We start from the raw sequence: 55,422 nt of genomic DNA on the forward strand, positions 1-55,422 counted from the left end.
TCGAGGTCTGTCCAGCGGCTTCGGATGGCGCCGTAGACCTCGTGGGCTCCGGTGTCGGGGGTCCAGTAGATCGAGGCACCGCCGCTGCCGGCGTAGTGCTGGAACTGGCCGACCTGGTCCGGAGTCGGCTTCTCCCAGGTCACCGGGGGGCCGAGTGCTCCGTCGGCCTGGCCCAGCGACCGGTACAGCAGCTCGATGGCCGACCAGTTCACCGACACGCCCTGGTTGCTCGCGGCCTGCGCCCGTTCGGCGATGAGCGGCCAGACGTTGGCCAGGCAGCCCTGCAGCGAGATGGACTGCTGCTGCATCACCGGGGCCGTCTGGCCCCCGCTCGGACAGTCCCGGTGGCCGAGCCCGAGCCAGTGCCCGACCTCGTGCAGGATCACGTACTGCTGGTACAGCGGGAGCCCGAGCGTCCAGGAACTCGTGCCCAGGCGCCACCGCTCGTCGTTGATGTAGACGGTTCGACCGACCCGGCAGCTCCACGTGCTGCTGCAGCCGGGAGCTGCGTTCCCGACCACGGCGGGGGAGGCGAGGACGAGGTCGAAGTCGGCGCCGGAGGGGACCTGCTCGAACGCGAGGGTCCCGCCGAGGCTCCAGCCGCGGTAGTCAGCGAGCGTTTCGGCCGCCACCGCGGAGAACTGGCCGAGATCGCCGGCGACCGCACCACGCGCGGAGACGGTGTAGGTCACCGTCCGCTCCACCGCCTGGGCTGTGCTGGCGCCCGGGGTCACGACCGTCGCGATCGCGATCAGCGCGGTCAGGATCACTTTCGCGTACCGGTTCATCTGCCCTCATCCCTCGCCGATCGCGCGGTCGCGCGGTCGCGTGTGAGTCCCGATGTGAACCCATCGACGAACGAGCTCGCGGTGTCGATGGGTTCGATTTCTGGCCTGCACCGTAGTGAGCCGGAAGGGTGGTACGCGAGGCCCACCAGCGGGGCCGGCTCCTGCAGCCGAGCGGACGTCACCGACGAGAGGGGAAAGGCCAGGCGTCATGGATACAGCGACTGGAAGTACGGCGGATGGCGGTGTCCCGCGACGGCGTCGGCACGTGTCAGCTCGGGCGGCCGCCGCGATGGGCGCTCCCCACGAGGCCGGTTCGCTGGGATGCTGGGACGTCTACCCGACGGAGGTGGTCCTGTGGGCACCTGGTTGATCGTCGTCCTGATCCTCGCCGCACTGGTGGTGCTGGCGTTCCTCACGTTCGCGGTGGCCACGCGCCGCAAGGTGGTCAAGAGGCGCAGGCGCTAGCCCGCGCGGGCGGCAGGGACGCCGGCACGTGGCGAGCCTGGCGGAAGGCGTCGCCTGAACGGGTGAACCCTGCGGCGGAGCGGTCACTCTTCGTCCACAGGGCTCCCCGCGAGACGTGATCGTCCCCTTACAGTCACTGGACTCAATCCGACCAAGTGGCTGCTCAACGGGGGTGTCGTGCCGGTGGCGAGTACCGCCGTCGAACTCGTCGACGGTGAGGTCCGTGAGCTGATCCGCCGCCGGGGCCTGGACCCGTTCAGCGATCCCGGTCCGGTGCGGATGCTGGTGCGGGACGTGGTCGCCGACTACTCCGAGCGCTCGCTGTCCTCCACGCTGCCGCCGGCGGGTGACCCGGAGGGCCTCGTCCGCGACGTGCTGGACCGGGTGGCCGGCTACGGGCCGTTGCAGCGGTGGCTGGACGACCCGGAGGTCGAGGAGATCTGGGTCAACGAGCCGGGCCGGGTGTTCGTCGCCCGCCGCGGTCGCAGTGAGCTGACCACGACGATCCTGGGTGCCGGTCAGCTGGCGGACCTGGTCGAGCGGATGCTGCGCAGCTCGGGTCGGCGGATCGACATGTCCACCCCGTTCGTGGACGCGATGCTGCCCGACGGGTCGCGGCTGCACGTCGTGATCCCGGACGTGACCCGCCGGCACATGGCGGTCAACATCCGGAAGTTCGTGCTGCAGGCGCACTCCCTCGACGAGCTGGTGGCGCTGGGCACGCTGACCGCGCAGGTGGCCCGCTTCCTGGAGGCCTCGGTCGCCGCCGGGCTGAACATCCTGGTCTCCGGTGGAACGCAGGCCGGCAAGACCACGATGCTGAACTGCCTCTGCGCGGCGGTGCCGGCCCGCGAGCGGGTCGTGACATGCGAAGAGGTCTTCGAGTTGCGGGTGCCGCTGCCCGACGTCGTGGCGATGCAGACCCGGCAGGCGAACCTCGAGGGCGCCGGGGAGATCCCGCTGCGCCGGCTGGTGAAGGAGGCGCTGCGGATGCGGCCCTCCCGGCTGGTCGTCGGGGAGGTGCGCCAGGAGGAGTGCCTGGACCTGCTGATCGCACTCAACTCCGGACTTCCGGGCATGTGCACCCTGCACGCCAACAGTGCGCGCGAGGCCGTGGTCAAGATGTGCACCTTGCCGCTGCTGGCGGGGGAGAACATCGGGCACGCCTTCGTCGTCCCGACCGTGGCCTCCAGCGTCGACCTGGTGGTGCACGTGGGCACCGAGCCCAGCGGCGCACGCCGGCTGCGCGAGGTGGTGGCGCTGTCCGGCCGGACCGAGGGCAGCGTCGTCGAGACCGCCGACGTCTTCACCACCCGCGACGGCCGGCTGGTGCGCGCCGACGGGTACCCGCCGCACGCCGACCGCTACGCCGCCCACGGCTTCGACCTGGCCGCGCTGCTGGGTGACCCGGCGGATCGGCGGACCGCATGAGCGTGCCCGGCGGCCTGCTCGGGCTGGCCCTCGGTGTCGGGCTGCTGCTCATCTGGCGCAGCGGCGCACGCGCGCCGGTCCGGCGGGCGGGCACGTCCCGGCCGGGACGGCGTCAGCAGCTGCTGGCCGCCGCCGGGCTCACCGGGATCAACTCCGCCCAGTTGCTCGCTCTCCAGGTCGCCCTCGGCGTCGCCGCGCTCCTGCTGGTGCTGCTGACCACCCAGACGGTGACGATCAGCCTGGCGTTCGGCGTCTTCGGCTCGGCGGTGCCGTACCTGCTCGTGCGCCGGCTGGCCGCCAAGCGCCGAGCGGACCTGCGGGAGGTCTGGCCGGAGGTCGTGGACAACCTGGCGTCGGCGGTCCGGGCCGGGCTCTCGCTGCCGGAGGCGTTGTCGGCGCTCGCCGTCCGGGGCCCGGAGGTGCTGCGGGGCTCCTTCGCCCGGTTCGCCGCCGACCATCGGTCCAGCGGCCGGTTCAGCGACGCCCTCGACCGGTTGAAGGACGACCTGGCCGACCCGGTGGGCGACCGGATCGTGGAGACGCTGCGGGTGGCCCGGGAGGTGGGTGGCAGCGACCTGGGCCGGGTGCTGCGCACGCTGGCCGCCTTCCTCCGCGAGGATGCCCGGGCCCGCGCAGAGCTGGAGACCCGGCAGGGGTGGGTCATCCAGGCGGCCCGGCTGGCCGTCGCCGCGCCCTGGGTGGTGCTGCTCCTGCTCGCCACCCAGCAGCAGACCCTCACCGCGTACGACAGCCCGGTCGGGACGGCGCTGCTGCTCATCGGCGGCGGGGTGTGCCTGCTGGCCTACCGGCTGATGCTCAAGATCGGGCGGCTGCCCGAGGACGTGCGGGTGCTCCAGTGAGTGAGCATCGTAGCGAGCGCCAGCGAGTGAGGAGCGGAGCGAACGGGCCGCGGAGCGGCGTGATGTCGTCGTGAGCGCCGGGCTGACCGGCATGCTGCTCGGGCTGGTCGCGGCCTCCGGCGTGCTGCTGGCGGTGAGCTTCTCCCCGCCGTTCCGGCAGGTGCGGCTGGTCGACCGGCTCGCGCCCTACGTGCACGACAGCCCGGCGCCGTCCCGGCTGCTGGGCACGGCCACCCAGCCCGGGGTGCTCAGCGCTGCCCGGCGGGTGTTCGGCCCGGTGCTGGCCGACGGCGCCCGGCACGTCGACCGGCTGCTCGGTGGCCGGGTGGCGGTGCGGCGGCGGCTCGACGCGCTGAACGCCGACACGACCGTCGAGGACTTCCGGATCGAGCAGGTCGTGTGGGGCGGGCTCGGGCTGTTGGGCGCCGCCGTCCTGGCCGCCGCCGGTTCGGCGCTGGCCGGGTCGGTGAACCTGCTGTCGGTCGTGCTGCTGTGCGTGGCCGGCCTGGTCGGCGGGGTGCTCGGCCGCGACTGGTGGCTGACCCAGCAGGTGCAGCGGCGGGAGGAGCTGCTGCTGGCCGAGTTCCCGGTGGTCGCCGAGCTCCTCGCGCTGGCCGTGACCGCGGGGGAGAGCCCGACCGCGGCGATCGCCCGGGTGACCCGGCTGTCCGGCGGCGAGCTGGCCCGGGAACTGGGCGCCACGCTGGCCCGGGCCCGCGCCGGGGTGCCGCTGGTCGACGCGCTGCAGCAGCTGGCCGACCGCACCTCTCTCGACCCGCTGGCCCGGTTCGTCGACGGCCTGATCGTGGCCATCGAGCGCGGCACCCCGCTGGCCGAGGTGCTGCGGGCCCAGGCCGCCGACGTCCGGGAGGCCGGCAAGCGCCGGCTGCTGGAAGCAGGCGGGCGCAAGGAGATCGCGATGATGATCCCGGTCGTGTTCCTGGTGCTGCCCGTCACCGTTCTGTTCGCCCTGTACCCGGGGCTGATCAGCATCGTCTCGCTGGCGCAGTGACGCCGGTGACCGACAGAGAGGACCACGGATGCGTGCTTACGCGTTCCTTCTGACCGCGCTGGCTGCGCTGGCGGCCCGGCTGCGGGAGGACGATCCCGAGCGGGGCGACGTCCCGGGCTGGGTGATGATCACGGTGATGACCGCAGCCCTGGTGCTGGCGATCCTCGTGCCCTTCCGCGCGGCGATCGTGGAGGCGGTGTCGAACGCGCTGGAGTCCGTGACGAGTGCGCCCTGAGCGACTGAGCGACGACGGCGAGCGGGGCAGTGCGGTCGTCGACTTCGTGCTCGTCGGCGTGCTGATCGTGGCGCTGCTGCTGGCTGTGTTGCAGGTGGCGGTCTACGTGCACCTGCGCAACGTGGTGGTGGCCAGCGCCCAGCAGGGGGCCCGGTATGCGGCCAACGCCGGCGTGCCCACCGAGGCCGGCGCGGCCCGGACGCTGGAGATCGTCGGGCAGGCGACCTCGACGGGGACGGCGGCGGGGCTGGCGTGCGAGTCGGTGCAGGAGGTCGACGACAGCGGGTTGACGCTGGTCGTCGTCCGCTGTGTCGGTGCGGTGCCGAGCTTGTTCGGCCCACTGGGTGACCTGTTGCCGCTGTCGGCGACCGGGCGCTCGGTGGCGGAGACACCGTGACCTGGATCCGTGCGCGGCTGGGCGGCCCCGAGCGGGGGTCGGCGATCGTGGAGTTCGTGTTCATCGCGCTGGTGGTGTTCCTGCCGCTGGTCTACATCGTGGCCGGGTCCTCCGCCGTCCAGCGCGGTGTGTTCGCGGCCAACGCGGCGGCGCGGGAGGCCGGGCGGGCGATCGCCATGGCGCCGGACGTGGCGACCGGGCAGGCACGGGCGGAGGCGGCGGTGGCGATCGCGGTGGCCGACCAGTCGGTGGAGGCGACCGACGTCGTCCTGGCGTATGCGCCGGCCGGCTCGGGCTGTGAGGCGGCGGGCGGCTATGCGCCGTCGTTGGTGCCGGGGGAGGAGTTCTCGGTGTGCGTGACGGTGACGGTGCGGATCCCGCTGCTGCCGGAGTTCATCGACGCCAACACCGCCACCGGCCAGTTCCTCGTCGAACGCGACCGCTACGTCGACGGCTGACCGATCCGCCGTTGTGCGCTCATCATCGGTCCCGACCCGGCGAACCGACGATCGGCGCACAACCCCGCGGACACGCGCGAGGGGCGGCCCCGGCTGACCGGGACCGCCCCTGCGGAGGTGCTGCTACCTCAGTAGGTCACGGAGGTGAGGTAGTCGAGGCCGGCCTGTGCGGCCTCGAAGGGGTCGAACGTCGGGTCGCCGAAGCGCGGGTCGTGCTCGACGACGAAGTAGCGGATGCTCCCGCCGGCGGCCGCGAAGATCGCCGGGAAGTCGAGGGAGCCGCGGCCGACGATCTCGATGCGGTTGTCCAGGGCCGGGTTGAGGTCCTTGACGTGGAACAGCTTGATCCGCTTGCCGTACTCCTCGACGACGTCGACCGGGTCGAGGCCGGCGTAGGCGACCCAGTACAGGTCGAGCTGGGAGACCACGTTCTTCTTCTGGGTGTGCTGCATCAGGATGTCGAAGGCGGTGCGGTCGCCGAAGACGGTGGTGAACTCGAAGTCGTGGTTGTGGATCATCAGCGTCTGGCCGGCCTTGCGCGCCTGCTCACCGACGGCGTCGAGGTACTCGGCGTAGGCGATCCAGTCGGCCTCGGTCGCGAGCTCTCCGATCCACGGGGCGCCCGCAGTGCTGCCGGAGCCGAAGTACTCGATGCCGAGGGTGCGGTTGTCCGCGAGGATCTGCTCGATGTCCGCGGGGTCGGCGGGGGAGCCCACGTCGACGTGTCGGACTGACGCCTTGAGGCCGTACTCGTCCAGGAGGGCCGCGTACTCCTCAGCGGTCCAGCCGCTCAGGGTGTACGGCTCCACGTTGTGATAGCCCATCTCGGACAGCCGGCGCAGGACCTCCTCGTGGCGCGCCTGCGCTCCGGCGTCGTCGCCGATGTAGTCGGCGAACGTGTAGAGCTGGATCGAGATCTTGCTGAGCGGCACGCCCCGATCGGCGCACTCGGCGGAAGCCGGGGCCTTCGTGGGCGGAGCGGCGCTCGCTGAGCCGGCGAGGCCGACGAACAGCAGTGTGGACAGGACGGCTACGAGCACGGCCCGCAGACCGATCGGCACCTTCATGGGTCCCCCTCTGAGCGTGACGTGGGCAGACGACATCGCCGGGCGGCCACCCGCTGTCTGGCGGCGTGAGCCCCGCACCGAGGTGTGCTGTGCGTCACGACGTAGCGGGACTTGTGTCAGACACAAAGCAGAAGTCGGACAGCTGCCCGGGCTCAGTCGACGGCGGTGGGGGACGGGGGAGCGCCGCCGCCCTGCGGTGCCTGATCGGTCATCAGTCGGACGATCTCGGCGCGATCGGCCGCCGAGGGGAGTCCCCAGGTCGGCTCGTACTCGTAGACCTCCGACAGCGGGCGCGAGGCGGTGCGTCCGGTGAGGATCTCGACCGCCGAGGTGTCGATGAGCCCGGGGTGCTCCACGCCGCAGGCCTCGGCGACCCTGATCAGGTCGCGCCGGAGTGTCTGGATGTAGGTGCCCGCCCGAACCGACTTCAGCGCGGGGTCGAGGCCGTGGGCGAGCCAGGCGTTCTGGGTGGCGACGCCGGTGGGGCAGGTGTCGGTGTGGCACTTCTGCGCCTGGATGCAGCCGATCGCCAGCATCGCCTCGCGGGCGACGTTGACCAGGTCGCAGCCGAGGGCGAAGGCGATGACGGCGTTGTCGGGCAGGCCGAGCTTGCCGCCGCCGATGAAGGTGACCTGCTCGTGCAGCCCGGCCCGGGCGAAGGTGGAGTAGACCCGGGCGAAGCCCAGCTGGAAGGGCAGCGAGACGGAGTCGGTGAAGATCAGCGGCGCCGCACCGGTGCCGCCCTCGCCGCCGTCGATGGTCACGAAGTCCACGCCGCGGCCGGTGGTGGCCATCAGGTCGGTGAGCTCCTGCCAGAACCCCATGTCGCCCACCGCGGACTTGATGCCGACCGGCAACCCGGTCTCGGCGGCCAGCAGCTCCACCCAGTCGAGCAGGCTGTCGGTGTCGGTGAACTCGGCGTGCCGGGACGGGCTGATGCAGTCCACGCCCTCCGGGACCCCGCGGCTCGCGGCGATCTCGGCGGAGACCTTGGCCGCCGGCAGCACACCCCCGAGGCCGGGCTTGGCGCCCTGGCTGAGCTTGATCTCCAGGGCGCGGACGGGGGCGGAGGCGACGAGGTCCTTGAGCCGGGCCAGGTCGAAACGGCCGTGCTCGTCGCGGCAGCCGAAGTACGCCGTCCCGAGCTGGAACACCAGCTCACCGCCGTGCCGGTGGTGCCGGGAGATGCCACCCTCGCCGGTGTTGTGCAGGCAGCCGGCGAGCGCGGCGCCGCGGTTGAACGCTTCGACCGCGTTGCCGGACAGCGAGCCGAAGCTCATCGCGGAGATGTTGACCACCGACTGCGGCCGGAACGCGTGGGTCCGGCCGCGGGCGGCGCCGAGCACCTTGGCGCTGGGGAGCGGGGACTCGTACCCGGCCTGCACGGTGGTGGTCGGGACGGCGTGGCCGAAGGTGCGGTGGTTGATCACCGGGTAGCCGGCGGTGAACTCGAGATCGTTGTCGGTGCCGAAGCCGAAGTAGTTGTTCTCCTTCTTCGCCGACGCGTAGACCCAGCGCCGCTGGTCGCGGGTGAACGGCCGCTCGTCGTTGTTGGCGGCCACCAGGTACTGGCGCAGCTCGGGGCCGATCGACTCCAGCAGGTAGCGAGCGCGGCCGAGCACGGGGAAGTTGCGCAGCAGGGTGTGCTCGCGCTGGAGGAGGTCGCGGGCGGCGACCCCGGCGAGGGCGGAGAGTCCGGCGGCCGCGGCGCGGGTGGCCCAGGTCATGCACCACTATGACGCGCCGGCGGCCGGTCGGCAGCGGTCGGCGGACTGACCCTGCGGCGGTGGGCCAGTCGGACACACCCGCAGGGGCGGCCCCGGCTGACCGGGACCGCCCCTGCGGGTTGGTGCTGCCTCAGTAGGTGACGGAGGTGAGGTGGTCCAAGCCCACCTGTGCGGCCTCGAAGGGGTCGAACGTCGGGTCGCCGAAGCGCGGGTCGTGCTCGACGACGTAGTAGCGGACGCGGTGGGCGGCATCGAAGATCGCCGGGAAGTCGAGGGACCCGCGGCCCACGATCTCGATCCGGTTGTCCAGCTCCGGGTTGAGGTCCTTGACGTGGAGCAGCTGGATCCGCTTGCCGTACTCCTCGACGACGTCGACCGGGTCGAGGCCGGCGTAGGCGACCCAGTACAGGTCGAGCTGGGAGACGACGTTCTTCTTCTGGGTGTGCTGCATGAGGATGTCGAAGGCGGTGCGGTCGCCGAAGACGGTGGTGAACTCGAAGTCGTGGTTGTGGATGAACAGCGTCTGGCCGGCCTTGCGCGCCTGCTCACCGACGGCGTCGAGGTACTCGGCGTAGGCGATCCAGTCGGCCTCGGTGGTGAGCTCGCCGATCCACGGGGCGCCCGCGGTGCTGCCGGAGCCGAAGTACGTGATGCCGAGGGTGCGGTTGTCCTCGATGATCTGCTCGATGTCCGCGGGGTTGGCGGGGGAGTCCACGTCGACGTGCCGGGCTGACGCCTTCAGGCCGTACTCGTCCAGGAGGGCCGCGTACTCCTCGGCGGTCCAGCCGCTCAGCGTGTACGGCTCGACGTTCCGGTAGCCCATCTCGGCCAGCCGGCGCAGCACCTCCTCGTGGCGCGCCTGCTCGTCGGGACCACTGCTGAGGTGGTCGGCGAACGTGTAGAGCTGGATCGAGATCTTGCTCAGCGGCACGCCACGCTCGGCGCACTCCGCAGCCGCTGCGTCCTTCGTCGGTGGGGCGGCGCTCGCCGTTCCGGCGACGCCGACGAACAGCAACGCGGACAGGACGGCGACGAGCACGGCCCGCAGGCCGATCGGCAACTTCACGGTTTCCCCCTTGGCTGGTCACGTGGGCACACGACACCGCCGCGGGAGGCCGCCCGCTGGCTGGGGCGGCGAAGACGCGACTGTGGCGTGCGCCACAACCTAGGGCCACTTGTGTCAGATGCAAAGCAGAAGTGGGACGAAGCCGGGCGGAAGGAGATGGCTGCCGCGGGCGCGCCGTGGTCACCTGCACGTGGCTGTCCCGCCGGCCAGGGCGGGGCCGAAATCGGCGTGACGGCCCGGCCCGCCGGTGACTAGCGTGCCGGGCAGCAGTCCTCGACCAGGGAGCAACGACATGGGTGGCAGCGGCGACATCTCCGGGTGAACCCCGGGATGTGCCCGGCAGGCGCGCGCAGCCGCCGTGGCCTCCGTCGTCCTCGTCCACCGTCGGGCCGTCACCGCGCCCGCGTCCCTGCAGAGGTCCTGCCATGCCCGACGCCTCCGTCGTCTGCTCCGCCCTGTCCTTCGCCTGGCCCGACGGCACCCCCGTCCTCGCCGGCTTCTCCTGCGCCGTCGGCGCCGGCCGCACCGGCCTCGTCGCGCCCAACGGCGCAGGCAAGAGCACCCTGCTCAAGCTGATCGCCGGCGAGCTCCGGTCCGCCGCGGGCACGGTCACGGTCGACGGGGTCCTCGGGTACCTGCCCCAGTCGCTGCCGCTGGCCGGCGACCTGACCGTCGCCGAGGTGCTCGGCGTCGCGCCCGTGCTCGCCGCCCTGGCCGCCATCGAGTCCGGTGACGCCGCCGAGGCGCACTTCGCCACCATCGGCACCGACTGGGACGTCGAGGAGCGCACCCGCGCCCAGCTCGACCGGCTGGGCCTCGGCGACGTCGCCCTGGACCGCCGGCTCGACACCCTCAGTGGCGGGCAGGTCGTCACCCTCGGCCTGGCCGCGCAGTTGCTGACGCGCCCCGACGTCCTGCTGCTCGACGAGCCGACCAACAACCTGGACGGCGACGCGCGACGCACCCTGTACACCGCGCTCGACGACTTCGCCGGCTGCCTGCTGGTGGTCAGCCACGACCGGGCGCTGCTCGACCGGATGGACCGCATCGCCGAGCTCGACCGGGGCGAGCTGCGCACCTACGGCGGGGGCTTCACCGACTGGGAGGCCGCCGTTCGGGCCGAGCATGAGGCGGTGGAGCGGGACGTGCGCACGGCCGAGCAGCAGGTCAAACGGGAGAAGCGGGAGCGGCAGCTGGCCCGGGAGCGCGCGCAGCGGAAGTCGGGCAACGCCGCCCGCACCGTCCAGGACGCCGGCCTGCCGAAGATCGTCATCGGCAAGCTGAAGCGGCGGGCGCAGGAGTCGGCGGGCCGGGCCGACGACGTGCACGCCGACCGACTCGACGGCGCCCGGACCCGGCTGCAGGAGGCCGAGCGGGCGCTGCGCGACGACCAGGCGATCGTGCTCGATCTTCCGGGCACCGCGGTGCCGGCCGGGCGGACCGTGTTCGCCGGCGAGGGGCTGCAGCTGCGGCTGGGGGAGCGGGCGCTGTTCGCCGAGGGCGGCGTCGACCTCACCATCCGCGGCCCGGAGCGGATCGCGCTGACCGGTGGGAACGGGGCCGGGAAGTCGTCCCTGCTGCGGCTGGTGACCGGCGACCTCACACCCGACGCCGGGGAGCTCCGGCGGGCCGAGGGACGGGTCGCCCATCTCTCCCAGCGGCTGGACCTGCTCGACCCCGACCGCACCGTGGCCGAGGCGCTCGCGGACACGTCACCCACGATGTCGGCGGCGGACCGGATGAACCTGCTGGCCCGGTACCTGTTCCGCGGCAGCCGGGCGCACCTGCCGGTCCGGGCGCTCTCGGGTGGTGAGCGGCTGCGGGCGACGCTGGCGTGCATGCTGCACGCCGAACCGGCACCGCAGCTGCTGCTGCTCGACGAACCGACGAACAACCTCGACCTGGTCAGCGTCGCCCAGCTGGTGAGTGCGTTGGCGGCCTACCGGGGCGCGTTCGTGGTCGTCAGCCACGACGAGCGCTTCCTGGCAGAGCTCGCCCTCACCCGCAGACTCCACCTGGCGTCAGGCCGCCTCCACGAGCCCCGCTGACCCGGCCGCCGTCGTGCGTTCACCGGGGTCGCAGCTGCGTCGACACCCCGGTGAGCGCACACCGGCGGCGCTGAAGGACGTCAGCCGGCGATGCGGGTGCACTCCGGGCAGCGGTCGGTGCCCGGGAAGGTCTTCCAGTCCTGGTCGGCGACGGCGGACACCAGCACGCCACAGACCGACTGGTCGAGACCGTCGACGACCGGGCGGGCGACGGCATGGGTGACCTGGTCGCTGCTGCGCGGGTCGTGCTCCGTGGAGGCCACGTGGGTGGCGGTGAGGTCGGTTCCGATCGTGGAGAGGCTCGCCGTCATGCGCAGCAGCCTGCCGCAGGAACATGACGATCAGACTGCGATGGGACGTTGATCGTGCGATGGCTCGTCACACCGGCGACCGAGCCCGGGGCCCGAGGTAGCGCCTGCTGTACCGCAAGAGACCAGGTCAGGGGATCGGAGACCAGCCTCCGCCCGGCCAGCATCGGACGGGACACCAGACCGACCGAGGAGCCCCCCGTGCCCGATCCGTACCGCCTGGACCCCGCGCCCACCGCCCAGCCCGTCGACCGCAGCCGCGCACAGGAGCCGGCCCGGCCGCTGCGCACGCTGCTGTGGATCGTGCTGGTGGTCAGCATCGCCGGGAACAGCGTCACCTCGTTCAGCGCCGTCCCGCTCGCGGTCAGCATCGGCTTCGGCCTGCTGACCGCCGTCAGCGCCATCACGCTGATCAGCCTGCACGTCCGGCAGCGATGAGCACCGTCCTCGCCCCGACGACCACCGCCGCCGTCGCGCTCACCCACGTGACCAAGACCCACCCCCACGGCGTCCGCGCCCTGGACGACGTCACGGTCGAGGTGCCCGGCGGCAGCTTCCTCGCCGTCATGGGCCCCTCCGGCTCGGGCAAGAGCACCCTGCTGCAGATCGCCGCCGGTCTGGACACCCCGACCAGCGGCGACGTCCTCCTCGACGGCACCGGGATCGGCGGGCTGGACGAGACCCGCCGCACCGAGCTGCGCCGCGACCGGATCGGCTTCGTCTTCCAGGCCTACAACCTGCTGCCGGCGCTCACCGTGGCGGAGAACATCACCCTCCCGCTGCGGCTGGCCGGGAAGCCGCTGGACCGGGAGTGGGTGCAGTACCTGGTCGACCGGGTGGGCCTGGGCGACCGGCTGGACCACCGGCCGACCGAGCTCTCCGGCGGTCAGCAGCAGCGCGCCGCGATCGCCCGGGCCCTGGTCGCCCGGCCCGCCGTCGTCTTCGCCGACGAGCCCACCGGCGCCCTGGACCTGCACAGCGCCGCCGAGGTGCTCGGCCTGCTCCGTGCGCTGGTCGACGACCTGGGCCAGACGGTCGTGCTGGTCACCCACGACCCGGCCGCCGCCGCCCGCGCCGACCGGGCGCTGGTGATGGCCGACGGCCGGGTCGTCGACACCCTCGTGCACCCGGCCGCCGCCGACCTGGCCACGCTCCTCGTCGCGCTGCGCGAGGGCTGAGCGGTGCTCGCCCTCGCCCTGCGGCTGGCCCGCACCCGGCTCACCGCGTCCCTCGCCGTCTTCGTCGCGGTGCTCGGCGGGGCGGCGATCGTCACCGGCACCGGCGTGCTGGCCGAGTCCGGGCTGCGCTCCCACCTGCCCGTCGACCGGCTCGCCGGCGCCGAGGTGGTCGTCTCCGCCGACCAGACGGTGCAGCCCAGCGCCGACGTCGCCGTCGCCCTGCCCGAACGGGGGAGCGTGCCCGCCGCGCTGGCCGACGAGCTGGCGCAGCTGCCCGGGGTACAGGCAGCCGTGCCCGACGTCAGCTTCCCGGCCGCCGTCCTCGACGCCGCGGGGGACCCCGTCGTCACCGCCGACCCGGCGACCGCCGGGCACGGCTGGTCGTCGGTCGGCCTGCTCGACGACCCGACGGTCACCGGCACCCCGCCGACCGGCCCGCGGGACGTCGCCGTCGACACCGCGATCGCCGCTGCGGCCGGAGTGGCCCCCGGCGACCCGGTGCGGGTGGTGCTGGCCGGCCGCCCGTCCGACGCCCGGGTCACCGCCGTGGTCCCGGCCGGTGCGGGCGTCCTCGTCGCCGACGACCGGGCGGCGCAGCTGACCGGGCGGTCCGGCACCGTCGACCTGATCGGCCTCCAGGTGACCGGGGACGTCGACACGGTCGCCGACGCCGTCGGTCCGCTGCTGCCCGCCGGCACGATCGTCAGCACCGGTGACGCCCGGGGCGACGTCGCCCTCCCCGAGGCGGCCGCGGCCCGGTCGCTGCTGGTGGTGCTGGCCTCCTCCCTGATGGGCGTGCCGCTGCTGATCGTCGGGTTCGTCGTCGCCGGGGCGCTGGCCGTGTCGATCGGCGGCCAGCGCCGGGAACTGGCGCTGCTCCGCGCCGTCGGCACCACCCCCCGGCAGCTGCGCCGGCTCGTCGCCGGGCAGGCAACCGTGGTCGCGGCGGTCGCGCTCGTCCCGGGCATCGCCCTCGGCCACCTGCTGGCCGGGCAGTTCCGTCGGCTGCTGGTGCACGTCGGGGTGCTCCCCGATGCGCTGCCGCTGACCATCAGCCCGCTCCCGGCGCTGGCCGCCGCCGGGCTGCTGGTCGGTGTCGTCCAGGTCGCCGCCCGCTGCGCCGCCTGGCGCACCAGCCGCGAGCCGGTGACCCAGCTGCTCGCGGACTCCCGGACCGGCCCGCGCACCCCCTCGCCCGGCCGGCACCGCGCCGGCCTGCTGCTCATCGCCGCCGCCGTGCCGCTCTCGGTGCCGCCACTGCTGGTGCAGTCGCCGATCGGGGCGGCGTCCACCTCGCTGGCCGGCATCGTCGCCGCCATCGGCCTGGCGCTGGCCGGACCCCTCCTGCTCCGCCGGGTCACCGGCCGCCTCGCCCGCCGGCTGCCGGCCGGCACCTCGGCGCCTGCCTGGCTGGCGGTGGCCAACCTGCACGGCTACGCGCTGCGCTCGGCCGGGGCGGTCACCACGCTGGCGATGGCGGTCGTCGTCGCGCTCACCTACACGTTCGCCCAGACCACCGTGATAGACGCGACGGCGGAGGAGGCCCGGGCGGGCACCCTCGCCGACACGACCGTCACCGCCCCGGCGCTGGGCGGCATCCCCGCCGGGCTCGTCGAGGACGTCAGGGCCGTCCCCGGGGTGGAGGCGGTCGCGCCGGTCAGCTCCACGACGGTGCTCTGGCCGCTGCGCGTGCTGGGCGAGGAGGAGCTGTCCGCCGGACCCGCGCTGGTGCTGCCCCCGGCCGGGGCGGGCGTGCTCGACCTCGACATCCGCGCCGGCGACCTGGCCGACCTGACCGGGGCGACCGTCGCCGTGGGCCGCAGCGCTGCCAGCGCCCGGGGCGTCGGCGTGGGCGACCAGGTGCAGCTCACCCTCGGGGACGGCGCAGCGGTCGAGGCCCGGGTGGTCGCCGTCCACGACCGCGAACTGGGCTTCGGTTCCGTCGTCCTCTCGGCCGACCTGGCCGCGGGGCACACCACCGGCGGGCTGGCCGACAGCCTGCTGGTGCGCACCGACGGCGACCCGGCGACCGACCGGGCGCTCGCCGGGCTGACCGACCGGCCCGGCGTGACGGTGTCCGACGGCGGGGTCGCCGGCGACCGCCCGGCCGCGCCGCCGGAGGTCTGGATCAACCTGGCGGTCATCGGCGTGCTGCTGGGCTACCTGCTGCTGGGCATCGCCAACGCGCTGGTCGCGGCCACCGCCCAGCGGCGCGGTGAGATCGCCACCCTGCGGCTGACCGGCACCACGCCGCGGCAGGTGCGCACCATGATGCGACGCGAGGCGGCGCTGGTCTCCGGTGCGGCGGTCACGGCCGGGGTGCTGGTCTCCGCGGTGCCGCTGGCGCTGCTGGGCCTGGGCTTCCTCGACCGTCCGTGGCCGTCGGGGCCCGGCTGGCTGCTGCCGGTCACGGCGCTGGTCGTCATCGGCATTGCGTTCCTGGCCATCGAGCTGCCGACCAGGTCCGCCCTGCGGGTCCCGCCGGCGGACGCGCTCGCCAGCCAGGGGTGAACCGAGAGGCTCAGCTCGGGAAGCCGTCCCCGCCGGCCAGTGCGGTGATCGCGATCATCGCGGCGAAGACCAGGACGGTGGCGACGAGCACGCCAGGCACAGCGCCCAGTTGCGGTCGCCGAGCCCGGGCTTCGTGGGCGCAGGCCTGGGCTCCTCGTCAGCCGGGCGGTGGGGGCGCTGTTCGACGGACACGCTCATGCGGGCTCCCTGAGACGTCGGCCGTGCCGGCCGATGACCTGGGCGCCGTGTTCGGCGCCCGATCCGGACGCCAGGGAGCGCGGGAGCCGGACACCTGAGGCCAGAGGTCCCTCGTCCAGGGACCTCTGGCCCCAGGGTGGATCACTGGAGCGTGTCGCGGTTCTGGGCGTGCTCGCTGACCTGCGGCATCTCCTCGCCCCCCGGCCCGACCCGCACCGGCTCCCCGGCCGTCGTGCGGGCCCAGCAGAGCCGGCACAGGTGGGTGGGCTCCTCCGGCAGCAGCGGGTGCGCGCCCAGCGGCTGCACCTGCACCCAGCCGACGGCGCCGGCGGAGTCGGACACCTCGGCGCACCGGTCGCAGCGGTACCGAACGGTCATGCGGATCGACCTCCTGGCCCGAGGGACGACGGTGGCCCTCAGGACACCAGCGTCCCCCTCCACCGCCGAGATCGCACACCGGATCTGGTCAGCGGCGGAGGGTGATCGCGCCGTCGGTCAGCCGCCTCGGTTGGCCTCGGCCTGGACGACGCCGAGCAGTGCGGTCTGCAGGGTCTGGTCGTCGTGCTCGCCGCGGTCGAGGGCCTCCTGGGCCGGCGCGGGGAGCTGGCGCACGTCGACGTCGTCCAGCCAGGTCGTGTCCCCGCCCACCTCGCGGCCCAGCTTGAGGGTGTCGCCCTCCCGCCGCACCAGGTACTCCTCGCCGCCGAGCTCGATCGTCGTTGATTCGCTCATGGCGTCGCCCTACCCGGAGCGTCGGCAGGTCTACACCCGGCCGACACGCACACCGGCGTCGATCCGGCGGCCGGGACACGCCGTCGGGGAGCTGCCGGTGTTCACTCTTCTTGGGTCGACCGGCGTGGCGGGTCTCCAGCTGTGACCACCGTTGTCGATGGTCTCGAGGGGGCAGGAACGGCCCGGGAGTGTGCACGAGAGGCTCCGCGACGAACGAGCACAGGAGGTGGGCGTGCCGCGAGCGAGGAGTGCCCCGCAGTTGCCGATCGACGTCGGTCAGCGGGACGACGGTGAGCAGGCGCAGGCCGGGCTGGTGGCCGGCGTGCTGGACGCCCTGCCCTCACCGACGGTCCTGATCGACGCCGACGGCACGATGCTGCTGGTCAACTCCGCCTGGCAGGCCGCCGGCGACCTGCTCGACGACGACCGCCTGCGGGTCGGCGTGGGCGGCAACTACTTCGCGGTGATGCTGAGCCTGTCCGACGACGTGACCAACCGGGAGCGCATCGACCACCTGCGTGAGCTGTCCGCCGGTGCCCGGACCTCGGTCTCGGCCGACTACGCCCTGGCCACGGCGACCGGGGTGCGCTGGTACCACCTGCAAGCCTCCCGCGCCGACCGGTCCGGCCGGGTCGTGGTCACCCACACCGACGTGACCTCCCGGGTCGAGGCCGAGCGGGCGTCGTCCTGGCAGGCCCGGCACGACCACCTCACCGACCTGCCCAACCGGGCCCACCTGCACGACCTGATCTCCGCCGAGCTGCGCCGCGCCGACCGCGGCCCGGTCACCGTGCTGTTCCTGGACGTCGACGGCTTCAAGGACGTCAACGACACCCTCGGCCACGAGATCGGCGACCACCTGCTCCGCGAGCTGGCCACCCGGCTGACCAGTCGCACCCGGGCCCAGGACACCGTCGGCCGCCTCGGCGGCGACGAGTTCGTCGTGCTGTGCCGCGACTGCGACGTCGACGGCGCCCTGGCGCTGGCCGAGCGCTTCCAGAGCACCTTCGACGAGCCGTTCGACCTCGGCGAGCGCGTCACCCGGCTGACCGTGAGCATCGGCGTGGCCACCGCGCCCGGCGACGACCCCGGGCTGCGCTCCACCGACCTGGTCCGGGACGCCGACCTGGCGATGTACGCGGCGAAGGCGGCCGGCCGCAACCGGGTGCGGGTGTTCAGCCCCGAGCTGCGCAGCGCCGTCGAGCAGAAGGTGCTGGTGGCCGCCGAGCTGCGGGCGGCGATCGAGTCCGACCAGCTGGTGCTGCACTACCAGCCGGTGCTGCACCTGCCCAGCGGCGAGGTCTCCGGGGTGGAGGCCCTGGTCCGCTGGCAGCACCCCGAGCGCGGCCTGCTGATGCCCTGCGACTTCATCCCCCTGGCCGAGCAGACCGGGGTCGTCGTCCAGCTGACCCGGTGGGTGCTGGCCGAGGCGACCCGGCAGGCCGCGGCCTGGGACCGGGCCGGCCTCACGCTGGTCACCGGGGTGAACATCAGCGCCGCGCACTTCGCCACCGGCACCCTCGTCGCCGACGTCCACGACGCCCTCGAGGCCGCGGGGCTCGCGCCGGAGCGGCTGGTGCTCGAGCTGACCGAGACCAGCGTCGCGGAAGACCCACTGCGGGCTGCGGCCCAGTTCGCCCAGCTGCGCGTCACCGGGGTGGAGGTGTGCATCGACGACTTCGGCAGCGGCTTCTCCTCGTTGAGCCAGCTGGTGTCGATCCCGGCCGGCATCCTCAAGCTGGACCGCAGCCTCATCGCCGGCATCGAGGTGCGGCGCAGCGAGTCCGCGGCGGCGATCGCCGCCGTGGTCGGGCTCGCCACCGCCTGCGGCATGCGCAGCCTCGCCGAGGGCGTGGAGACCGCCGATCAGCTCGCGCTGGTCAGCGCGATGGGCTGCACCCATGCGCAGGGCTTCCACATCGCCCGCCCCATGCCGGCCGTCGAGGTCGCCGACTGGCTGGCCATCCGGCGGGCTGCCCGCCGCGCACTCCGCACGCGCCCGCACAGCGCCTGAGCTCTGGCGGCCGGCACCCGCGCGCGGTCAGCCCGGTTCGCCGCGCAGCTTGCGGCGGGCCACGACCACCAGGTCGACCAGTGCGATCACCGCCAGCACGGTCACGGCGATCGGGAGGACCAGCGGGACGTCGGCGAGGAAGGCCAGCACCGCCAGGACGGCGCACACCACCAGGCCGAAGGTCGCCAACGCCAGCCGCAGGGTCAGCGCGCTGCGGGCGTTCCCTGCGCCGCCTTCCTGGTACCTGGGCTGGGACTCGGGGATCCCGTGCGGGAAGTGGTCGCGCTCGTACTCGGTCAGGTCGTCGGGGGTGCGCCGGTCGTCCGGCGGGGACGTGCTCATGCCGCCGGAGGTACCCGGTGGTGCGGCGCACTACCCTGGATCGACGTGGCCGCTGACTTCTCCGTCGTCCTGGACGAACTCGACACGACCTTGAAGTCCATCGAGGCCGTGATGCGGGTCGATGACCTGCGTCGGGAGGTGGCCGAACTCGAGCAGAAGGCCTCCGCACCCGACCTCTGGAACGACGTCGAGGCCGCCCAGGCGGTGACCTCGCGGCTGTCCTACCTGCAGGGTGACCTGCGCCGGGTGGAGGAGCTGCGCAGCCGCCTCGACGACGTCGGGCTGATGCACGAGATGGCGGCCGAGGAGGGCGACGAGGCCACCACCGCCGAGACCGAGCGGGAGCTGGCGAGCATCCGCACCGTGCTCGACGAGCTCGAGGTGCGCACGCTGCTCTCCGGGGAGTACGACGAGCGCGAGGCGCTGGTGACCATCCGCTCGGAGGCCGGGGGAGTGGACGCCGCCGACTTCGCCGAGATGCTGATGCGGATGTACCTGCGCTGGGCCGAGCGGCACAAGTACCCCACCGAGGTCTACGACGTCTCCTACGCCGAGGAGGCCGGCATCAAGTCGGCGACCTTCGCCGTCAAGCACCCCTACGCCTACGGCACGCTCTCGGTCGAGCAGGGCACCCACCGGCTGGTGCGCATCTCCCCGTTCGACAACCAGGGCCGCCGGCAGACCTCCTTCGCCGGCGTCGAGGTGCTGCCGGTCGTCGAGCAGACCGACCACGTCGACATCCCGGAGAACGAGATCCGGGTCGACGTCTTCCGCTCCTCCGGCCCCGGTGGGCAGAGCGTCAACACGACCGACTCCGCCGTCCGGATGACCCACATCCCGACCGGCATCGTCGTCTCCTGCCAGAACGAGAAGTCCCAGATCCAGAACCGGGCGGCTGCCCTGCGGGTGCTGCAGGCCCGGCTGCTGGTGGTCCGGAAGCAGGAGGAGCGGGCCCAGATGGACGCGCTCAAGGGCGAGGGCAGCAGCTGGGGCAACCAGATGCGCTCCTACGTGCTGCACCCGTACCAGATGGTCAAGGACCTGCGGACCGAGGTCGAGACGGGCAACCCGAGCAACGTCCTCGACGGAGAGATCGACGCCTTCATCGAGGCCGGGATCCGGTGGCGCCGGCAGCAGGAGACGGCCGAGCTCGACTAGCCGGCCGCGGTCGGGGCGCGGGGGAGAGACCGGCCACAGTCGGACCCGGCCCGACGGCACGCAGGGTGACCGCGACCGTGGCCGGGCCGTCCGTTGCTCACTGTCCGTCCATGAGGTTGCGGGACGCGCCGGGCGAACGGATCATCCACCGGCGCCGGACAGGTACCGTGGCCCCTCGTGATCGAATTGCAACACGTCTCCAAGATCTACCCGACCAGTCCTCGGCCGGCTCTGGACGACGTCTCGATGCAGATCGACAAGGGGGAGTTCGTCTTCCTCATCGGTTCGTCGGGTTCGGGCAAGTCGACCTTCCTGCGGCTGCTGCTGAAGGAGGACAGCCCCACCAAGGGCGTCATCACGGTCAACGACAAGAACCTGAACACGATGAGCAAGTGGCAGGTGCCCAAGCTCCGCCGCACCATGGGCTGCGTCTTCCAGGACTTCCGGCTGCTGCGCAACAAGACGGTCGCCGAGAACGTCGCCTTCGCCCTCGAGGTGATCAACAAGCCCCAGCGCACGATCAAGCGGGTCGTGCCCGAGGTGCTGGAGATGGTCGGCCTGGACGGCAAGGAGAACCGGCTGCCCAACGAGCTCTCCGGTGGTGAGCAGCAGCGGGTGGCGATCGCCCGGGCGTTCGTGAACCGGCCGCTGGTGCTGCTGGCCGACGAGCCCACCGGCAACCTGGACCCGGAGACGAGCCAGGACATCATGCTGCTGCTGGAGCGGATCAACCGCACCGGCACCACCGTGGTCATGGCCACGCACGACTACCACATCGTCGACTCGATGCGGCGCCGCGTGATCGAGCTGACCGACGGCGTCGTCAGCCGCGACCAGAGCCGCGGCGTCTACGGCGTGGGTCGTTGAGGTGCGGGTCGCTGACCAGCCGATGACCGCCGGACCGCAGAACACGACAGGGAACTGATGCGCGTCAACTTCGTCCTCTCCGAGGTGGCTGCCGGGCTGCGTCGGAACCTGACCATGACGGTCGCGATGATCCTGACCACCGGGATCTCGCTGGGCCTCATGGGCACCGGCCTGCTGATCGCCAACATGATCGGCGACATGCGTGAGATCTACTACGACAAGATCCAGGTCTCGATCTACCTCGCCGACGACGTCACGGACGAACAGCGTGACTCGATCGCCGCGCAGCTGGACGCCTCACCCGAGGTGCAGGACTACATCTACGAGACCCGCGCCGAGGCCTACCAGCGCTTCACCCAGCAGTTCCAGGAACAGCCGGCGCTGATCGCCAACACCCCGGAGGACGCGCTCCCGGAGAGCTTCCGCGTCGAGCTGGTCAACCCCGAGCGGTACCCGGTCATCGCCGAGCAGTTCCCGAACGGGGCGGCCGGCGTCGACGAGGTCCGCGACGAGGGCGACTTCCTGGACCGGCTGTTCAGCCTGCTCAACGGCGCACGCAACGGCACCCTCGCGGTGGCCCTCGTGCAAGCCCTGGCCGCGTTGCTGCTGATCTCCAACACGATCCAGCTCGCGGCCTTCAACAGACGCAACGAGACCAACATCATGCGGCTGGTCGGCGCCTCCCGCTGGTACACCCAGCTGCCGTTCATCCTGGAGGCGGCGCTCGCCGGTCTGATCGGTGCGCTGCTGGCCATCGGCGGCCTGGTGCTGACCAAGATCCTGTTCGTCGACAAGACGCTCGCCGGGCCGATCAAGGCGGGCATCATCCCGCCGGTCGACTGGTCGGCGATCATCGCGATCTCGCCGATCATCGCCGCCGCCGGGGTGGGCCTGGCCGCCGTCGCCGCCTACGTGACGCTGCGGCTCTACGTCCGCCTGTAGCGGTCGTCCCGCACCGGCCATGGCGCCTGGTCCCCTCGGGGGTCGGGCGCCATGATCGGTTGCGGCCCCTGGGTAACCTGGCCTCATGCCGCGGGAACAGGGGCGCAAGTTCATCGCCCAGAACAAGAAGGCGCGGCACGACTACTCGATCCTGGACACCTACGAGGTGGGCCTGGTGCTGACCGGCACCGAGGTGAAGAGCCTGCGTGCCGGCCGCGCCTCCCTCGTCGACGGCTTCGCCAGCGTCGACGACGGCGAGGTGTGGCTGCAGCACGTGCACATCCCCGAGTACACCGAGGGCACGTGGACCAACCACGCCCCGCGCCGCAAGCGCAAGATCCTCATGCACCGAGCCGAGATCGAGAAGCTCATCGGCAAGACCAAGGAGGGCGGGCTCACGCTCGTCCCGCTGGACCTGTACTTCAAGGACGGCAAGGTCAAGGCCACCCTCGCGCTGGCCAAGGGCAAGAAGAGCTACGACAAGCGCCAGGATCTGGCCGAGCGTGACTCCCGCCGGGAGATGGAACGCGCCTTCGGCCGCTACGTGAAGGGACGGCGCTGACCTCCATGCGCGGCATCGCCTACGACCGGTTCGGCGACGAATCGGTCCTGCAGTTGCGTGACGACCTGCCCGAGCCCCCGGTGGGGCCGGACACGGTGCTGGTCCGCACCCGCGCGGCCGGGGTGAACCCGGTCGACATGGGCATCCGGGAGGGTGGCCTGGCCGGCTTCTACCCGCACCACTTCCCGATCGTGCCGGGCTGGGACCTGGCCGGCGTCGTGGAGCAGGTCGGGCCGGCGGTGGTCGACTTCGCCCCCGGCGACGAGGTCTTCGGGTACGTGCGCCGGGACGACGTCCAGTGGGGGACGGCGGCCGAGCTCGTCCCCGCCCCGCAGCGCTGCATCGCGCACAAGCCCGACTCGCTCGGGTTCACCGAGGCCGCTGCGCTGCCGCTGGCCGGGCTGACCGCCTACCAGGCGCTCACCGAGGCGCTCGACGTCGGCGAGGGCGACCGGGTGCTGGTGCACCGGGCCGCCGGCGGGGTCGGCTTCTTCGCCGTGCAGATCGCCGCCGCGCTCGGCGCGCACGTCATCGGCACCGCCAGCCCGCGCAACCACGGCTTCCTGCGGGATGCCGGCGCCGCCGAGGTGCTCGACTACGACGCCGGTCCGATCTCCGCCCAGCTGTCCGAGCCGGTGGACGCCGTCCTGGACCTGGTCGGCGGGCCTGCGCTCGGCGACGCCCCGGACCAGGTGCGCGACCCGAAGCGGATCGCCAGCGTCGTCGACCCGGTGGTGCTCGACCTCGGCGGCCGGTACGTCTTCGTCCGTCCCGAGCGGCACGACCTGGAGGAGCTCGGCCGGATGGCCGACGCCGGGCAGCTGCGGGTGGCGGTCGCCAAGGCGTTCCCGCTGGCCCAGACGGCCGACGCCCAGCGGCTGGTGGCCGGCGGGCACGTGCGCGGCAAGGTCGTCATCACGCTTCCCTGATCCCGCCTCAGATGGTCGGGCCGCTCCCGTTGGCGGCCCGACCGCCACGAGAGGCAACGCGTAGCGCGACCGTCACCGTGTCGCCGTCGTCCACGTGCTCCTGGGCGCGGACGTGCTGCTTCACCGGCAGCAGGTAGCCGCCGGCGCGCGGCAGCAGCGACGTCTCCCACTCGGTGGCGCCGATCCGCACGCGCACGGGGACCGCACCCCAGCCGTAGCTCGCCACGGTGGCCTCGGCCCTGATGCGGTCGCACACGTCCGCGGGCAGGGGCAGCCAGTGGAACGGCGCCGGGCCGCGCCACTCGAACAGCTCCGCGGTGAAGGTCGCGTCCACGCCGCCGGAGGCTAGTGGCGATCACCGGGTCCGGGGACGCGTGCGGCCGCGGGCCCTGGACGGGAGCGGACCTAGGGTGGCCCTCGTGGTCGCAGCCCCCGTCGACGACGACGACGTCCCGAGGTACTGGCGGGAGCTGGGGCTGCCCGGGCTGGTCGACGTGCACGTGCACTTCCTGCCCGAGCGGGTGCAGGCGAAGGTCTGGCAGTACTTCGCCGAGGCGGAGACGCACTACGGGGCGCCGTGGCCGGTCACGTACGCGCTGCCGGTCGAGGAGCGGCTGGCGGTTCTGGCGGCCCTCGGCGTCCGCGCCTTCCCGACGCTGCCCTACCCGCACCGGCCGGGGATGGCCGCGTGGTTGAACGCCGAGGCGGCCACGTTCGCGGCGCAGCACCCACAGGTGCTGCACTCGGCGACCTTCTACCCGGAGCCGGACGCGCAGTGGTACGTGGAGGAGGCGCTGTACGCCGGCGCGCGGGTGTTCAAGGTGCACGTGCAGGTCGGCGACTTCGACCCGCGGGACCCGTTGCTCGAGCCGGTGTGGGCCCGGTTGGCCGAGACCGGTACGCCGGTGGTCATCCACTGCGGTTCCGGGCCGCTGCGCGGGGAGCACACCGGCCCGGCGCCGATGGCCGGCCTCCTGGAGGTCTTCCCCCGGCTCCAGCTGGTGATCGCCCACCTCGGCATGCCCGAGTACGAGGCGTTCCTGGACCTCGCCGAGCAGTACGAGCGGGTGCACCTGGACACCACGATGTTCGCCACCGACTTCACCGAGCGGCTGATGCCCTTCGACCGGGCACTGCTGCCCCGGCTGGCCGCGCTGCGGGACAAGGTGGTGCTCGGCAGCGACTTCCCGGCCATCCCGTACCCCTACGCCCACCAACTGGCCGCGCTGCACCGGTTGGGCCTGGGGGAGGAGTGGCTGCGGGCGGTCCTCTGGCACAACGGTGCACGGCTGTTCGGGGTCACCGCCTAACCTCGGGCCTCGTGAACTCTGCGCCGCTGGCCCTGCCCGAGGGCCTCTCCGCCCGCCCGATCCGTCCCGACGACGTCGTCGCCGTCGCCGAACTGCTCGCCGTGGCGGAGGCGGTCGACGACACCGGACTGCACGAGTCGCCCGAGGACCTCACCGGGCTGTGGGCCAGCGAGCTGGTCGACCTGGAGCAGGACACCCGGCTGGTGAGCACGGCGGACGGCACCGTCGTCGGCTACGCCACCACGATCGCGCCGCCCACGTTCCGGGACGCCTACGGCGTGCACCTGCAGGGGCGGGTGCTGCCGGAGTGGCGGGGCCGGGGCATCGGCCGGGCGCTGCTGGCCTGGCAGCTGGTGCGGGGCGAGGAGCTGCACGCCGAGCGGCACCCGGAGTCGCCGGCCCGGCTGACCGCCACCGTGTACACGACGATGCCCTCGCTGGAGGCGCTCGTGCGCCGGGCCGGGCTGGAGCAGGTCCGCTGGTTCTTCCACATGGAGCGCCCGCTCACCGACCTTCCGCCGCGGCGCCGGCTCGACGGCATCGACCTGCTGCCCTTCACCTGGGACCGGGACGAGGAGGTGCGGCTCGCGCACAACGCCGCCTTCACCGAGCACTACGGCTCCAGCGAGCGCGACGTCGCCTCCTGGCAGGTCATGTTCACCGGCATGCGGACCTTCCGCCCGGACCTGTCGGTGCTGGCCATCGAGGACGGCGAGGTGCTCGGCTACGCGCTGGCCTACGTCTCCGAGGCGACCGCAGCGGCCAGCGGCTCCCGGGAGAGCTACTTCGGCCAGATCGGCGTCCTCCCGTCCGCCCGGGGCCGGGGGGTCTCCAAGGCCGTGATCATCGAGGCGATGCACGCCGCTGCGGCACAGGACTGCCAGACCTCCGGTCTGGAGGTCGACAGCGAGAACGTCACCGGCGCGCTGGGGCTGTACGAGAGCCTGGGCTTCACCACCGCCCGCACCCAGGTCTCCTGGTCCCGGCGGCTGGCGCCGCTGCGCTGACGCGCAGGAGGGGCCGGCGTCGTGACGTCGGCCCCTCCTGGACGGGTCAGGCGGCCAGAGCAACCTCAGCGGGGAGGTCGTCCTTCTTCGCCCGGATCAGCACGATGCTCAAGACCAGGGCGACCGCCAGGAACACCGCGGCCCAGATGAAGGCCACGTGGTACCCCTGCACGAACGCCTCGCCCGGGGCCGCGCCCGGGTTGTCGACGAGGTACCCGGTGACCGCCGAGGCGTAGAAGGTGTTCAGCAGGGCCAGGCCGAGCGAGCCGCCCACCTGCTGGCTGGTGTTGAGCACGGCCGAGGCGATCCCGGTGTCGTGGCTCGCCACCCCGACCAGCGCCGTGCTGGAGGCCGGCACGAACACCGCCGCCATGCCGAGGCTGATCGCCACCAGGGCGGGGAGCACCTCGACGACGTAGGAGCTGGTCGCGCCGATCCGGGTCAGCCACAGCATGCCCAGCGCGGCCACGAGCAGACCACCGATGATCAGCGGCCGCGGCCCGACTCGGGGGAGGACCTGGGAGACCACGCCGGCGCCGAGGATGATCCCGCCGCTGAAGGGCAGGAACGCGAAGCCGGACTCCAGCGGGCTGTAGCCCAGGGTCTGCTGGAAGTAGAAGGTCAGGAACAGGAAGATCGCGAAGATCCCCGCGCCCACCAGAAGGAAGACCAGGTAGGAGCCGCCCCGGTTCCGGTCCAGGACCACGCGCAGCGGCAGCAGCGGGTGGCTGGCCCGCTGCTCGTAGAGCACGAACGAGACCAGCAGGACGGTGGCCGCGGCCAGCAGGGTCAGCGTGAGCGGGTCGGTCCAGCCCACGCCCTCCTCGGCGGCCTTGCTGAAGCCGTAGACCAGGCTGACCAGCCCGGCGGCCGACAGCAGCACGCCCGGTACGTCGTAGCGCCGGTCGCCGTCGGCGCGGCTCTCCTTCACCAGTCCGATCGCGAAGACGGCGGTGGCCAGGGCGATCGGCACGTTGACGCCCAGCGTCCAGCGCCACGAGGCGTACTCGGTGAGCACCCCGCCGAGGATCAGGCCGATCGCGGCGCCACCGCCGGAGATGGCACCGAAGACCCCGAAGGCGCGGGCCCGCTCCTTGGGGTCGGTGAAGGTGACCGCCAGCAGGGACAGCGCGGCCGGCGCGAGCAGCGCCGCGAACGCACCCTGCAGGCCGCGAGCGGCGAACAGCAGCTCCTGGTTGGGGGCCAGGCCGCCCAGCGCGGAGGCGCCGGCGAAGCCGATCAGGCCGATCAGGAAGGCGCGCTTGCGGCCGGTGAAGTCGGCGATCCGGCCACCGAGCAGCAGCAGGCCGCCGAAGGCGAGCGTGTAGGCGGTGACCACCCACTGGATGTTGGCGGCGCTGATGCCCAGGTCGAGGCCGGCGTCGGGGAGGGCGATGTTCACGATCGAGGCGTCCAGCACGACCATCAGCTGGGCGACGGCGATGACGGCGAGGGCCAGCCAGCGGCGGGGGTCCGGGCCCTCGGTGTCCGGTGCGGGCGGTGGTGGCGCGTCGGGGGCGCCGGTCCCCGGTGGGGTGGTCAGGCTGTCTGCGGGCATGGCGGAGCCGTCCTTCCTGCGCAGGGCGCAGTGCGGGCTGAGGGGATGAGGGCAGGGGAGGGCTCACGGCCGGCGACGGTGCGCGGTCGCGTGGTGCTGGAGGAGCCCGGGCAGGCGGGACGGCGCGACGGTGCGCGGTCGGAGTGCGGAGGGCCTGCCGGAGGAGGGCCGGCGGGGTCGGGGCCGGCGGGGTGGGGAGCGGGTCAGCTCACGGATCGGGCCAGTCCGCCGCCGGCCAGTCGCAGGCAGTCGCGGACGAGGTCCAGGAAGTGGTCGAAGGAGTCCTCGGGGTCCCAGGCCTCGATCGCCGTGTTGAAGGCGGCGAAGGCGGTGTTGAGGACCAGTGCGGCGTGCAGCTCGTCGCCGTCCGGGGTGCGCCGGGCGACCCAGTCCCGCAGGTCGGGCCCGAAGCTGTCACAGACGTCCCGCGACGAGTCGCAGAGCTCCGGTGACTGCTGGAGCAGCCGCTTCTGCAGGGGCAGCCGGTCGGCGAGGAGCTCGGCCAGGCCGAGGACGAGCCCGGTGAGCGCTTCCCACAGCGGCTCACCCCCCGGGGCGTCCGCCAGGAGCTCGCGCCACTGCTGCAGCTCCTGCGGATCGAGGTCGTAGACGACGGCTTCCTTGCTGCGGAAGTAGCTGAAGAACGTCGTCCGGGAGACACCGGCCTCGGTGGCGATGTCCTCCACGCTCACCGCGTCGAACCCGCACTCGCTGATCAGGCGCAGCGCGGTCGAGCGGATCGTCCGCCAGGCCTCGAGCTTCTTGCGCTCCCGGAGGCCCAGCACGCGACCGACCGGGCAGTGTGGGGTCTTCCCCTGCCCGGATACGGCCATGGGAGCACCGTAGACCTGAACCTGAACTCAGTACAGACTTTTACCCAGTCCAGTTTCCTGGCCGGAGTCGTCTGGCCCGATGACGGCGGTACCGGCGCACGAAGAGGCGTAGGGTCGATGTGATGCGGAGCATCCTGCGGACGGCCGTCGTGGCCGCGGCCGCGCTGGGCGCCACGGTGCTCGGGGCGCCGGCTGCTGGTGCTGCCGAGGAGCCCACCGAGCGTCGCGGCGCCACGGTGCAGAGCACCGTCGGGTACGACGTGTCCCACCCGCAGTGCGGCCAGACGCTGCCGGACGACGCGGCCTTCGCGGTCATCGGCGTCAACGGCGGGATCGCCACCACGGAGAACCGCTGCCTGGCTGACCAGTGGGAGTGGGCGAACGAGTCCTCGGGCGCGGTGCCGGCCCAGCCGCGGGCGCAGCTCTACGTGAACACCGCCAACCCCGGCGAGGTGCGCGAGCAGGTGACCACCTGGCCGCGGCTGGGCGTCAACCGCTACGGCGTGTGCGACGGCGACAACAGCGCTGCCTGCTCCTACGAGTACGGCGTCGACCGGGCCGAGAACGACGTCCGGATCGTGCTCGACACCCTGGGTGACGCGTCCCCGGGAGCCGGGGACATCGCCGTGGAGAGCCGCGCCGACCTCGTCGGCCTGCGGTGGTGGCTGGACGTCGAGACGATGAACACCTGGCAGACCGACGGCGCCGCCGCGCAGCGGAACAACCGGGCCACCCTGGAGGGGATGACCGACCACCTGGAGTCGGTGGGTGGTCGGGTCGGGCTCTACTCGACCGGCTACCAGTGGGGCGAGATCGTCGGCGACGTGCCCTCGTGGAGCAGCCTGCACGGCCTGGACAGCTGGCTGGCCGGAGCCCGCAGCCTCTCCGGCGCGGTGGCGAACTGCTCCGACGCCCCGCTCGTCGACGGCGGCCGGGTGATCATGACCCAGTACGTCGAGGACGACCTGGACCACAACCACTCCTGCGTCGCGGCCGCCCTCTCGGCCCCGGCGACCACGGCCCCGGCCACCAGCGCGCCTGCCACCACCGCGCCCAGCACCACGACGCCGGCCACCACGGCTCCCGCCAGCACGACGCCGACCAGCGCGGGGGCGTCCGGCTGAGTCGTTAGGGTGCGCGGCATGGTCAGCGTCGATCAGCCCGCCGTCCCGCTCGCCCCCGACCTCCGCCTGGTCGCCCGCACGCACCGGCGGCTGGAGCCGCTGCACTCGCACGTCTACTTCGCGCCGGAGACCGACGAGCACCTGACCGCAGCCGGGCTGCGCCCCGGCCGGATGGTCTACTTCGCCGGCCGCGCGGCGGCGATGGGCGCCGTCGGCCCCGGCGTGGTGACCGCGACGTTCGCCAACTTCGCCCCCGCGATCGTCGCCCGGCACCTGCCCCGCGCCTGGACCCTCGCCAGCCCCGACCAGGTGCTCGCCGCCCGGACGGCGGCCGCCACCGCCTCGCTCACCCGGCTCCTCGACGGCGCCGACGAGAGCAGCCTGGGCGAGCTGGCCGGCCTGCTCCGCGAGGCGTGCACGGCGCTGACGCCGGAGGCCCGGCCGCTGTTCGCCGCCCACGCCGACCTGCCCTGGCCCGAGGACCCGCTGCTGCAGGTCTGGCACGGCGTCACCCTGCTCCGCGAGCACCGCGGCGATGGGCACGTGCTCAGCGTCGTCCGGCACGGGCTGACCGGGCTGGAGGCGCTGGTCACCCACACGCTCACCGGCCGCGGGTTCACCCGGCAGGCCGCCCAGGCGACCCGTGGCTGGTCCGACGAGGAGTGGACGGCGGCGCTGACCGGCCTGACCGAACGCGGCCTGGTCGTCGACGGGGTGCTCACCGAGGTCGGCCAGCAGTTGCGGGCGTCGATCGAGCAGGAGACCGATGCGCTGTCGGCCGCCCCGTTCGTGCACCTGGGCACCGAGCGCACCGAGCGGGTCGCCGAGCTCGCCGGCGACCTGACCGGCCGGCTGCTGGGCAACGGCGCGTTCCCGGCCGGCGTGCTGACCCGGTCGTGACCGGCGCGCGGCTGCCCGACGCCGACGGCGACGGCCCGGCCGCCGAGGTGCTGCGGGCCCGGCGTGGGGGAGAGCTGTCCTCGCTGGACCGCCTGCTGCTGCACAGCCCCGCCGTCGCCGAGGGGTGGAGCGCACTGCTCGGGGCGCTGCGCAACGGGACCACGCTGACCGCCGACCTGACCGAGCTGGTGGTGCTCCGGGTCGCCGTGCTCAACGACGCGGCCTTCGAGTGGGTCGCGCACGAGCCCGCCGCCCGCCGGGCCGGGGTCACCGACGCGCAGCTGGCCGCGCTGCGGACCCGCGACCCCGCCGCGGCGCCGGTGTTCTCCGCCGTCCAGGCCGCCGTGCTGCGGTTCACCGACGCCTCGAGTCGGCAGGTCGACGTCCCCGATGCGGTCTTCTCCGCGGTGCGCGCGCACCTCGACGACCGGCAGGTGGTCGAGCTGGTGACCACCGTGGCCGGGTACGCGATGGTGTCCCGGTTCCTGGTGGCGCTGCGGGTGCCGGCACCGGCCGGCGAGGTCGCCGGCTGACCTCCCCCGTCCGTTCACCCCCTGGTGGGGCGATCGGGGTGACCGGGAGCGGCACCGCGTGTCACGATGGACGACGGCCGCGTGACGGACGCCGGCCCTGGGGAGACGGGAGGTGCTGGGCCGTGCGATCGGAGCCTCCCAGTCACAGTCCCCGGGTCCCCTCCCGCTGACGCCCCCGGTCACCTGACCCGGCCGGGCACGCCCGCGGGGACCTGCTGCCCCCGTCCCCGCGTCTCCTGGGAGCCCCTGCCGTGGCCGATCGTCGTCTCGCCCCCCGCACCGCCCTGTCCACCCTCACCCGCCGCCCGCGCGCCGTCCTGGTGCCCCCGCGCCCGGCGGAGCAGCCCGGGTCGGTCGCGGCGACGGAGCGGCGTTCCCGGATGGTCGACAACGCGGTCTACGCCGCCGGCCGGCGGATCGCGACGCCGGCGTCGGCGGCCGAGAGCCACGAGTGGCTGACCGAGGGCTTCGACGACCGGATGGTCTGGCTCGGGCTGTACCGCCCGGAGCCGGCCGCGCTGGGTGAGCTGGCCGAGCAGTACGACCTGCCCGACCTCGCGGTCGAGGACGCCATCCACGCCCACCAGCGGCCGAAGTTCGAGCGCTACGGCGACACGCTCTTCGTCGTCCTCAAGGCCGCCCGCTACCTGGACGAGGCCGAGGAGGTGGAGTTCGGCGAGCTGCACCTGTTCCTCGGCAAGGACTTCGCCATCACCGTGCGGCACGCCGAGTCGCCGGACCTGGCCCGGGTGCGCCGCCGGCTGGAGAGCTCCCCGGAGCTGCTGGCCCGCGGCACCGAGGCGGTGCTGTACGCGATCCTCGACGCCGTCGTCGACGGGTACGCCCCGGTCGTCGCCGGGCTTGACAAGGACATCGACGAGATCGAGGTCGAGGTGTTCCGCGGCGACCCGCAGGTGTCGCGGCGCATCTACGAGCTGTCCCAGGAGGTCGTGGACTTCCAGCGGGCGGTCCAACCGCTGACCGGCATCCTCGCCGCGATCACCGCCGGGTTCGAGAAGTACGGCGTCGACGAGGAGCTGCGCAGCCACCTGCGCGACGTCGCCGACCACGTCACCCAGATCACCGAGCGGGTCGAGGGCTTCCGGCTGCAGCTGCGCGACATCCTCACCGTGAACGCCACGCTGGTCGCCCAGCGGCAGAACGAGGAGATGAAGACCCTCACCGAGACGAGCCTCGCCCAGGGCGAGGAGGTCAAGAAGATCTCCGCGTGGGCGGCCATCCTCTTCGCCCCCAGCCTCGTGGGCGGGGTCTACGGGATGAACTTCGAGAACATGCCCGAGACCGAGTGGGACTACGGCTACCCGTTCGCCGTCGTGCTGATGTTCATGGTCAGCCTCACGCTGTACGTGATCTTCAAGCGCCGCGACTGGATCTGAGGGAGGCCCCGCCGCCCTGCAGCGGTGCCCCCGTGGTCACGGGGACGGCGTCCCGGTCGGCTCGACGACGAGGTCGATGACGGCGAGCCGGAACGGGTTCACGATGCCGAACCGCTCGGCCTGTTCGGCGTCGTCGACCGGGGCGAAGTCGCGGACCAGGCTGCGCTTGACCGCGAAGACCGCGTCTTCGTCCAGGTACGGGCTGCCCTCGACGAAGATGTGCGTGGTCACCGGCACGTACCCCGGTGCGTCGGCGATGAAGTGGATGTGCGCCGGCCGGTACGGGGGCCGGTCTGTCGCCGCGAGCAGTTCCCCGACCGGACCGTCGGTGGGGATGGGGTAGTGCGCCGGCACGGTGGTGCGGAACCAGAACCGGCCCTCGTCGTCGGTGGTGAACAGGCCGCGGCCGTTGCCCGGCGGCTGCACGTCGGGCTGCTGGACGTCGTAGAAGCCGTGGTCGTCGGCCTGCCACACGTCCACCTCCGCGCCGGGCACCGGTTCACCGGAGACCGACAGCACCCGGCCGGTGACGACGCACGGCTCGCTGGCGCCCACCTCGTCGATCGAGTCCCCGTTGCGGCGAGGCGGGGAGGTGGTCATGTGGAAGGGCCCGAGGACGGTCGCCTCGGTGGCCCCGCCGACCTTGCGGTGGTTGATGTTCTCCACCAGGGAGGAGACACCGAGGACGTCGGAGAGCAGCACGAACTCCTGCCGCACGTCGTCGCACTTCTGGCCGGTGCGGGTGAGGAAGTCGATGGCGTGCTCCCACTCCGCCAGCGTCGGCTCCACCTCCCGGATGGCGGTGTGCAGCCCACGCACGAGCGCGCCCAGCACCTCGCGCAGCCGGGCGTCCGACGTCCCGGCGAAGCTGGCGACGACGGCGTCGGTGACGGTGTGTTCGTCGATGTCGGCGACGACGTCGTCGGTCTGCGCGTCGGTCATGTCCCTCCCTGCTGTGGCGCCGTGGTCACGGCGTGCGCCGGACTGTGACAGCGGACACGGTCTCCAGGCTAGAGGGAGGGCGGGACCCAGCTCAGCGGGCCCGCGCAGGGGGTGCTGCCTGTCGACGTGGTGGATCGAGCAGGAGGAGTCCGACGTGAGCGACGACGCTTCGACCTCGACGGACTGCCGACCAGGGTCCTGTTCGGGGCTGGGCGGCGGGCCGACGTGCCGGGCGAGGTGGCGCGCCTGGGCGGGCGTCGGGTCCTGATCGTGACCGGGAGGACCAGGTCGACGGGGTCGCGGAATGGGTCGCGGCCGCGGCTCCGGCCGCGCCACGCGAGGTCACCGCCCAGGACGTCCGCGGCGTGCTGCACGCCGCGCTGGCCGGACGCGGCTGACCGAAGGGCGGTCCCGCGCTCGCGCGGGGGAACAACCCCGAGGTGGTTGCCGTTATGCTGGCCGTACAACTACACAGGGGGGCGATTGGTCTCGACTGCGGTCGTTTGACCAGGGGAAGCGAGCCGAGGAAGGCAACGATGATCTCGTTAACCATCCGTTGCAAAAAACACAAGCGCCGATTCCAATCAGCGCGACTTCGCTCTCGCTGCCTAACAGCAGCTAGGCGAGTCTGTCAGCCCGGGTTCGTCATCGGCCCGGATCCTGGCATCAGCTAGATGACTCACCGCACGCATCGGTCGCGGGTGCGTGTGGGACACCAAACAGCGACTGGGCCCGTCATCCCGACTCGTTCGTGAGATCGGGAGGGCCGAGCAGAGGCAGAGCGAACTGCGCTCGGAGAAGCCCTGGTGATGCGTCGCAGGACGCGGGTTCGATTCCCGCCGCCTCCACCCCCCCGAGGTCTCCGCACGGCGTGCGGAGGTCCTCGTAGTCACACGAACCGCCCCGGACCGTCAGGTCCGGGGCGGTTCGTCGTCTCCGGCGTCGTCGGACAGCCCGACCCATCGGTCCGCGTGTGCAGCGGCCCGTCTCCGGGCACGGTCGTGGGCCAGGAGGTGTCATGTCCACATCTGAGGAGAACCGCTCGTCGGCTCGTTCGGGCCCGAGGGTGAAGCGGTGGCTGCTGCTGGCGCTGATCGGTCTGGTCGTGCTGGTGGCCCTCGCCGTCGCTGCCGTCGTCGTTGCCCAGCAGGGCGACCCGGTCGACCTGAGCGAGGGGGTCAGCGCCGCGGAGGTCGGCCAGGACGTCGACGCATCCGGCCTGGTCGTCAGCGAGACCATCCAGAGCGTCGGGTTCTTCGTCGACACCGACAGCGGCCCGGTCTTCGTGTACTACGGCGACACGACCGACCGGTTCGGCATCGGGACCACGATCGCCGAGCTCGAGGGCGAGGTGGCGGCCGTCACCGACAGGTTCCTCGACGAACTGGGCGGTGAGCTGGAGCCCGAGCAGCTCGCGCTCCTGGCCGAGTTCGAGGTCTACGTCCAGGCAGACGAGCTCACGGTGGTGCCCCGTGCCGGCAGCTGAGCCGGTGCACGGTCTGGACGTCGTCGCCGAACAGGAGGCCGCGTGAGCACGACGGCAGGGCACGCCGCGGAACGACCTGACCAGGAGCGCCGCCGCGGCGGCTTCAGCTCCCGGCGCGTCTTCATCCTGGCGGCGATCGGATCGGCCGTCGGGCTCGGCAACATCTGGCGGTTCCCCTACGTCGCCTACGAGAACGGCGGCGGCGCCTTCCTGCTGCCCTACCTGATCGCCCTGCTGACCGCCGGCATCCCGTTCCTGCTGCTGGACTACGCGATCGGCCATCGCCACCGCGGCTCGGCACCGCTCTCCTTCGCCCGGCTGCGCCGCGGCGCCGAGGGGCTCGGCTGGTGGCAGGTGGGCATCTGCTTCGTCATCGCCGTCTACTACGCGGCGGTCATCGCCTGGGCGCTGCGCTACACCTTCTTCTCCCTCGACCAGGCCTGGGGCACCGACCCCGCGGGCTTCTTCTTCGACGAGTTCCTCCAGGCCGGTGACGTCCGGGTCACCGCCGACGTGGTGCCCGGGGTCCTGGTACCCCTCGCGCTGGTCTGGCTGGCCGTCCTGGTGATCATGGCCCTCGGCGTCCAGCGCGGTATCGGTGCCACCTCGCTCGTCTTCATCCCGGTGCTGGTGCTCGCCTTCGCCGCCCTCGTCGTGCAGGCGCTGCTGCTGCCGGGCGCCGCCACCGGCCTGGACGCGCTGTTCAGGCCCGACTGGTCGGCGCTCGCCTCCGCGCCCGTCTGGGCCGCCGCGTTCGGCCAGATCTTCTTCTCGCTGTCGATCGGCTTCGGCATCATGATCACGTACTCCTCGTACGTGGGCCGGCGCGAGGACATGATCGGCTCCGGGCTCGTCGTCGGCTTCGCGAACTCCGGGTTCGAGCTGCTCGCCGGCATCGGCGTGTTCGCCGCCCTGGGCTTCATGGCCCAGGCCGGCGGGGTCCCGGTCGGCGAGGTCGCCGACGACGGGATCGGCCTGGCCTTCATCGCCTTCCCGGCGATCATCAGCGAGGCCCCGGCCGGTGCGCTCCTCGGCGTGCTGTTCTTCGGGTGCCTCGTCATCGCCGGCATCACCTCGCTGGTGAGCGTGATCGAGGTCGTGGTCTCCGCCGTCCGCGACAAGCTCGACACCGGCCGGCTGACCGCGACCCTCCTGGTCGGCGTCCCGGCTGCGGTGCTGAGCCTGGTGCTGTTCAGCACGACGAGCGGCATCTACGTGCTCGACGTCGTCGACCACTTCGTCAACCAGTACGGCATCCTCGTCGTGGCGCTGGTCAGCATGGTGGTCGTCGCGTGGGCGCTCCGGGCGCTGCCCGCCCTCGGCGCGCACCTCAACGTCCACGGCCGTCCCCGGGTGGGCAGCGGCTGGCGGTTGCTGACGAGCGTCGTCGCCCCGGTGGCCCTGGCAGTGGTGCTGGTCTTCGCACTTCGGGACGACCTCGCCGCGCCGTACGAGGACTACCCCACCTGGCTCCTGCTGGTCCTCGGCTGGGCGCTGGTCGTGGCGCTGCCGCTCATCGGCTTCCTGCTCGGCCGGCTGCCGTGGCGCGCCGGGACCCACCTGGACGGACCGCCCCCCGGCTCCGACCCGGCGGAGCCGCTGCACGCGCCCGATCCGGCCCCGCACAGCCGCCCCCAGGACGACGGAGGACCCCGATGAGCACGGCGGCGATCGTGATGATGGTGGTGGCGATGGTCGTGATCTGGGGTGGCCTCGCCCTGGCCGTCGCCAGCCTGCTGCACCACGGCGCCGTCGAGGACCGCCCCGGGGTGCCGCGCCGGGACCTCTGACCACGAGGAACGGCGTGCGCCGAGGGCCAGCCGACGCGGCTGCAGCTGGCAGTCGGCGCACGCCGTTCGCCGTCCGGTCAGAGCTCGGCGCGCAGCAGCTCCGCCGCCTGGGCGAGGGACCGCATCTTGCCTGCGGCCGACTCCCGCGGCAGGTACTTCAGCCCGCAGTCGCTGGACAGCACCAGCGTGTCGACGTCCACGTGGTCCAGGGCGCGGCGCACCCGGTCGGCGACGACCTGCGGGGCCTCCACCTCCGGGGTGGAGAGGTCCAGGACGCCGAGGGCGACGCCCTTGCCGCGCAGCGGCCGCAGGGTCGCCGGGTCCAGGTGCGACTGCGCCGTCTCGATCGAGATCGCGGCGGCCGGCACGTCGGCCAGCTGCGGCAGCACCGAGTAGCCCTCGGGACGGTCGGCGACCATCGCCGCGTAGCCGAAGCAGACGTGCACGTGCACCGGCCCGGGAGCGTCGGCGAGCGCTGCGGTGAGCACCTCGACGCCGTAGCGGCGGGCCACCTCGGGGCGGGCCTGCAGCCACGGCTCGTCCAGCTGCACGATGTCGGCGCCGGCGGCGAACAGGTCGGCGATCTCCGCGCGCACGACCTCGGCGTAGGCCAGCGCCAGGGCCCGGTCGTCGCCGTAGTGGTCGTCCTGTGCCTGCTGCGCCATGGTGAACGGGCCGGGCACGGTGATCTTCACGGCCCGGTCGGTGTGCGCGCGCAGGAACCGCACGTCCGCCGCCTGCACCGCGGCCGGCCGGCGGATCTCACCCACCACCCGCGGCGCCGGGATGTCGATGCCCGAGCGGTTCCGCACCGAGCCCGGGTGGTCCAGGTCCAGCCCGTCGAGCGCGGTGGCGAAGTGGTTGGAGTAGGACTCGCGCCGGATCTCGCCGTCGCCGACGATGTCCAGCCCGGCCTCCTCCTGCACCCGGATGGTGGCCAGCGTGGCGTCGTCCTGGGCCTCCTGCAGGAACTCCGGGGGCACCCGCCACAGCTCCTTGGCCCGGACCCGGGGCGGGAACTGGTGCCCGAGCCGGTCGCGGTCGATCAGCCAGTCCGGCTGGGGGAGGCTGCCGACGACGGTCGTGGGCAGCGGGGGGAGCGAGGCGGGCACGGTTCCTCCTGAGGACGTGGACGTGCCCGATCCTCCCTGCTGCGTGCGACGGAGCCAGCGGAGGCTCCCTGCCGGGCCCGGACACCGAGGTCTGCTCCGCCCCGGCGACGTCGTTTCGTCCGCCGGGCATGGGGCACCCGGGGGGACATGACTGGACGGGACGTCCCCCGGTGAGCCTGCGGAGTCGGCTGGAAGGTGTCCTGGGGGCGGTCGAGCGCTGGGACGTCCTCGACGCGCCGGGCTACGAGGTGGAGCACGGCATCGCGCTGACCTACCTGCTCACCGGCCGGCTGGCCCGACCGCTGCAGGACCTGCTGCACGGCGTCTGGCTGGGCCACCCGCTGCACCCCGCACTGGTCACCGTGCCGGTCGGGGCCTGGACGGCGGCGCTGGTGCTCGACGGTCTCGACGCGACCGGCCGCGGTGGTCCGGGAGCCGGCCCGGCGGCCCGGGCCGTGGTCGGCGTGGGGGTGGCCGGCGCGGTGGCGTCCGCGGCGACCGGGTTCACCGACTGGCAGCACGCGCACGACGGGGCCCGGCGGGTCGGACTGGTGCACGCCGGGCTGAACAGTGCCGCTCTCGCGCTGTACGGCTGGTCCTTCGCCGACCGCGGGCGCGGCCGGGCGGTGCGGGCCCGGGTCACCGCGGCGACCGGTCTCGCGCTCACGGTGGCCAGCAGCTGGCTGGGCGGGGCGCTGTCCTACCGCCACGGTCTCGGCACCGACCACGCCGACCGCAGCCCCGAGCCGCGCCGGTTCACCCCGGTGCTCGCGCAGGCCGACCTCGTCGACGGGGAACCGGTCGGGGTGGACGTGGCCGGAGTGCCGGTGGTGCTGGTCGCGCAGGACGGCGAGGTCCACGCCGTGGGTGGCATCTGCCCGCACCAGGGCGCACCGCTGGGGGAGGGGTGGCTGCACCGCGGGGAACTGGTGTGCCCGTGGCACGGGTCGCGCTTCGACCTCGCCACCGGGGAACCGGCGCAGGGCCCGTCGACCGCGCCGCTGCCCTGCTTCGAGACCCGGGTGAGCGACGGCCAGGTCGAGGTCCGCCGCCGGGCGCACTGGCGCAGCGCCACCGCCACGACGACCGCCGAGGAGGCGTCCCGATGAAGGCCGACCAGGTGCTGACCGCCCACCACGACGTGCTGCGCGGGTTGCTGCGACAGCTCGCGGAGACGACCGACGACCAGGTCGCGGACCGGCGGCGGCTGCGGGACCAGCTGCTGCGCGAGCTGGAGGTGCACACCCAGATCGAGGACGAGCTTTTCTACCCCGCCGTCCGGGACGTCTCCCCGCTGCTCTCGCTGGCCCACGCCGAGCACCGGCAGATCGACGAGCAGCTCGCCACGGTCATGCGCACGCCCGTGGACGACCCGGAGTTCGTCACCGAGGTGCGGATGCTGTCCTCGACGCTGCACCACCACACCTTCGAGGAGGAGCAGCGGATGTTCCCCCAGGCGCACGCCCTCGGTGAGGAGCGGCTGGAGCAGCTCGGCCGGCAGCTGCAGGAGCGGCAGGAGGAGCTCGGCCGCTCTGGCGCGATGCGGCTGATCGTGCGGCTCAAGCGGATGACGCTGAAGCTCGTCTGACCCGCCTCTCATCTGACCCGCCCGGGTACAGCAGGCTGTACTCCTGGCCCGGTTCGCTGTCCCCGCCCGGTGCCGGGCCCTAGCGTCAGCAGCCGTGGCGACGACGAGCAGGCAGCGCGCGGGTGGCCGGCGAGGCCCCGTGGCCCGCGCCGCCGGCCGCAGCCTCGTGGCCCTGGAGCAGCTGCCCGGTGCGCTGGGCACCGCGTTGCTCGCCCTGGGCGTGCTGCTGTTCCTGCTGGGCGCACTGCTCACCAGCCTGGTCGGCATCGGCCTGCTGGCGCTGCCCGCCGGCCTGCGCGGGGTCCACGCCGTGGCCGAGCGGGAACGGGCCCGGCTCGGTCGCTGGGGCCCAGAGGTCGTCGGCCCACGGCCCCCGCCGCGGCGGCTCCGGGATGCGGCCGCCGACCCGGCCACCCGGCGTCAGCTGCGCTGGCTGGCGGGGCACGCGACGGCCGGCCTGCTGCTGTCGGCGGTCGGGCTGCTGCTGCCGATCTACGCCGTCCGGGAGCTCACCTTCCCGCTGTGGTGGCAGCTGCTGCCCGACGAGGAGGCCACCGATGCGCTCACCTTCTGGGTGGTGTCCGACTGGGCCGACGTCGTCCCGGTCGTGGGCATCGGCCTGGCCTGGGCGCTGCTCACCGTCGTCCTCACCCCGCCGGTGGCCGACCTCCTGGCCCGGCACGGACGCCGGCTGCTCGCCGCGGACGCCGGCACGGACCTCTCGCTGCGGGTCGCGGAGCTCACCGCCACCCGCGCCGCCGCCCTGGATGCGCACGCCACCGAGCTGCGCCGGATCGAGCGCTCGTTGCACGACGGCGCGCAGAACCGGCTGGTCGGGGTCTCGGTGCTGCTGGGGGCCGCCCGGCGGGCCGTGTCCCGGGACCCCGCGGCCGCCGAGGAGATCCTCGGGCGGGCGCAGGACGCCGCGGAGCAGGCGCTGGCCGAGCTGCGGTCGGTGGCCCGCGGCATCCTGCCGCCGGTGCTGGAGGACCGCGGTCTGGCCGGCGCGCTCACCGGGCTGGCCGCGACCTCCGCCGTGCCGTGCCAGGTGGACGTCGACGTGCCGGTCCGCTGCGCCGCTTCGGTCGAGGCGACGGCGTACTTCGCCGTGGCCGAGGCGCTGACCAACGTGTCCCGGCACAGCGGTGCCGGCCGGGCCGCCGTCGACGTGCGGTTGCGTGAGGGGCGGCTGTGCGTCCGCGTCACCGACGACGGCACCGGCGGGGCGGTCGAGGGCGGCGGCACCGGACTGGTCGGCATCCGCCGCCGGGTCGAGGCGCACGACGGCACCCTCACCCTGACCAGCCCGCCCGGCGGGCCCACCACCCTGACCGTGGAGCTGCCGTGCGGATCGTGATCGCCGAGGACGACGCGCTGCTGCGCGAGGGCCTCGCCCTGCTGCTGCGTGCCGAGTCGCTCGACGTGGTGGCGACCGCGGCGGGTCCGGCGGAGTTCCTCACCGCGCTGGACGAGCACCGGCCCGACGTCGCGATCGTCGACGTCCGGATGCCGCCCACCCACACCGACGAGGGGATCGTGGCCGCCGTCGAGGCTCGGCGCCGCCGCCCGGACCTCGCCGTCCTGGTGCTGTCGGCGCACGTGGAGCAGGCGTTCGCGACCGACCTGCTCGCCGGCGGCGCCGCCCGGCTGGGCTACCTGCTCAAGGAGCGGGTCGGCCGGGTGGAGGAGTTCCTGGGCGCCCTGCACCGGGTGGCTGCCGGCGGCACCGCGATCGACCCCGAGGTGGTCGCCCAGCTGTTCGCCCGCACCCGGACCGACACCCGGCTGGAGCGGCTCAGCCCGCGGGAGCGGGAGGTGCTCGCCCTGATGGCCGAGGGGCTGGGCAACACCGCGATCGGGGAGCGGCTGGTGGTCACCGACGGTGCGGTGCACAAGCACATCCGCAGCATCTTCGCCAAGCTCGACCTGCCTCCCGACGACCGGGCCGACCGCCGGGTGACCGCGGTGCTCCGCTACCTGGACGACGTCCGCCGCCGGGCCTAGGGACGCCACCCGGTCCGCGGTCCGACGGTCGACCCGGTCCAGACCGCTACGAGGAGGGGTCCATCTGCGCTCGTCGGATCAGCCGGGCGCCCGGGCCCTCCGTGGCTGCCTCGTCGCCCGGGTTGTACAGCGGGCACCGGTCGAGGGAGAGGCAGCCGCAGCCGACACAGCCGTCGAGTTCGTCGCGGAGGGTCGTCAACTCCGCGATGCGCGCGTTGACGTGGGAGCGCCACGACGCCGACAGCACCGACCACTCGGCTCGGGTCGGTGCTCGGTCGGTGGGCAGATCGGCGAGTGACTGACGGATCTGGGCGAGGGACAGTCCGATTCGCTGCCCGGCGGCCACGACGGCCAACCGGCGCAACGTCCAGCGCGGGTAGCGGCGGTGGCGGCCCGCCGAGCGAGTGCTGCTGATGAGGGCGATCTCCTCGTAGTAGCGGAGGGTCGCCGGTGACAGCCCGGCCCGGTGGGACAGCTCTCCGATGGTCAGCAGCACATCGGCAGCCTCACGGGCAGAGGGGTTGACCTCAAGTCCCCTTGAGATGTGACGGTCCTCCTGGCTGACGCAGAGGGCGTCGCCGGAGGAGGACAGATGTTCGCGGTGGTCTACCGGTGGCGGCTGCGACCGGGGAGCGAGGAGCAGTTCCGCGACGGCTGGGAGCGGGTGACCCGCGCCATCCGCACCGGTTGCGGCAGTCACGGGTCCCGGCTGCACCGCGCGGCCGATGGCACGTGGGTCGCCTATGCCCGCTGGCCCGACGCTGCCACGCGGGAGCGCTGCGCGTTCGACGAACCCGAGGGAGAGCGGCTGATGTCCGAGTCGGTGGCTGAACGGTTCCCCGAGCTGACGCTCGAGCTGGTCAGCGATCTGCTGACGGAGCCGACCGCGCCCTGATCCGTCTCTCGAACGCCTCGCTTGACCTTGACACTGTGTGAGTGGGTGAAGTAGGTGGCGACATGTTGAGCATCGGGGAACTGGCGCACCGCACGGGAGTCTCCCGGCGCATGCTGCGTCACTGGGAGGAGATCGGCCTCCTGGCGCCGGCCGAGGTGGACGACCGGACCGCCTACCGGAAGTACAGCGTGAGTCAGACGGGTCGGGTCCGCGCCATTGCGGCACTTCGTGCTGTCGGCTTCGGGCTGGACGCCGTCGCCGATCTCCTCAGCTCGGATCTCTCCGAGTCTCGACTCATGGCGCTGCTCCAGACGCGTGAGGTCGAGCTGGTGGCCCAGATCTCCGGAGCATCGATGCATCTGCAGGAGGTGCGGGTCCGCCTCGACTCCCTACGAGAAGGACGTCGCGTCATCATGAGCTCTCTCGAACTGGGTCCCCTTCCAGGTCTGCAACTGGCGTCGCTGCAGACGTCCGTCGGGGACGAGTCCGAGATCGGGGTGGCAGTGGACGAGCTGACCCGCGCCTTGCGCTCCCAGCTGGCTGCTGCCGGCCGGCACGATGCTGAGGTCGTCCTCACCTACGACGGGATGGCGGACGAGGAGTCGATCCAGGTGACGGCCGGGGTGTCCGCCGACGGCCGGGGGACCGGCCCCGAGCTCGCGCTCGTCGTCGTTCCCTCGTCCGAGCGCGGAGTGACGGTCCGCTACGACGTCCCACCCCCCAGCATCGGTGACGCCTGGATCACGCTCGATGCGCAGCTCGAGCAGTCCCGCGTGCGCACCCGAGGGACCTACCGGCAGACGCTGACCTCTGGGGGTGGAGTGGTCCTCCAGGCACCCGTGGTCTCCCTGCTCTAGATCCGCTGTCCCTCGGGCAGTGCGTACGGCGGTTGCCCGTCGTTCTGCAGTGACCGCCACGCGAGGGGCCCCGTTGTGTCGGCGAAGGGGAACACGGCATGCTGCCCGGCATGACGACGACGTGGTGGCCCACCCGCTAGGTGGTCCATGTCCGAGTCCACCTGTCCCGGTGGGCTCGTCGTCGCACGCGGTCCGCCTCCTCCATGGAAGGACCGCCCGTGCCCTCCCTCCCCACTCTCCGGCTCCTGGACGTCGCTGAGTCCGGTGAACTGCTGACCCTGCAGCGGGCCGCCTACGTCACCGAGGCCCAGCTGTACGGCGACGTCCGGCTGCCTGCGCTCGTGCAGACCCTCCCCGAGCTGCACGCCGAGCTCACCGCCGCCAGCTGCCTCGGGGCCTGGCTGTGTTCCCGACTGGTGGCCGCAGTCCGGGCGCGCGAGGACGACGGCGTCCTGCGCATCGGCCGGCTCGTGGTCGCCCCCGACCTGCAGGGGCAGGGCATCGGCGGCCGGTTGCTGGCCGCTGCGGAGACCACGACGCGACTGCCCCGGGCGGCCCTGTTCACCGGTGCGCGAAGTACGGCGAACCTCCGGCTGTACGAGCGGTGCGGGTACGTGGAGACATCTCGGGAGGAGCTGCGCCCGGGCGTCGAGCTCGTGCACCTGGTCAAGCAGTTGTCCGGCACCCGATGAGCGACCTGTGTAACGAGGCCCGCAGCATCGGGGAGTTCCTCGTCAGCGCGCGTGACGCTGACGAGTACCGGGCTATGTTCGACCTCACCGACGGCGACCTGACCGGACGGGTGCTCGACTGCCCCGGCGGCGGGGCCAGTTTCACGGCCACCGCCTGTGCCCGTGGCGTCGACGCGGTCGCTGTCGACCCGGTGTACGCCGCGCCGCCGGCAGCGCTGATCGCCCAGTTGGACGCCGAACTCGCCCGCGGTGCCGCCTGGACCCAGGCCACCGCCGACCGATACCTGTGGGACTTCTACGGCGCCCCGGCGGCACACGCCCGTCGCCGCGGGGAGTCCGCCCAGGTCTTCGCGGCCGACCTGCTCGCCCACCCGAAGCGGTACGTTCCCGCGTCGCTGCCACACCTGCCCTTCCCCGACGGGTCCTTCGACCTCGTGCTCTCCTCCCACCTGTTGTTCACCTACGCCGACCGGCTGGACCACGACTGGCACCGGGCGGCGATGCAGGAGATGGTCCGGGTCAGCCGCGGCAGGGTGCGGGTCTTCCCGCTGGTCGACCAGGCGGGTGCGCGGTTGACCGGGCTCGTCGAGAACCTCGTGTCCGAGATGAGCGCGGCCGGGGTCGTCGCGAGCCTGCGGCCGGTCCCGTTCGAGTTCCAGCAGGGAGCACGGGAGATGCTCGAGCTCGACGTCTCCCGGCAGCGGTGACCAGTGCACGGTTCCGGTGCCCACACGGTGCGGTCCGCTCCCAGATCCTCTCGCTGCAGAAGACTCGACCGCCATCGACGCCCAGATCAACCGTCACCGGCGCCTCGTGCGCCAGCAAGGAGCAGTCGTGCCCGGGACGCCGTTCTCGTTCCGCCCCATCCACCACGTGCAGCTGGCCATCCCCCGGGGCGGCGAGGAGCCCTGTCGTGGCTTCTGGAACGGCGTCCTGGGGATGCAGGAACTGGAGAAGCCGCCGGTGCTTGCGGCTCGGGTTGGGTGCTGGTTCCGGAGTGGAGTGATCGAGGTCCACCTGGGCGTCGAGGATCCGTTCAGCCCAGCGCGCAAGGCGCACCCCGGGCTGCTCGTCGACGGCCTGCACGCGCTCGCGCGACAGCTCGAGGCCGCCGGGCACCCGGTCACCTGGGACGACGACTTCCCGGGCCATGACCGCTTCTACGCTGCCGATCCCTTCGGCAACCGGCTCGAGTTCCTCGAACCGACCAGCTGACGAGCAACGGTGGAGCTGCGCGCGAGACGTGCGTGCCGCCGCATCGAGACATGTGGGTATGTGCGTCGGGCACGGCTCAGGCGATGAGTCGCAGCAGCGCCTGCCCGGCGGCACCCAGCGGGAAGACCAGCAGCAGCCAGACCATGGCGGTGCCGATGCCTCGACCAGGTGCTCGAGCCGCTCGTGCCGCCGGTGCAGTGGCTCCCAGCGCCACGACGAGCAGAGCCCCGAGGGTGCAGAAGACGACGGCGTCACCGGTGTAGTGCAGGTAGACGCCATAGCCGACGGCGCCTTCGGAGAGGAACACCCCGCCCATGAGCGCCGCGCTCAGCCCGGTCCAGCGCAGCGACCGCACCCGACGCCAGCACCACCCCGCCGCGCCGAACACCGGACCGCCGACCACGCCGGTGGCCACCCACAGCATGACCATGGTCGGGTTCACGCCGAAGTCGCGCACCATGGAGACGAGGTAGTAGCCGCCGACCTCGCCGAAGCAGACGAGGGCCCCAGCTGCGGCTGCGACCCATGGCCGCTTGGTCAGCGCGCCGATGGCGAAAGCGGGGGCCACCCAAGGGCTGACTGCGTTGGCGAGCCCGGAGAAGGGCCAGGGCAGGACCGTCTGCAGGCCGGACGTCGCCGCTCCCCATGCCAGGCCGATCAGCACGGCGAAGCCGAGCGCCACCGGGGCACCCAGCCCAGATCGCTGCTCCTCCCGGGGCGCGAGGTGGGGACCGCCGCCGTCGACACCGCCATCCCGGTCATGGGCCACGTCGAGAGGGCGGTCAGAGGCGGCCTGCGGAGCCTCCGATGAGGCGGCGGATGCGGGAACGGGACTGCTCACCGGCGAATCCTGGCAGGCAGCAGGTCACCGCGGATCAGCCCACGGAGGGACATCGGCGAGCACACCTCCTCCCCAGGTCGGACCGCTGGACCGACGTCACCGAGCAGCACACCTAGGCGTCCCGGCGGCGCAGCACCCACCAAGCACCCAGCACCGCCGCCGCGGCCCACAGGGCCAGCACGACGAGCCCGGTGACCGGGCCGAAGGCGTCGATCGGGCGGGGGTGCAGCCGGACGGCGACCTGGCCGGCGCGGTCGGGGAGCCAGACCGCGAGGTGCTGCAGCACCGGCACCAGCTCGAGCAGCGGCGACACCAGGAAGAAGAACGGGACCAGCAGCCCGAGGGCGCCGGTCTGGTCGCGCATCACCATGGCCACGCCCATGCAGACCACGGCCAGCAGCGCCGGGTACAGCGCCGCCGCCACGGTCGGCCGGGCCAGCTTAGACAGGCTGAGCCCCGCCGGTCCGAGCAGGGCCTGGGTGACCACCGCGCTGACCAGCGCGGTGACGGTGGCGGTGGCCAGCACCAGCGCGGCACCCACGGCGACCTTGCTCGCCAGGAACACCCCGCGCCGGGGGACGGCGACCAGCGCGTCGTGCACCGTCTGCCGGCCGTACTCCCCGGCGGTGAGCAGCACCGCGACCACGATGACGGCCACGTGCCCGAAGTTCAGGCCGTAGAAGGCGAGCAGGCCGGCGTCGTAGTCGGGCTCGGCGGCCTGGAGGTCACCGATCGCACCGACGACGGCGGCGCTGATGCCGGTGACCGCGACGGCGAAGCCGGCCAGGCACACCCAGGTCGACCGCAGGGTGGTCGCCTTGACCCACTCGGCGTGCAGGGCGGCGATCACGTGTCGGCTCCGGTGGTCAGGGCCAGGAAGGCGTCCTCCAGCGACCGGTGGTCGGTCCCCGGCGCGGAGTGCTCGGCGAGGAAGTCGGGCAGCGGGGTGTCGGCCAGCAACCGGCCGCGGCTGATCACGAGCAGGTGGTCGGCGGTCTGCTCGACCTCGCTCATCAGGTGGCTGGAGACCACGACCGTGCGGCCCTCGGCAGCCAGCCGCCGCAGCGACGTGCGCAGCCACCGGATGCCCTCGGCGTCCAGCCCGTTGACCGGTTCGTCCAGCAGCAGCACCGCAGGGTCCCCCAGGAGGGCGGCGGCCAGGCCCAGCCGCTGTCGCATGCCCAGGGAGAACCCGCGCACCCGCCGGTCGGCGACGGCGGTCAGGTCGACGGTGTCGAGGACCTCGTCGATCCGGCGTCCGGGGAGGCGGTTGCTCGCGGCGAGCCACCGCAGGTGTGCCCGGGCCGTCCGGCCGGGGTGCGGTGCGCTGCTGTCCAGCAGCGAGCCCACGGTCCGCAGCGGGTCGCGCAGCTGGGCGTAGGGGGAGCCGCCGATGCGGGCCGTGCCGGCGGTCGGCCGGTCCAGACCGAGCAGCATCCGCAGCGTGGTCGACTTCCCGGCCCCGTTGGACCCCAGGAACGCGGTGACCACGCCCGGTGCCACGTCGAACGTCAGCCCGGTCACCGCGGTGACCGCCCCGTACCGCTTGGTCAGTCCACGGACCTCGATCACGTCGCGCTCCCGTCGTCCGGCATGCACCCACGCTCGCCGACCGGACGCCCCCGCGCCTCCATCGCGCGATCACGTCGACTCCCTCTCCAGCGGGACGCCGTGGCGACCCGGGAGACGGGATCATGGCCGCGTGCACAGCGTGCTGCGGCCGGCGACCAGCAGGACGACGTGGACGCGCGTCCTGCACCTGGCGGTCGGACTGTGGTTCGCGGTCGCCTGCGCGATGGTCTGGCCGGGGCTGGAGGACACCTCGCCAGGCACGCTCGCCGGGCTCGCGCTGGCCCCGGTGCCGCTGCTGGTGCTGCTGGCCGGCGTCCCGGTGGTGCGGCGCAGCGAGGGCGTCCAGGTGCGTGCCCTGGTGCTGCCCGGCGACGACGACGTCACGGTCGACTCCTCGCGGAGCTGGTCGGATCGGGCGCGGCTGCTGGCCTGGCTGGTCGTGCGGGTCGAGCTCGGCGTGCTGGCCGGCCAGCTGACGGCGGTCACCGTGGCCACGGTGCTGGACCTGTCGTCCGGACGGGGCACCGCGGGTGGCGGGCCGGGCTGGGTCCGGCTGCTGCTCGCGCTGCTGCTGGTCGTCGCACTGGTGTACGCACTCGCCGCACTGGGCGAGCTGCTCGCGGCCGCGGCCCGGCACCTGCTGCACCCCTCGGCGGCCGAGCGGCTGGCCGCGCAACGGGCCCGCACCGAGCGGCTGCGGGAACGCACCCGGCTGGCCGCCGAGCTGCACGACTCGATCGGGCACGCGCTGACGGTCACGCTGCTGCAGGCCGGTGCCGCGCGGGAGGTCGCCGGCCGAGACCCGGCGTTCGTCGACGGTGCGCTGCGCGCCATCGAGGACTCCGCCCGGCAGGCCACCGCCGACCTGGACCGGGTCCTCGGCCTGCTGCGCGACACGTCGCGCCCGCCCGTGGCGGCGCCCACGCTGGCCGACCTCGACCGGCTGGTGCACTCGGCGGAGGCCGCTGGGGCCCAAGTCGACCTGCACGTCGCCGGTCAGCTGGCCGACCTGCCGGGGCAGCTCTCCGAGGAGGGCTACCGGATCGTGCAGGAGGCGCTCACCAACGCCCTGCGGCACGCCGGTCCGGTGCCGGTGCGGCTGCGGGTCGAGGTGGACGGCGGGGGACTGGTCGTCGACGTCCGCAACCCCACCCCGGTGGCGCTGCCCGCCGCGGCCGGTACCGGCAGTGGGGTGCCCGGCCTGCAGCACCGTGCCGCCGCGCTCGGCGGCACGGTGGAGGCCGGTCGCGTCGACGACGGCTGGCGGGTCGCCGTCCGGCTGCCGGTGCCCGGATGACCGTCCGGGTGCTGCTGGTCGACGACGAGGAGTTGGTGCGCAGCGGTCTGCGCACGATCCTCGACGCGCAGCCGGACATCGAGGTGGTCGGCGAGGTCGCGGACGGGGCGGTGGTCGTGCCGGCGGTGGTGCGGCTGTGCCCGGACGTCGTCGTCCTGGACATCCGGATGCCGCTGGTCGACGGCATCGAGGCGACCCGCACGCTGCGGCGCCACCATCCCCGTGTGCCGCGCGTGCTGGTGCTGACCACCTTCGCCGACGACGACAACGTCTACGCGGCCCTGCACGCCGGAGCCGACGGGTTCCTCCCGAAACGGGCGCGGCCGGCCGAGATCGTGGACGCCGTGCGGATCGTCGCCCGGGGCGAGAGCCTGCTGTTCCCGGCCGCGATCCGGTCCCTCGCTGCGCGGCACGCGGGCGGGGGCACGGCCCGAGGCGCGGCGCGGGTGGCGTTGACCGATCGAGAGGCGGAGGTGCTGCGGCTGATGGCGCACGGGCTGAACAACGGTGAGATCGCCACCGAGCTGTTCCTCGGCCTGCAGACCGTCAAGACGCACGTCAGCAGCCTGCTGCGCAAGCTCGGCGCCCGGGACCGCACCCAGGCCGTGATCGCTGCCTACGAGTCGGGTCTGGTGCCGCTTCGCTGAGAGTCGGACCCCGGCTGCGCACGACGGAGCAGCCGGGGGTCGTCGTTCACTCGTAGAGGGCGACGTCCACGACGTCCTCGACGTGCACGATCTGCTCCACCGCGGTCGGCAGCGCGGTGACCGCGACCATGACGCCGCGCCCGTCCTCGGTGACCGCACCGCGGGTCTCGTAGCCGGGGATGTCGCCGCCGTGGGTCCAGGCGGTGCCGCCGCAACTGAGCGTGAACGTCTGCAACCCCAGGCCGTAGGCCTCGTCGCCGCTGGCGGCCGAGCCCGGCGCCGGCACCGTGGACTGCATCTCGGCGAGCATCGCCGGGCCGAGCAGCTCGCCGTCGACCAGGGCGGTGAAGAAGTCCAGCAGGTCGCCGGGGCTGGCGACCAGCTGGCCGGCGGCCCAGCCGAAGGCGGGGTCCTGCACGGTGACGTCGGCGTACTCGGCCTCCGGCTCGGAGGCGTAGTAGCCGTGAGGGTGGTCTCCGCGGAGTTCCTGCTCGCCCTCGTGCGGCCAGTAGGTGTCGTCCAGGTCGAGCGGCTCGACGATCCGGGTGGTGATCTCCGCGCCGATCGGCCGGCCGGTGACCTCCTGGACGAGCAGCCCGGCCAGCACGTAGTTGGTGTTGCTGTACTCCCAGCCGGTGTCAGGGGCGAAGGAGGCCGGCCGGGCCAGCGCGATGTCGAGCAGCTGATGGGGCTCGACGTATCGGTGCTGCACCGCGAGGTAGTCGGCCACCACGACGTCGTCGTAGTCGGGGAGCCCGCTGGTGTGCTGCAGCAGGTGGCGCACGGTGATGGCGTTGCCGTCACCGCCCGGTCCGCGGATCAGCCCGGGGAAGTAGGTCTCGATCGGGGCGTCCAGGTCGACCAGCCCCTCCTCGGCCAGCTGCAGGACGACGGTGGCGACGAAGGTCTTGGTGTTGCTGGCGATCCGCACCTCGCCGTCGACCGGCACCGGTTCGCCGGTGGTCAGGTCGCCGACCCCGGCGGTGAGGTGGTGCACCCGGCCGCCCGTTCCGCGGACGGCAGCGAGCGCGCCGGGGAAGCCGTCGTCGGCGACGAGCGCGTCCAGCTCGTCCTGCAGGGCGTGCACCGGCCGGGCGGCATCGGCCGCTGCGTCGTCAGGGCTCAGCAGGCCGGTGGCGCCGGCGGTGGTCACCGTGGCGGCGGCGACCAGCAGCGTGGCCCACGTACGGCGGGGGATGGGGGAGCGGTTCGGGTCGGGGGCGGCGGACACGGGGACTCCTCGGGGCAGGTCGATCGTGCGGACCTCCCGAGCCTGTCCAGGGAGGCCGCGCCGATCGATCCCGCCCAGGGGTCACCTGAGGTGGCGCAGGCTGCACCCAGGCGTGGTGGCTCCTCAGCCCTCGATCGAGGCGCAGGCCACCCAGGCGGCGTCGTCGGCCAGGACCTCGTCGTCCAGCGGCAGCACGATGAGCGAGGTGCCGTCCTCGTCGGCCAGCAGGTCCAGGTCGAACTCCCCGGCCAGGGTGCTCAGCTGGCCGACCTCCTGCGTGGTCACCGGCAGGGCCGGGAGGTCGGCCACCGGGGCGCCGTCGATCGCGTCCTCGGTGCAGCCGCCCTCGCTGACCAGCAGCATCGGGTGGTCGCCCGGGGTGAGTCCGCTGGCGTCCACCTCGATCTCCGTCCCGGTGGTGGTGCTGCTGAAGGTGGCGGTGCCCAGCACGCTGCCCTCGGGGTCGACCAGCTCGCCGGTCAGGTCGACCAGCACCTCGGGCTCCTCGGTCACCGCCCCGTCGTTCAATGCCTCGAAGGAGCCTCCGACGCCGTCCTCGTCGTCTCCGCAGGCGGTGAGCACGAGGGCGGCGGTGGCGGTGGCGGCGAAGAGCATCGTCCGCTTCACAGGGAACTCCTTCAGGTCGTGGGCGTGGTCCGGGAAGGGACTGCCCCCGTTCCCCGCGTCCCACTCCCGTCGGTCGCCGACTCGATGCCGAGCCGTGACCTGGGTCAGCGGGTAGGAACGACACATGGAGTTCCGACACCTGGGCCGCAGCGGCCTGAAGATCAGCGAGATCACCTACGGCAATTGGATCACCCACGGCGGGCAGGTGGAGACCGAGGCGGCGAACGCCTGCGTCCGCGCCGCCCTGGACGCCGGCATCACCACCTTCGACACCGCCGACGTCTACGCCGGTGGCCGGGCCGAGGAGGTGCTGGGCAAGGCGCTGGCCGGTGAGCGGCGCAGCGGGATCGAGCTGTTCAGCAAGGTCTACTGGCCGGTCGGGCCCGGCGCGAACGACCGTGGGCTGTCCCGCAAGCACGTGCTCGAGGGGATCGACGCCTCGCTGCGCCGGCTGGGCACCGACTACCTCGACCTCTACCAGGCCCACCGCTACGACTACGCGACGCCGCTGGAGGAGACGATGCTCGCCTTCGCCGACGTCGTGCGCAGCGGGAAGGCGCTCTACATCGGCGTCTCGGAGTGGCGGGCCGAGGAGATCCGGGCGGCCAAGGAGCTCGCCGACGAGCTCAAGGTCCCGCTGGTGTCCAACCAGCCGCAGTACTCGGCGCTCCACCGGGTGCCCGAGGCGGAGGTCATCCCGGTCTCCCGTGAGCTGGGCATCAGCCAGGTCGTGTTCTCCCCGATCGCGCAGGGCGTGCTCACCGGCAAGTACCTGCCGGGCCAGCCGGTCCCGGCCGGTTCGCGCGCGACCGACGAGAAGGGCGGCGGGGCGAACATGATCGCCCGCTGGATGAAGGACGACGTCCTGGAGCGGGTGCAGGAGCTCAAGCCCATCGCCGACGACCTGGGGCTGACGATGGCCACGCTCGCGGTGGCCTGGGTGCTGCAGGAGGAGAACGTCGCGGCGGCGATCATCGGGGCCAGCCGGCCGGAGCAGGTCACCGACAACGTCAAGGCCTCCGGGGTCCGGCTCGACGACGACGTCAAGAAGCGGATCGACGAGGTGCTCGCCCCGGTGGCGCTGACCGACCCGGCGCTGACCAAGAGCCCCGACCCGCGGCCGTGAGACCCGGCCGGGCGGGCTCGCCGGAGCCCGCCCGGCCCGGCGCGGTCAGGACGGCCGCTGCTGGGGCTGCGGGGTGGTGGCCGGGCCGCGGCCGTGCGGCGGACGGTGCCCGGCGACGTGCCCGGTGTGCGGGACCGCCGAGGGCTGGTGGGCATCGCGCGGGGCGTCCCGGTGCGCGTCCCGCTGGGCGGGGGTGATCCGGGGCAGCTCACTGGTGAGCCAGCGGACCGGACGCCGCTGGGCCGGACGCCGGGCGGCGAGGAAGTCCAGCGCGATCGCCGCCGTCCACGACTGGTCGCGGCTGCCGAGCGTCTCCCCGGTCACCGGCTGGTAGTACTCGGCGAAGTCGCAGTCGATCAGCTGGGACAGCCCGGCCAACCGCAGCTGGTTGGCCGCCTCCGGCTCACCGGAGCGGTTCAGCGCCCAGGCCATCAGCCAGTTGAGCACCGGCCACTGCGGCCCGCGCCAGTAGGTCTGCTCCCGGAACGCCGGGGAGGCCGGGGAGACCGAGGGCATGACCGGCCAGCGCAGCCGGGAGTGCCCGCACCACCGCGGCCCGAGCAGCAGGTCGCGCTGCCGGCGGGTGAGCGCCTCGTCGCCGCCGCACACCAGCGGGGCGAACCCGGCGGCGCTCTCCACGTCCAGCCACTGGCCGGTGCGCAGGTCCAGGTCGCGGGCCAGCCCGGTCCGCGGGTCGACCGAGCGCAGCACGCCGGTGCGGAACCGGCGGGCGATCGCCCGGGACTGCTCGACGCCTCCGGCCGTGCCCCCCCCGATCCCCAGCTCCTCGCCCATGTCGGCGAGCAGGTCGCTGGCGGCGGCCAGCAGGGCGGACACCAGCACGTCGCCCACGACGAAGTCACCGGTCGCCCGGTAGGCGGTGTCGTCGTAGCGGGTGCGGACCTTCTGCTCCAGCAGCCACAGGTAGCGGGCGTACTCGGCGTCGGTCGGCCGCTGCGACGGGTCGGCGACGTGGGCCAGGTCGGCGCGGACGAACGGCGGCATGTCCGGCTGCGGGTGCACGTTGGCGTAAGGCGAGTCCCAGCGCGGGGAGTCGTCCATCCCGGACTCCCAGCCGTGGTGGATCTCCACCAGCCCGTAGGAGTACGGGTCGCGGGCGGTCGCCAGGTAGGAGTGCCAGGCCAGCCACTGGTCGAAGGTCTCCCGCACGAACTCCTCGGCGAGCTCCTGGTCGGCGCCGCCCTTCCGGCGGGCGTCGTGCAGGATCCGGGACAGGGCGATCACGTGGATCGGCGGCTGGCAGATCCCCGACGTCAGCACCCCGGCCGGGCGGGCGGCGGCCACCTGGGTGCGCCAGCGCTCCGGACCGGGGAAGTAGTCGCTGGGCTCGTGGAACAGGATGTGCGGGATCATCCCGGTCGCCCACTGTCCCGACAGCAGGCTGCGCAGCTCGTTGAGGGCCCGGGGGACCGAGACCGTCGCGATGCCCAGCGCCACGAAGCCGGCGTCCCAGCTCCACATGTGCGGGTAGAGCGTGGGGGAGGCGACGGTGAAGGCGCCGCGGTCGTTCGCCCGCAGGACGTAGCCGGCGCGGCCGGACATCAGCCCGATCTCGACCGCGCTCGGTTGGGACACGGTCATCTGCTGGTCCGCTCCTCTCGCCGGTGCCCGGCCATCCTCACCCGGAACGCTCGGGGACGCCGGTCCTTCGGGGACATTTCACGCGAACGTCACGCCGCGGTCGTTGACCGCCACGCCAGCAGCTGCCTCGTGCCCCTCCGGGGTGAGCCGCTCCAGTGACCGCCTCCCCGTGCCGATCACGATCGGACAAGGTGGACGGCACGGCCGCGCGTCCAGGGAAAGGGCACAGCGGTCGGGGAACGGCAGGAGGTACGGACGAGGTGGCAGACGTGGTGGCCGGAGCCGGTCGAGCGGGCACGGTCGGCGACGAACGCGCAGCTCCCACCCCGGTCGGTGGCTGGGCCGCCGCGCTGGAGGCCGTGCTCGCCGACCCCGCTCAGCCGCGGCTGGTCTTCCAGCCGATCGTCGACCTGCGGCGCGGCGTGGTCGCCGGCTACGAGGCGCTGTCCCGGTTCGACGGGCCGGCCGGGTGCGGCCCGGACCGGTGGTTCGCCATGGCCGACGCGCTCGGGTTCGGCCCCCGGCTGGAGGCCCGGGTCGTCGCGGCCGCCCTCCGCGTCCGCGCCGACCTCCCCCCGCACCGCTTCCTCAGCGTCAACATCAGCCCGCACCTGCTCACCGAGCCCGAGATCGCCGACCTGCTGCTGACCGCCGACGACCTGTCCGGCCTGGTGCTCGAGCTCACCGAGCACGTCCCGGTGGAGGACACCGGCCCGCTGCTGCAGCTGCTGGACCGGCTGCGGGCGGTCGGTGCCGCGATCGCCCTGGACGACGCCGGCTCGGGCTACTCGGGGCTGCAGCAGCTCGCGCTGCTGCGGCCGGACTTCGTCAAGCTCGACCGCGCCCTCGTCGACCACGCCGACCGGGACGAGGCCAAGCTGGCCCTCGCCGAGCTGCTGGGCACCTACGCCGGCCGGCTGGACGCCTGGCTGCTGGTGGAGGGGATCGAGCGGCCCGAGGAGCTGGAGGCGTTCGTCCGGCTCGGGGTGCCGCTGGCCCAGGGGTACCTGCTGGCCGAACCGGGGCCCGGCTGGCCCGAGCTGCGCCCCGGGGTGGCCGAACGGCTGCAGGCGCTGGCCGCCCGCAGCGCCGCCGCCGACCAGGTGGCTGCGCTGGTCGAGGTCGTGCCCACGGTCCGCTCCGGTGATCCGGCCGGTGACCCCGCGGCGCTGACCGCCGCTGCTGAGCTGCTGGCCGCCGACCCGGGTCTCGACCTCGTGGTCGCCGTCGACGACCTGGGCTGCCCGGTCCACCTCATCCGTCCCGGCTCCCGGGACGACGAGCCGGGCACCGACGTCCAGCTCATGCCCGTCAGCCTGCGGGTGCGGCCGGCCGCGCAGCTGGTCGACGTGGTCACCCGGGCGATGACCCGCGTCGCGGCCCGTCGCTTCGACCCGGTGCTGTGCGTCGACGAGCTGGGCCGGCTGCTCGGGCTGGTCCGGGCGGAACGGATGACCCTGCGGCTGGCCGAGCTGTACGGCGGCGCCGCCGTCCCGGCCAACCTCCCCGTCCCCGGCCCGGCGCCCGCCGAGCCACTGCTCACCTCAGGAGCCCTTCGATGAAGGAGTTCGACTGCGCCGACGTCGTCCCCGGCTGCGGAGCCAGCTTCCGCGCCCCGACGTCCGCCGAGCTGATCGCCCACGGCCGGCTGCACGCCGCGCACACCCACGGCAAGGCCGAGCCGGACATGCCGGCGGTGGACGTCGCCGTCCGCGCGGCCATCCGCGGCGTCGGCTGAGGCGATCGGTCCCGCCAGCCTCTATCGGTCGCGCCTAGCCCTTCTCGGCCGACGCCCGGTGGGCCTTGACGACCACGAGCACGTCCTCGCTCTGCAGGGTGCCGATCAGCGGGTCGTCGAAGCGCAGCGTGCGCCCGCCGCGGGCCACCGACAGGACGACGTCCCGCAGCTGGCGCGGCCCCAGGCCGACCTCGGACTGGCTG

60 protein-coding genes and 1 other RNA gene (1 of these 61 only partly in view) are annotated in these 55,422 nt (G+C 73.3%); 40 read left to right on the forward strand and 21 right to left on the reverse strand.

All coding sequences use genetic code 11. The features are described 5' to 3' along the window. The coding region (locus O2W16_RS20110) for a DUF3152 domain-containing protein (protein ID WP_269160608.1) at positions 1–788 on the reverse strand (788 nt) is incomplete at its 3' end. A 648-nt stretch (positions 789–1,436) separates the two neighbouring features. On the opposite strand from O2W16_RS20110, the gene O2W16_RS20115 reads away from it, so the two are divergent. The 6 genes from O2W16_RS20115 to O2W16_RS20140 all read left to right on the forward strand — a co-directional run bounded on the left by O2W16_RS20115 (position 1,437) and on the right by O2W16_RS20140 (position 5,646). After that, on the forward strand, positions 1,437–2,684 hold the full coding sequence (locus O2W16_RS20115) for a CpaF family protein (protein WP_269160609.1): 1,248 nt from the start codon (positions 1,437–1,439) through the stop codon (positions 2,682–2,684). Beyond that, entirely contained in the window at positions 2,681–3,544 is an 864-nt protein-coding gene (locus O2W16_RS20120; RefSeq protein WP_269160610.1) for a type II secretion system F family protein, read from the forward strand. The genes O2W16_RS20115 and O2W16_RS20120 overlap by 4 nt, the downstream gene beginning before the upstream one ends. A gap of 70 nt (positions 3,545–3,614) precedes the next feature. Beyond that, complete coding sequence (locus O2W16_RS20125) at positions 3,615–4,556, forward strand: type II secretion system F family protein (protein WP_269160611.1); 942 nt, start codon at positions 3,615–3,617, stop codon at positions 4,554–4,556. A gap of 28 nt (positions 4,557–4,584) precedes the next feature. Further along, a complete protein-coding gene (locus tag O2W16_RS20130; protein WP_269160612.1) occupies positions 4,585–4,791 on the forward strand; it encodes a hypothetical protein in 207 nt (68 codons plus the stop codon). Next, positions 4,781–5,188, forward strand: a complete 408-nt coding sequence (locus tag O2W16_RS20135; protein WP_269160613.1) for a TadE/TadG family type IV pilus assembly protein — start codon at positions 4,781–4,783, stop codon at positions 5,186–5,188. The genes O2W16_RS20130 and O2W16_RS20135 overlap by 11 nt, the downstream gene beginning before the upstream one ends. Then, entirely contained in the window at positions 5,185–5,646 is a 462-nt protein-coding gene (locus tag O2W16_RS20140; RefSeq protein WP_269160614.1) for a hypothetical protein, read from the forward strand. Before O2W16_RS20135 ends, O2W16_RS20140 begins: the two co-directional genes overlap by 4 nt. Positions 5,647–5,774: 128 nt before the next feature. On the opposite strand, the gene O2W16_RS20145 is transcribed toward O2W16_RS20140, so the two are convergent. The 3 genes from O2W16_RS20145 to O2W16_RS20155 form a co-directional block, all read right to left on the reverse strand. Then, the gene (locus O2W16_RS20145) at positions 5,775–6,713 is read right to left on the reverse strand and encodes a sugar phosphate isomerase/epimerase family protein (RefSeq protein WP_269160615.1); all 939 of its coding nucleotides are present in this window, start codon (positions 6,711–6,713) and stop codon (positions 5,775–5,777) included. A 152-nt stretch (positions 6,714–6,865) separates the two neighbouring features. Continuing rightward, the gene (locus tag O2W16_RS20150) at positions 6,866–8,440 is read right to left on the reverse strand and encodes an FMN-binding glutamate synthase family protein (protein WP_269160616.1); all 1,575 of its coding nucleotides are present in this window, start codon (positions 8,438–8,440) and stop codon (positions 6,866–6,868) included. Positions 8,441–8,570: 130 nt separating this feature from the next. Beyond that, positions 8,571–9,506, reverse strand: a complete 936-nt coding sequence (locus O2W16_RS20155) for a sugar phosphate isomerase/epimerase family protein (protein ID WP_269160617.1) — start codon at positions 9,504–9,506, stop codon at positions 8,571–8,573. Positions 9,507–9,931: 425 nt separating this feature from the next. Between O2W16_RS20155 and O2W16_RS20160 the strand changes: the two genes are divergently transcribed. Next, entirely contained in the window at positions 9,932–11,554 is a 1,623-nt protein-coding gene (locus O2W16_RS20160; protein WP_269160618.1) for an ABC-F family ATP-binding cassette domain-containing protein, read from the forward strand. Positions 11,555–11,634: 80 nt separating this feature from the next. On the opposite strand, the gene O2W16_RS20165 is transcribed toward O2W16_RS20160, so the two are convergent. Next, positions 11,635–11,865 carry a hypothetical protein gene (locus O2W16_RS20165; RefSeq protein ID WP_269160619.1) on the reverse strand — a complete coding sequence of 77 codons (231 nt, stop codon included), beginning with the start codon at positions 11,863–11,865 and terminating at the stop codon, positions 11,635–11,637. Between the two features lie 198 nt (positions 11,866–12,063). Here O2W16_RS20165 and O2W16_RS20170 point away from each other — a divergent pair, with 198 nt between their 5' ends. The 3 genes from O2W16_RS20170 to O2W16_RS20180 are packed head-to-tail and all read left to right on the forward strand — an operon-like array spanning position 12,064 to position 15,551. Beyond that, positions 12,064–12,300, forward strand: a complete 237-nt coding sequence (locus O2W16_RS20170) for a hypothetical protein (RefSeq protein ID WP_269160620.1) — start codon at positions 12,064–12,066, stop codon at positions 12,298–12,300. Continuing rightward, complete coding sequence (locus O2W16_RS20175) at positions 12,297–13,040, forward strand: ABC transporter ATP-binding protein (RefSeq protein WP_269160621.1); 744 nt, start codon at positions 12,297–12,299, stop codon at positions 13,038–13,040. Before O2W16_RS20170 ends, O2W16_RS20175 begins: the two co-directional genes overlap by 4 nt. 3 nt (positions 13,041–13,043) lie before the next feature. Then, positions 13,044–15,551: an ABC transporter permease gene (locus O2W16_RS20180; protein ID WP_269160622.1), complete on the forward strand. Its 2,508-nt coding sequence runs from the start codon at positions 13,044–13,046 to the stop codon at positions 15,549–15,551. Positions 15,552–15,890: 339 nt separating this feature from the next. Here O2W16_RS20180 and O2W16_RS20185 read toward each other — a convergent pair whose 3' ends face one another. After that, positions 15,891–16,127, reverse strand: coding sequence for a hypothetical protein (locus O2W16_RS20185; RefSeq protein WP_269160623.1), 237 nt, complete (start codon positions 16,125–16,127; stop codon positions 15,891–15,893). 117 nt (positions 16,128–16,244) lie between these two features. Next, the gene (locus O2W16_RS20190; protein WP_269160624.1) at positions 16,245–16,481 is read right to left on the reverse strand and encodes a hypothetical protein; all 237 of its coding nucleotides are present in this window, start codon (positions 16,479–16,481) and stop codon (positions 16,245–16,247) included. A 232-nt stretch (positions 16,482–16,713) separates the two neighbouring features. On the opposite strand from O2W16_RS20190, the gene O2W16_RS20195 reads away from it, so the two are divergent. Beyond that, entirely contained in the window at positions 16,714–18,495 is a 1,782-nt protein-coding gene (locus O2W16_RS20195) for a putative bifunctional diguanylate cyclase/phosphodiesterase (RefSeq protein WP_269160625.1), read from the forward strand. 27 nt (positions 18,496–18,522) lie between these two features. Here O2W16_RS20195 and O2W16_RS20200 read toward each other — a convergent pair whose 3' ends face one another. Continuing rightward, positions 18,523–18,837, reverse strand: coding sequence for a DUF6343 family protein (locus O2W16_RS20200; RefSeq protein ID WP_269160626.1), 315 nt, complete (start codon positions 18,835–18,837; stop codon positions 18,523–18,525). Positions 18,838–18,882: 45 nt separating this feature from the next. On the opposite strand from O2W16_RS20200, the gene prfB reads away from it, so the two are divergent. The 5 genes from prfB to O2W16_RS20225 all read left to right on the forward strand — a co-directional run bounded on the left by prfB (position 18,883) and on the right by O2W16_RS20225 (position 23,295). Beyond that, positions 18,883–19,995 carry a peptide chain release factor 2 gene (prfB, locus tag O2W16_RS20205; RefSeq protein ID WP_269160627.1) on the forward strand — a complete coding sequence of 371 codons (1,113 nt, stop codon included), beginning with the start codon at positions 18,883–18,885 and terminating at the stop codon, positions 19,993–19,995. Between the two features lie 177 nt (positions 19,996–20,172). Then, positions 20,173–20,862, forward strand: coding sequence for a cell division ATP-binding protein FtsE (ftsE, locus tag O2W16_RS20210; protein WP_269160628.1), 690 nt, complete (start codon positions 20,173–20,175; stop codon positions 20,860–20,862). Between the two features lie 57 nt (positions 20,863–20,919). After that, positions 20,920–21,804, forward strand: coding sequence for a permease-like cell division protein FtsX (gene ftsX, locus O2W16_RS20215; RefSeq protein WP_269160629.1), 885 nt, complete (start codon positions 20,920–20,922; stop codon positions 21,802–21,804). Positions 21,805–21,889: 85 nt separating this feature from the next. Next, positions 21,890–22,366: an SsrA-binding protein SmpB gene (smpB, locus tag O2W16_RS20220; RefSeq protein WP_269160630.1), complete on the forward strand. Its 477-nt coding sequence runs from the start codon at positions 21,890–21,892 to the stop codon at positions 22,364–22,366. A 5-nt stretch (positions 22,367–22,371) separates the two neighbouring features. Next, positions 22,372–23,295 carry an NADP-dependent oxidoreductase gene (locus tag O2W16_RS20225; RefSeq protein ID WP_269160631.1) on the forward strand — a complete coding sequence of 308 codons (924 nt, stop codon included), beginning with the start codon at positions 22,372–22,374 and terminating at the stop codon, positions 23,293–23,295. 7 nt (positions 23,296–23,302) lie between these two features. Here O2W16_RS20225 and O2W16_RS20230 read toward each other — a convergent pair whose 3' ends face one another. Next, on the reverse strand, positions 23,303–23,629 hold the full coding sequence (locus O2W16_RS20230; protein WP_269160632.1) for a DUF1905 domain-containing protein: 327 nt from the start codon (positions 23,627–23,629) through the stop codon (positions 23,303–23,305). Between the two features lie 85 nt (positions 23,630–23,714). Between O2W16_RS20230 and O2W16_RS20235 the strand changes: the two genes are divergently transcribed. Both O2W16_RS20235 and O2W16_RS20240 read left to right on the forward strand, forming a co-directional pair. Beyond that, positions 23,715–24,605 (forward strand): amidohydrolase family protein, encoded by an 891-nt coding sequence (locus O2W16_RS20235; RefSeq protein ID WP_269160633.1) that lies wholly within the window; start codon positions 23,715–23,717, stop codon positions 24,603–24,605. 11 nt (positions 24,606–24,616) lie between these two features. Continuing rightward, complete coding sequence (locus O2W16_RS20240) at positions 24,617–25,612, forward strand: GNAT family N-acetyltransferase (RefSeq protein ID WP_269160634.1); 996 nt, start codon at positions 24,617–24,619, stop codon at positions 25,610–25,612. A gap of 46 nt (positions 25,613–25,658) precedes the next feature. Here the strand turns inward: O2W16_RS20240 and O2W16_RS20245 are convergent, their stop codons facing one another. Next, positions 25,659–27,170 (reverse strand): MFS transporter, encoded by a 1,512-nt coding sequence (locus O2W16_RS20245; protein WP_269160635.1) that lies wholly within the window; start codon positions 27,168–27,170, stop codon positions 25,659–25,661. A 203-nt stretch (positions 27,171–27,373) separates the two neighbouring features. Next, entirely contained in the window at positions 27,374–28,003 is a 630-nt protein-coding gene (locus O2W16_RS20250) for a TetR family transcriptional regulator (protein WP_269160636.1), read from the reverse strand. 122 nt (positions 28,004–28,125) lie between these two features. On the opposite strand from O2W16_RS20250, the gene O2W16_RS20255 reads away from it, so the two are divergent. The 4 genes from O2W16_RS20255 to corA all read left to right on the forward strand — a co-directional run bounded on the left by O2W16_RS20255 (position 28,126) and on the right by corA (position 31,957). Continuing rightward, complete coding sequence (locus O2W16_RS20255; RefSeq protein WP_269160637.1) at positions 28,126–29,127, forward strand: hypothetical protein; 1,002 nt, start codon at positions 28,126–28,128, stop codon at positions 29,125–29,127. Positions 29,128–29,145: 18 nt separating this feature from the next. Further along, complete coding sequence (locus O2W16_RS20260) at positions 29,146–30,027, forward strand: SCO6745 family protein (RefSeq protein ID WP_269160638.1); 882 nt, start codon at positions 29,146–29,148, stop codon at positions 30,025–30,027. Then, on the forward strand, positions 30,024–30,560 hold the full coding sequence (locus O2W16_RS20265; RefSeq protein ID WP_269160639.1) for a carboxymuconolactone decarboxylase family protein: 537 nt from the start codon (positions 30,024–30,026) through the stop codon (positions 30,558–30,560). Before O2W16_RS20260 ends, O2W16_RS20265 begins: the two co-directional genes overlap by 4 nt. Positions 30,561–30,811: 251 nt before the next feature. Beyond that, positions 30,812–31,957: a magnesium/cobalt transporter CorA gene (gene corA, locus O2W16_RS20270; protein ID WP_269160640.1), complete on the forward strand. Its 1,146-nt coding sequence runs from the start codon at positions 30,812–30,814 to the stop codon at positions 31,955–31,957. 36 nt (positions 31,958–31,993) lie between these two features. Here the strand turns inward: corA and O2W16_RS20275 are convergent, their stop codons facing one another. Further along, entirely contained in the window at positions 31,994–32,899 is a 906-nt protein-coding gene (locus tag O2W16_RS20275; protein ID WP_269160641.1) for a dioxygenase family protein, read from the reverse strand. A 475-nt stretch (positions 32,900–33,374) separates the two neighbouring features. On the opposite strand from O2W16_RS20275, the gene ssrA reads away from it, so the two are divergent. The 4 genes from ssrA to O2W16_RS20295 all read left to right on the forward strand — a co-directional run bounded on the left by ssrA (position 33,375) and on the right by O2W16_RS20295 (position 36,175). Continuing rightward, positions 33,375–33,750: a transfer-messenger RNA gene (ssrA, locus tag O2W16_RS20280) on the forward strand. A gap of 167 nt (positions 33,751–33,917) precedes the next feature. Continuing rightward, a complete protein-coding gene (locus O2W16_RS20285) occupies positions 33,918–34,385 on the forward strand; it encodes a hypothetical protein (protein ID WP_269160642.1) in 468 nt (155 codons plus the stop codon). A gap of 42 nt (positions 34,386–34,427) precedes the next feature. Beyond that, on the forward strand, positions 34,428–36,044 hold the full coding sequence (locus tag O2W16_RS20290; protein WP_269160643.1) for a sodium-dependent transporter: 1,617 nt from the start codon (positions 34,428–34,430) through the stop codon (positions 36,042–36,044). Further along, entirely contained in the window at positions 36,041–36,175 is a 135-nt protein-coding gene (locus O2W16_RS20295; RefSeq protein WP_269160644.1) for a methionine/alanine import family NSS transporter small subunit, read from the forward strand. Before O2W16_RS20290 ends, O2W16_RS20295 begins: the two co-directional genes overlap by 4 nt. Before the next feature lie 77 nt (positions 36,176–36,252). Here O2W16_RS20295 and O2W16_RS20300 read toward each other — a convergent pair whose 3' ends face one another. Then, positions 36,253–37,287 carry a 5-methyltetrahydropteroyltriglutamate--homocysteine methyltransferase gene (locus tag O2W16_RS20300; protein WP_269160645.1) on the reverse strand — a complete coding sequence of 345 codons (1,035 nt, stop codon included), beginning with the start codon at positions 37,285–37,287 and terminating at the stop codon, positions 36,253–36,255. A 170-nt stretch (positions 37,288–37,457) separates the two neighbouring features. Here O2W16_RS20300 and O2W16_RS20305 point away from each other — a divergent pair, with 170 nt between their 5' ends. The 4 genes from O2W16_RS20305 to O2W16_RS20320 all read left to right on the forward strand — a co-directional run bounded on the left by O2W16_RS20305 (position 37,458) and on the right by O2W16_RS20320 (position 40,879). Further along, positions 37,458–38,396: a non-heme iron oxygenase ferredoxin subunit gene (locus tag O2W16_RS20305; RefSeq protein ID WP_269160646.1), complete on the forward strand. Its 939-nt coding sequence runs from the start codon at positions 37,458–37,460 to the stop codon at positions 38,394–38,396. Next, entirely contained in the window at positions 38,393–38,875 is a 483-nt protein-coding gene (locus O2W16_RS20310; RefSeq protein WP_269160647.1) for a hemerythrin domain-containing protein, read from the forward strand. Before O2W16_RS20305 ends, O2W16_RS20310 begins: the two co-directional genes overlap by 4 nt. Before the next feature lie 139 nt (positions 38,876–39,014). Beyond that, on the forward strand, positions 39,015–40,232 hold the full coding sequence (locus tag O2W16_RS20315; RefSeq protein ID WP_269160648.1) for a sensor histidine kinase: 1,218 nt from the start codon (positions 39,015–39,017) through the stop codon (positions 40,230–40,232). Next, positions 40,220–40,879: a response regulator transcription factor gene (locus O2W16_RS20320; protein ID WP_269160649.1), complete on the forward strand. Its 660-nt coding sequence runs from the start codon at positions 40,220–40,222 to the stop codon at positions 40,877–40,879. The genes O2W16_RS20315 and O2W16_RS20320 overlap by 13 nt, the downstream gene beginning before the upstream one ends. 46 nt (positions 40,880–40,925) lie before the next feature. Here O2W16_RS20320 and soxR read toward each other — a convergent pair whose 3' ends face one another. Further along, positions 40,926–41,375, reverse strand: coding sequence for a redox-sensitive transcriptional activator SoxR (soxR, locus tag O2W16_RS20325; protein WP_269160650.1), 450 nt, complete (start codon positions 41,373–41,375; stop codon positions 40,926–40,928). Between the two features lie 96 nt (positions 41,376–41,471). Between soxR and O2W16_RS20330 the strand changes: the two genes are divergently transcribed. The 5 genes from O2W16_RS20330 to O2W16_RS20350 all read left to right on the forward strand — a co-directional run bounded on the left by O2W16_RS20330 (position 41,472) and on the right by O2W16_RS20350 (position 44,538). Next, positions 41,472–41,774, forward strand: coding sequence for an antibiotic biosynthesis monooxygenase (locus O2W16_RS20330; RefSeq protein WP_269160651.1), 303 nt, complete (start codon positions 41,472–41,474; stop codon positions 41,772–41,774). A gap of 62 nt (positions 41,775–41,836) precedes the next feature. After that, positions 41,837–42,631: a MerR family transcriptional regulator gene (locus O2W16_RS20335; protein WP_269160652.1), complete on the forward strand. Its 795-nt coding sequence runs from the start codon at positions 41,837–41,839 to the stop codon at positions 42,629–42,631. Between the two features lie 218 nt (positions 42,632–42,849). Continuing rightward, a complete protein-coding gene (locus O2W16_RS20340; RefSeq protein WP_269160653.1) occupies positions 42,850–43,323 on the forward strand; it encodes a GNAT family N-acetyltransferase in 474 nt (157 codons plus the stop codon). Continuing rightward, a complete protein-coding gene (locus O2W16_RS20345; protein ID WP_269160654.1) occupies positions 43,320–44,030 on the forward strand; it encodes a class I SAM-dependent methyltransferase in 711 nt (236 codons plus the stop codon). The genes O2W16_RS20340 and O2W16_RS20345 overlap by 4 nt, the downstream gene beginning before the upstream one ends. 127 nt (positions 44,031–44,157) lie before the next feature. After that, positions 44,158–44,538: a hypothetical protein gene (locus tag O2W16_RS20350; protein ID WP_269160655.1), complete on the forward strand. Its 381-nt coding sequence runs from the start codon at positions 44,158–44,160 to the stop codon at positions 44,536–44,538. Between the two features lie 76 nt (positions 44,539–44,614). Here O2W16_RS20350 and O2W16_RS20355 read toward each other — a convergent pair whose 3' ends face one another. From O2W16_RS20355 to O2W16_RS20365, 3 genes are all read right to left on the reverse strand, one after another. Next, positions 44,615–45,220, reverse strand: a complete 606-nt coding sequence (locus tag O2W16_RS20355) for a DUF6518 family protein (RefSeq protein WP_269160656.1) — start codon at positions 45,218–45,220, stop codon at positions 44,615–44,617. A 271-nt stretch (positions 45,221–45,491) separates the two neighbouring features. Next, complete coding sequence (locus O2W16_RS20360; protein ID WP_269160657.1) at positions 45,492–46,229, reverse strand: hypothetical protein; 738 nt, start codon at positions 46,227–46,229, stop codon at positions 45,492–45,494. Next, on the reverse strand, positions 46,226–46,951 hold the full coding sequence (locus tag O2W16_RS20365; protein ID WP_269160658.1) for an ABC transporter ATP-binding protein: 726 nt from the start codon (positions 46,949–46,951) through the stop codon (positions 46,226–46,228). Before O2W16_RS20365 ends, O2W16_RS20360 begins: the two co-directional genes overlap by 4 nt. 130 nt (positions 46,952–47,081) lie before the next feature. Here O2W16_RS20365 and O2W16_RS20370 point away from each other — a divergent pair, with 130 nt between their 5' ends. Together O2W16_RS20370 and O2W16_RS20375 are read left to right on the forward strand one after the other, a co-directional pair. Then, a complete protein-coding gene (locus O2W16_RS20370) occupies positions 47,082–48,248 on the forward strand; it encodes a sensor histidine kinase (protein ID WP_269160659.1) in 1,167 nt (388 codons plus the stop codon). Beyond that, positions 48,245–48,895, forward strand: coding sequence for a response regulator transcription factor (locus O2W16_RS20375; protein WP_269160660.1), 651 nt, complete (start codon positions 48,245–48,247; stop codon positions 48,893–48,895). Before O2W16_RS20370 ends, O2W16_RS20375 begins: the two co-directional genes overlap by 4 nt. A gap of 46 nt (positions 48,896–48,941) precedes the next feature. On the opposite strand, the gene O2W16_RS20380 is transcribed toward O2W16_RS20375, so the two are convergent. Further along, positions 48,942–50,126, reverse strand: a complete 1,185-nt coding sequence (locus O2W16_RS20380) for a serine hydrolase domain-containing protein (protein ID WP_269160661.1) — start codon at positions 50,124–50,126, stop codon at positions 48,942–48,944. 123 nt (positions 50,127–50,249) lie between these two features. Next, complete coding sequence (locus O2W16_RS20385; RefSeq protein WP_269160662.1) at positions 50,250–50,753, reverse strand: hypothetical protein; 504 nt, start codon at positions 50,751–50,753, stop codon at positions 50,250–50,252. Positions 50,754–50,877: 124 nt separating this feature from the next. Between O2W16_RS20385 and O2W16_RS20390 the strand changes: the two genes are divergently transcribed. Further along, positions 50,878–51,879 carry an aldo/keto reductase family protein gene (locus O2W16_RS20390; protein ID WP_269160663.1) on the forward strand — a complete coding sequence of 334 codons (1,002 nt, stop codon included), beginning with the start codon at positions 50,878–50,880 and terminating at the stop codon, positions 51,877–51,879. A 45-nt stretch (positions 51,880–51,924) separates the two neighbouring features. On the opposite strand, the gene ggh is transcribed toward O2W16_RS20390, so the two are convergent. Beyond that, positions 51,925–53,481, reverse strand: coding sequence for a glucosylglycerate hydrolase (ggh, locus tag O2W16_RS20395; RefSeq protein ID WP_269160664.1), 1,557 nt, complete (start codon positions 53,479–53,481; stop codon positions 51,925–51,927). A 260-nt stretch (positions 53,482–53,741) separates the two neighbouring features. Between ggh and O2W16_RS20400 the strand changes: the two genes are divergently transcribed. Further along, positions 53,742–55,043 (forward strand): EAL domain-containing protein, encoded by a 1,302-nt coding sequence (locus tag O2W16_RS20400; RefSeq protein ID WP_269160665.1) that lies wholly within the window; start codon positions 53,742–53,744, stop codon positions 55,041–55,043. Continuing rightward, a complete protein-coding gene (locus O2W16_RS20405) occupies positions 55,040–55,219 on the forward strand; it encodes a DUF1059 domain-containing protein (protein WP_269160666.1) in 180 nt (59 codons plus the stop codon). Before O2W16_RS20400 ends, O2W16_RS20405 begins: the two co-directional genes overlap by 4 nt. Before the next feature lie 34 nt (positions 55,220–55,253). Here the strand turns inward: O2W16_RS20405 and O2W16_RS20410 are convergent, their stop codons facing one another. Further along, positions 55,254–55,422 carry the 3' end of a potassium channel family protein gene (locus O2W16_RS20410; protein ID WP_269160667.1) on the reverse strand. 884 nt of this gene lie beyond the right edge of the window, so only the last 169 of its 1,053 coding nucleotides appear in the window; its start codon lies off the right edge, out of view; its stop codon occupies positions 55,254–55,256.

The organism is Modestobacter sp. VKM Ac-2984 (assembly GCF_026967985.1).
Taxonomy (GTDB): Bacteria; Actinomycetota; Actinomycetes; order Mycobacteriales; family Geodermatophilaceae; genus Modestobacter.

Excerpts from the sequence above, each read along its gene's own strand:
- O2W16_RS20120 (WP_269160610.1), top strand. The coding sequence starts at position 2,681 with ATGAGCGTGCCCGGCGGCCTGCTCGGGCTGGCCCTCGGTGTCGGGCTG.
- O2W16_RS20130 (WP_269160612.1), top strand. The coding sequence starts at position 4,585 with ATGCGTGCTTACGCGTTCCTTCTGACCGCGCTGGCTGCGCTGGCGGCC.
- O2W16_RS20145 (WP_269160615.1), bottom strand. The coding sequence starts at position 6,713 with ATGAAGGTGCCGATCGGTCTGCGGGCCGTGCTCGTAGCCGTCCTGTCC.
- O2W16_RS20150 (WP_269160616.1), bottom strand. The coding sequence starts at position 8,440 with ATGACCTGGGCCACCCGCGCCGCGGCCGCCGGACTCTCCGCCCTCGCC.
- O2W16_RS20160 (WP_269160618.1), top strand. The coding sequence starts at position 9,932 with ATGCCCGACGCCTCCGTCGTCTGCTCCGCCCTGTCCTTCGCCTGGCCC.
- O2W16_RS20165 (WP_269160619.1), bottom strand. The coding sequence starts at position 11,865 with ATGACGGCGAGCCTCTCCACGATCGGAACCGACCTCACCGCCACCCAC.
- O2W16_RS20175 (WP_269160621.1), top strand. The coding sequence starts at position 12,297 with ATGAGCACCGTCCTCGCCCCGACGACCACCGCCGCCGTCGCGCTCACC.
- O2W16_RS20185 (WP_269160623.1), bottom strand. The coding sequence starts at position 16,127 with ATGACCGTTCGGTACCGCTGCGACCGGTGCGCCGAGGTGTCCGACTCC.
- O2W16_RS20190 (WP_269160624.1), bottom strand. The coding sequence starts at position 16,481 with ATGAGCGAATCAACGACGATCGAGCTCGGCGGCGAGGAGTACCTGGTG.
- O2W16_RS20200 (WP_269160626.1), bottom strand. The coding sequence starts at position 18,837 with ATGAGCACGTCCCCGCCGGACGACCGGCGCACCCCCGACGACCTGACC.
- ftsX (WP_269160629.1), top strand. The coding sequence starts at position 20,920 with ATGCGCGTCAACTTCGTCCTCTCCGAGGTGGCTGCCGGGCTGCGTCGG.
- smpB (WP_269160630.1), top strand. The coding sequence starts at position 21,890 with ATGCCGCGGGAACAGGGGCGCAAGTTCATCGCCCAGAACAAGAAGGCG.
- O2W16_RS20225 (WP_269160631.1), top strand. The coding sequence starts at position 22,372 with ATGCGCGGCATCGCCTACGACCGGTTCGGCGACGAATCGGTCCTGCAG.
- O2W16_RS20245 (WP_269160635.1), bottom strand. The coding sequence starts at position 27,170 with ATGCCCGCAGACAGCCTGACCACCCCACCGGGGACCGGCGCCCCCGAC.
- O2W16_RS20250 (WP_269160636.1), bottom strand. The coding sequence starts at position 28,003 with ATGGCCGTATCCGGGCAGGGGAAGACCCCACACTGCCCGGTCGGTCGC.
- O2W16_RS20255 (WP_269160637.1), top strand. The coding sequence starts at position 28,126 with ATGCGGAGCATCCTGCGGACGGCCGTCGTGGCCGCGGCCGCGCTGGGC.
- O2W16_RS20260 (WP_269160638.1), top strand. The coding sequence starts at position 29,146 with ATGGTCAGCGTCGATCAGCCCGCCGTCCCGCTCGCCCCCGACCTCCGC.
- O2W16_RS20275 (WP_269160641.1), bottom strand. The coding sequence starts at position 32,899 with ATGACCGACGCGCAGACCGACGACGTCGTCGCCGACATCGACGAACAC.
- O2W16_RS20285 (WP_269160642.1), top strand. The coding sequence starts at position 33,918 with ATGTCCACATCTGAGGAGAACCGCTCGTCGGCTCGTTCGGGCCCGAGG.
- O2W16_RS20295 (WP_269160644.1), top strand. The coding sequence starts at position 36,041 with ATGAGCACGGCGGCGATCGTGATGATGGTGGTGGCGATGGTCGTGATC.
- O2W16_RS20310 (WP_269160647.1), top strand. The coding sequence starts at position 38,393 with ATGAAGGCCGACCAGGTGCTGACCGCCCACCACGACGTGCTGCGCGGG.
- O2W16_RS20330 (WP_269160651.1), top strand. The coding sequence starts at position 41,472 with ATGTTCGCGGTGGTCTACCGGTGGCGGCTGCGACCGGGGAGCGAGGAG.
- O2W16_RS20335 (WP_269160652.1), top strand. The coding sequence starts at position 41,837 with ATGTTGAGCATCGGGGAACTGGCGCACCGCACGGGAGTCTCCCGGCGC.
- O2W16_RS20345 (WP_269160654.1), top strand. The coding sequence starts at position 43,320 with ATGAGCGACCTGTGTAACGAGGCCCGCAGCATCGGGGAGTTCCTCGTC.
- O2W16_RS20375 (WP_269160660.1), top strand. The coding sequence starts at position 48,245 with ATGACCGTCCGGGTGCTGCTGGTCGACGACGAGGAGTTGGTGCGCAGC.
- O2W16_RS20390 (WP_269160663.1), top strand. The coding sequence starts at position 50,878 with ATGGAGTTCCGACACCTGGGCCGCAGCGGCCTGAAGATCAGCGAGATC.
- ggh (WP_269160664.1), bottom strand. The coding sequence starts at position 53,481 with ATGACCGTGTCCCAACCGAGCGCGGTCGAGATCGGGCTGATGTCCGGC.
- O2W16_RS20405 (WP_269160666.1), top strand. The coding sequence starts at position 55,040 with ATGAAGGAGTTCGACTGCGCCGACGTCGTCCCCGGCTGCGGAGCCAGC.